Genomic DNA, 53,785 nt, shown 5'->3' with positions numbered 1-53,785 from the left:
AAAAGAAAGAAGATGGCCAGCAGGCCCCGCCGAACTTTGACGGTGGTCAAAGGCAGGGGGGCGGCGGAGGAATGCAGTCTGATGATGCCACTGCACTGATTTATACGGATGATGAAGAGTCCAGCTATTCCTCTATATTTGATAATGCCGAAACCAAAACCGATGAGTCAGATCATAAGCGTGTCATTGAGGCCATTAAAAATTTGAACAGTGGAACCGATCTGGAAAAATATGTGGATGTAGATGCTGTGCTGCGGTATCTGGCGGCACATACGGCCGTAGTAAATCTGGACAGCTATTCCAGCAATATGGGCCATAACTATTATCTTTATGAAAACAACGGACAGATCAGCATGCTGCCATGGGATTACAACATGGCATTCGGGAGCTTCCAATCACAGGATGCGAGCTCGGTTGTTAATTTCCCGATCGGTACCCCCGTTTCTGGAGTCTCTATGGAGGATCGTCCCATGATATCTAAGCTTCTGGAGGTACCGGAATACCTGGAAAAATACCATGAATATTTACAGCAGATCGTTGACGGTTATTTTTCAAATGGAAAATTCGAGGAGAAAGTAAATGAAATCAACACTCTGATTTCGAGTTATGTCAAAGAAGACCCCTCTGCGTTTTATAGCTCTGAGGAGTATGAGGCCGCAGTCAGTGAGCTGAAGAAATTAGGCACGCTGCGCGGAGAAAGCATGCAGGGCCAGCTCAGCGGCACGATTCCTTCTACTACGGAAGGACAAAAAACAAATTCAGATCAGTTGGTTGATTCCTCCTCCGTGAACTTGACCGCATTGGGCGGTTCAGATCAAAAGGGTGGAATGGGGCAAGGTACTCCCGGTGGAATGAACTCTGAAACGATGAAAAAGGCAATGGAGATATTACAATCTGCCACAAACGGCACACTCACGGAGGAACAAAAAAATCGACTCAAAGAGCTTGGGTTGACAGAAGAACAAATCGATCAAATGCTGAAAAGACCTCAGCAAAAGCAGATGAAGTAGGAGCTTCAATGGTGAAAGGCTAAAACGCTTACGATTTCCTATAAGAAATGCAGTACACAGCACTGGGTCAATATGACTTTTAATCAGGGTGTCCGGGGTTCGAATCCCCATGGTTCACCAATAAGAACAGCTCCCTAAAAAGGGAGCTGTTCTTATTGGTAATTGCCGTATCACCTTAACTGGTTTTGTTTACGATCAACTGAACAAAGCTGATCTTGGAATGCTTACAGGAAAAAGATCTGTCAATGACGATTCCGCGACGAATACAAATGGGCAAAATCGATAAACTCGCCGTCTGCCTGCTCACCAGTACGGGCAATGCGAAAATAGCGTGAGTTTAAAATAAGCCTTATTTCGGGCATGACTTTTCACCTTGTGTTTTAAAAGAATTATTCTACACAACCTTCCCCATTGTAGTATCAGCAACACTAATATTGTCGGCTGATGTCAATCCGCCAAGAATTTTTAGCTTTTTATAATAGAGAATCTTTGTACGGTATTGCCTTCTAATTATACTAATCTAAGATGTTATGTTCCTCACAATAGGAAATTGCTAAGTGAGAAAGCAAGGAGCGAAATTCATTTCCCTCTGTATCTAATTCGTGCTGAGAAACTCCGCGAATGAATTCAAGATCGAGAAACAGTCGATTACTATTTGAAAAAATATATCCATTATGTTCCTCGAATACAACATAGATCATGTTGTGATCATATAGAGTGTCAGAATATCGACTGCTTTTTGGATTTATTTTCACTTCAAACGCGAGGAAAGACATATCGTCGGGCTTTAATTGTAAACCGTCATTGAGAATGCAAGTCATTGCATTATGTTTGGCGGTCTGCAAAGCACGACCGGGAAGAGCGCTGAGTGGAATTTCCTTTATGTCAACTTGTTTTCTAAGCCAATCGACCAGTTCAGGAATTGTTTTAGGTCCAATTGGTATAGAGTCCTTGAACATTCGTACTTGCTCGTCATAGTTTAACATAGGTTCACCATACTTTGTTATATTAATTGATGGTTCCAATTTTTGGAGCAACATAGGCTGAGATCCAACTCGAAGTCAAGTTGTTGTATCCGAGTAACCCCTTGATTGTTATTTTTGCTTTTTTTTGATCTGTTGGAATTTCTACATCTGCAATCTTTAATGAACCAACAGTGGCTGCGGGGCAATAATAAACTCTACCGTCCATATCTAAGTATGTCTCAGTATATAAAGAAGAGCCATTATCGACAGTTAATGAAGTGAATTTCCACCCACTATATTGACCAGTGCCAGCCCAGTTAAGATAGACTTCACAATCTTCAGTGTTCCCATTTCGTACAGCGGTAAGCGTAATACCATTTACCGATTGAATCGAGTTTTCAGAATCTGGCCCAATAGGAACCTCAATTATACCTTCAGCGCTCGCTGTGCTCGATGAGGTCGGAAGGGCAATTGTTTTCTGAGTATTTTCCTGTGCAGAAACTGGGATGATCACCATCAAAGACAGAACCATTACCATCAATAAACTACTTATTCGCTTGTACATTTTTTACCTCCTTAATGTTGTTTAGGCAATACCGCACAAAGATTCCCTATTATTCATTATAGATGTCGATGCCTAGGTTATTATTGCAGTAATAGTCTGGATAGATGGTAAGCCACAGGTACATATCAGGAAATAAAAGAAGGAATATTTTCCCTTTTATATACATAACGAATAAGGTAGTGAATTTGTTACACAACTTCTTGTTTTTTTGTAATTATGACTAAATATTATCCTCGGCTTCATTGATCGCTTTAAGTATATCAATAGAAATATTCATCTGTTTCACATCTCGGATTGTCTTAACACATAGTTTTTCATAATCGTTTTTGAAAATCTGGAGAACAGATGCAACCATACGTGTCAACATATCCATTTCAACAGCACTGCGGAAGCTACTCTTTGAAAACCGTGAGGCTGGCGTTCCGATGAGTCCCTCCATCTTGCCGCCAAACACACCGCACAGATAGTCCTGAAAGTATGGGACGCTTTATTACATACAACAGAGAAAAGATGGGTTGCCCGATCGTTGGGCAACCCATCTTTTCTCTGTCCCGTCTGATGACTTAACACCTAATGATAAAATATTTGATATTCTGGTTACTGCTGGCTCACAGCAGTTCTTTCACCTTGCGAACGGTTTCTTCCGCCGTCATGCCATAGTATTCCATCAAAGCGACAGGATCGCCCGACTGGCCAAAGCAATCATCCATTCCGATATAACGCATCGGAACCGGATATTGCTCGGAAAGCGCATGAGCCACTGCCGAACCGAGCCCTCCCACAATGATTCCTTCCTCCAGCACGACGACCCGCTGTGTCTTTTTGGCGGACTCCACAATCAAATCCTTATCCAGGGGCTTGATCGTCGCAATGTTGATGACTTCCGCCTGAATCCCTTCCGCCAGCAGTTTTTCCGCCGCCTGATTGGCGATGTCCAGCAGGCTTCCTGTGGCGACCAAGGTCACGTCCTTGCCCTTTCTTACTTTGATACCCTTTCCGATTTGGAAGCAATAGGTATCCGGATCAAACACGACTGGAACCGGGTTGCGCCCCAGACGGATATACACCGGGCCATCGTAGTCGATCATTGCCTTGACTGCGGCCCGCATTTCCACTGCGTCTCCGGGATTCAGAACGACCATGTTCGGCACGGCTGCCATCACAGCCAAATCCTCCACCGCCTGGTGGGTCGCGCCGTCCTTGCCTACTGAAATTCCGCCGTGGCTTCCGCAGATTTTTACATTCAAATGGGGATATGCCACAGAATTGCGAATTTGCTCAAACGCGCGGCCTGCTGCAAATACTGCGAACGTGCAGGCGAACGGAATTTTCCCCGTGGTTGCCAGACCCGCGGCGGTTCCTACCAGATCACACTCCGCGATTCCCATATCAAAAAAGCGGTTGGGATACGCGTCCTTAAATTTGCAGCTCATGGTGGCTTTTGCCAGGTCGGCATCCAGTACCACAACTTTTTCATTGTTCTCTGCGAATTCTATGATAGCCTGTCCAAAGGCGTCTCTTGTCGCGATCAGCTCACTCATCCGTTATTCCCCCAGTTCTTTCAGTGCTTGAGCCACCTGGTCGGCAGATGGCGCACTGCCATGCCACCCAACCTGATTTTCCATGAACGATACGCCCTTGCCCTTTACGGTATTCATGACGATCATCGTAGGAATCCCTTTGCTTTCTTTCGCAGAATCAATTGCCTGCAGAATTTCCTCTGTATTATGGCCGTCGATCGTCAGCACGTTCCAGCCGAAGGCTTCAAAACGCCCTGCCACATTTACATTTCCCATAATTTCTTCGATGGTACCGTCAATCTGAAGATGGTTGTAATCCACAAAGGCGATCACATGATCCAAACGGTAGTGGACGGTGCTCATAGCGGCCTCCCACACTTGCCCCTCCTCGGTTTCTCCATCTCCCATCAGGCAGTAAACGTAATAGTCCTTTCCATCCAGCCGGGCGCCCAGAGCGATGCCGTTGGCCACCGACAGGCCCTGGCCGAGGGAACCGGTAGAAACATCCACACCGGGGGTCTTCCCCGAATAGGGATGCCCTTGCAGAATGGAACCCAGCTCCCGCAGGTGATCCAGCTCTTCCATTGGGTAATAGCCTTTCATGGCCAGCGCGGCATACAGCGCCGGGCATGCATGACCCTTGGATAACACAAACCGATCCCGATCCTCCCATAAGGGCTCTTGCGGCTTGATGTTCATCACGTCAAAATATAACGCTGCCATCAGGTCTGCACAGGACAGGGAACCGCCCGGATGCCCGGAGCCCGCTTTCCCGATGGACCGGATAATCAGCCTGCGGATCTGCTTTGCCTGCTGCTCCAAATACTCGATATTGCGCATCATTGTTACTCCTTTTGCTTACAGAATCTTCTTGTCGCCCATCGCTTTTTTCCAGTCGGACATAAAGCCCTCCAGACTGACGTCGGTCATGGGGTGCCAGAACATTTTCTTCATGCATTCGTAGGGAATCGTGGCAATATCCGCGCCTGCCTTCGCCGCACCCACCACATAGGTAGGGGTTCTCATGCTGGCGGCGATGATCTGGGTCTTGATATGGTAGATCCGGTAAATTTCCGCAATATCCTCCAGCATTTTCAGGCCGTCCATCAAAACATCGTCAGAGCGTCCCACGAAGGGGCTGACGTAAGTGGCGCCCGCCTTCGCCACAATCAGAGCCTGTGCGGCGTCGTACACGGTGGTCACATTGGTTTTGATTCCCATTTTAGACAGCCGGGACACAGCGGTAATGCCCTCCTGTGCCATCGGGATTTTTACCACCATGTTCTCATGCCATCCGGCGATTTCCTGTGCTTCCCGCACCATACCGTCCGCATCCGGAGCCAGAACCTCTCCGTTGACCGGACCTTCCACCATGTCGCAGATTTTCAGCAGAGTTTCTTTTAAATCCTTGCCCTCCCGCGCAATAATGGAAGGATTCGTTGTTACTCCATCTACGATGCCGGTTCGTACCATTTCATCAATTTCAGCCAGATTGGCGGTATCAATAAAGAATTTCATAATACTATTTCTCCTTTTCCTGTCAGCTTGCCGGTTTTCATCCATCGGGAAAATGGGCAAAAGATCTCCACCCTTTTCCGCTGCTCGTCCGGCATACCCGGGAACGCGTTCCAAGGCTGCATCGGGTAAGCCCTTCTTGCAACAAGAAAAAGTTGCTTTTTTTGTCCGTTTTCTTTTTTAAATTAAGCCCGAGCCTTTTCTAAAAACTCTGACGGCTCAAACTGCTGTTTTAAAAAGATCAATCCTGCTTTCATCGCGGCGATCCGCGCTTCCATGCCGGTGTCTGCGATCTGGTTGCGCCACATGCGCAGGTTATAGGAAGCTTCGTCATCAAAGGCCACCACGGCTTCCATTGTCACTGTGCCGTCGTACCCGATTTCCCGCAGGGTTCTGCCGATTTCCTGCCAGTTGATTCGCTTGTTTTGATAAGGGATCTGACGGTTAGGCTCCGATACATGAAACTGTCCGATATGCCCCTTTGCACAGCGGATCGCCTGAAGCACGTCGTCTTCCTCCAGGTTCATATGGAAGACATCCAGCAGAAGGCCGCAGTGATCGCTTTCCACCTGACGGATAAAATCCAGACCCTCCTGTACCGTATTGATGATATAATTTTCAAACCGGTTGGCGATTTCCATATTCAGCTGAATATGGTAGTCCTCCGCCGTTGGAATGACCTTACGAATGCATTCCAGGCTGTATTGTGTCCGCTCATATTTTACTTCGGGAGTAATCATATCGTTCTGGTAATCCGTGGGCCATGTGGAATACAAAATACCCCCGATTTCTGTACCGCCCAAGTAATAAGCCGCTTCTACCGCCCGCTTCAAATGCTCGACGGCGTACTGCCGAATAAAAGGATCGGATGACCGCATGTCGATCCCCTTGGGATACCCATAACAAAACAGTAGCTGGATTCCCATCTCTTCCGCCAATTTTCTGATTTCCGCTGTTTTTTTTCGGTCGCCCTGCAAGGTTTCGTCCGGCGGGCGCATTTCCACTGTTTCGGCGCCGGTTTCTTTTACCTGCCGGAAGAAGGTTTTGAGGTCATTCTGATCAAAGTGCTTTCCCCAGGTCAGCCGATGCACACCGTATTTCATGACATCCTCCATCTTTTCTATGTTCAGTCTGCCATCATCAGGCAATACATTTTCTTACGGTTATTTGGATTGCACCAGCTGCCGGATTGCTTTAAGGTCTTCTGCTGTCAGCCGGTGAAAATCACTGTTGCTTTCTCCAGTATTGGAATCCTCGATCAGAATCATTTTGGTATCCTTTTGGGTGATCGTGTTGTGCCACAGAGTGCGCGGAATGTTATATACCCGCCCCGGCTGCATTTCTACCTTATCAAACGCCCAGCCATTTTCCGTTTCTTCTGCGGAAATCAGTGTGCAGGAACCCGACAGCAGTACAAACAGCTCGTCTGTCTCATTGTGCCGTTCCAGCATATCCAAGCCGGTGATGTCATTTGCCGGCTTCCAATTTTTGATGCCTACCGTCCACTTTTCATTCTCGTACATTCGGCGCATTCCTTCGCCGGTAAACTCATAAGAGGCGATTTCCATTTTTGCTCCTTCTTTCTTTTGAAAAAGGGAGATGCTTCAAAAACACGTTGGCTTTTCGCGAGATCTCCCTTTTCCATGATCCTTATCAGTGACCGTGCTGCTTTTCTTTCCTATTCGGCATGCAGGGATTTCTGCATGATTTTTAAAGCGTCTTCTGCAGAAATCTGCCCCAACAGCGCCTGCTGATTGGTATTGGCCCAGGTGCTGTTGATGAATTCCGTCAGGGTATCTGTAGGGGGGAGTACGCCGGCGTGCTTCAGGCTTTCGGCCGCAACGGTCTGGAACTTATTGTCCTTATATTCGCTGGTGGCAACTACGTTCTCGGTCCCCAGGCCCTTGCCGGTGGATTTGAACCACGTGGTTCCGCCTTCGCCCGTGGTCATGTACTGATAGAAATCAAACGCGGCTTCTTTGTTTTCGCACTGCTCATAAACGGTGAGGCACGTATCTCCGGTGCAGGTCCATTGTCCGCCCTTGCCCGCCGGAACAGGGAATGCCGCCACATCATCGCCAAACGTTTCGGACCAGATGGCACTGGAACCGATATGATGGATGATCATCGCTGTCAGGCCGCTTTTAAAGCCGTCCACTGTTTCGGCGTAAGCCGCATTGGGCGCGGAATCGGGAGCATAGCCGCTCTTGAAAATGTTCAGATAGGCATTGTAAGCTTCCACAGCCTGCGGAGTGGTCAAATCATCCCAGTTTGCGCCATAGGCATACAAAAAGCTGCCCAAATGCTCATGTCCGCCTCCGGCTCCGCGCAGGCCCAGGCCGTAAACATCCGTTTTTCCGTCCCCGTTGGTATCCATTGTTGTCTTTTTGATGGCGTCCAGAAATTCATCAAAGGTGGTGGGGGCCTTTTCTATGCCGGCCTTCTGGAAATAAGACGGTCTGTAATAGACATACAGAGCTTCCAGTGTCCACGGCAGAACCGACAGCTTTTCATCGCCGGTAGAGGCCTTCATCATCTGCCAGATTCCGTCGTTGATCTGGGATTTATCCTGCCACGCCTCCACATAAGAGCTCATGTCTGCCAAAAGGTGATTGGCTGCAAAATTTTTGCCTGCCTGAAGCTTAAAGGTGGAGAGATCCGGCCCGCCGCCGCCCATAATCGCCGTGAAAATCGAATCGGTAAACCCGCCGCTGTCCCAGGGATATTCCTCTGCGGTGACCAGAATGTTCTTGTCGTTGGTTTCGTTGTACTGTTTGACAATGCTCTGCATCAGATCGGACTGTTCTGTATTGTCTGCCCAATACCAATAGGACAGCTTTGTTGCTTGCTTACCGGAAGGATCTGACCCGGAGGATACGGAAGAAGAGTTATTGCCGCCACATCCGGCCAAAGAAGAGGTGAGCATCACGCCTGCCAGGAACGTCGCTATTACCTTTTTCATTTCTCTATTCTCCTTTTATTACAAATTCCCCATCTTTTCTAGGAAATATGGGCCACTGCCAAACAAGGCCTATCCTTTGACAGCTCCTGCTGTCAGGCCGGAAACCAGCTTTTTCTGCGCAAAGAAGAACATGATACAAACCGGGAGCACCGTGATCGTGCCGCCTGCACACAGCATGTCCCATTCTACACCCAGCTGGCCGATCAGGCTGTTCAACGCCACGGGTATGGTACGGGTTGCGGGATTCGTGAACATAGAGGACAAGGTGTATTCGTTCCACCCCTGCATGAAAATGTATACGCCGGCGGCCAGAAGACAGGGGGTCAAAATGGGAAGGAAAATCCGGACAAACGCGCCGGTTCGATTGCACCCGTCGATCAGAGCGGCTTCTTCCAGGGAAAAGGGAACGTCCCGGATAAAGCCCTGGATCAGCCAGACCGAAAACGGAATAGTAAACGTAGTGTATGCCAGAACCAGACCGGTGGGCGTATACAGCAGATTCATCGACCGCATAATGGAGTACAGCGGGATCATTAAAAGCACGGTGGGGAACATGTTATTGGAAAGAAACAGTCCCATAAGAAACTTGCGCCCTTTGAACTCGAACCGGGAAAAGGCGTACGCGGCCAGGGTGGAAAACACCAGAGAGACCACCATGGTGGCAACCGCTACCGTCAGACTGTTTTTCATGTATTTGATAAAATTAAAATAGCCGAACAGCTTTTCATAGGTCATCCAGGTCCAGTGCTGCGGCCAATACAAAAGAGGGCTGGCATAAATTTCAGCGTCCGGTTTTACGGAGGTAATAAACATCCAGTAGAAAGGAAACAGCAAAAAGATCAGGAACAGTAAAACGGGAAGAACCAGTGTCAGTGTGAATTTGACCGCCTCTGCGGAGTGATGCTTTACTTTCATCTCAATCCCTCCTTCAACTCCGCTCGCTCTGAAACGTAAACCGCAGATACGGCACGGCCACTACCAGAAGAAGCACGGCCAAAATGACCGACATTGCCGAAGCGTAGCCCAGATTCAGCACATGGGCCTTCTGATACACATAAATGCTCAGTGTCTGGGTTGCGTAGGCCGGGCCGCCCGCGGTCATGTTCTGAATGATATCTACCGAATTGGCCACCCAGATGATCCGCAGAAGCACGGTGACAAACAGGGTATTTTTAATGGATGGAATTGTTATGTAGAAGAGTTTTTGCGCGCCGGATGCGCCGTCAATATCCGCCGCCTCGTACATGTCACTGGATACACCCTGCAAAGCGGCCAGAAGCATCAGGGCAAAGAACGGAATTCCCTGCCACACTACCGAAACAACCGCCGCCGGCATTGCGGCCTCGTGCCGGGACAAAAAAGAGATTCCGTGCTCTAAAATCCCCAGTCGGATCAGAACGTCGTTGATGACGCCGTAATTTCCATCATACAGCCACCGCCACATCAAGCCGATCAGTACGCCGGGGGTAACCCATGGAACCATGGACAGAGCGCGCACAACACCGCAGCCAAAAAATTTGCGGTTCAAAATCAGGGCCAGAATGAAACCAAACAGGAATTGCAGACCCACACCGAATACGACCCAGACCAGGGTCCGGAAAATGGAAGGCCAGAACTGCGGGTCCTGGGTGAAAATTTCGATATAATTTCCCAGACCGAGAAATTGTGTCTTGCCTGGATAACGAAGATCGTAATACTGAAAACTGGTAACGATCGCCTGTACCACAGGAATAAAAACCACACAAAGCATTGTAAGCAATGCGGGAGCGATCAGCAAATACGGCCAAATCCAGTGACCCTGTTTTACTTTCATATTACGCCTTTCCTTTCTTCAGTCGTCTGATGTTATCCAGCGAGGTGTAAATATGAGTGGTGACTGCGTTTTGCGCACGACAGCTGTCCCGGTGCACAAACGCCTGAAAAATATCGTTATGCATATGCTGGGAAAGGCTGAAGCTCTCTTCCGATTCCGCCAAAATGACGATCCCTTTCTGGATCGTTTCGTAAATGACGGGGATGACCTGATTGAACACCGCGTTTTTAGAGCACTTGGCAATCAGGGTGTGGAACTGAATATCCAGCTCCAGACGGGCCGGATCGCGGTAATTGATGGTGTACATCTTCTGAACAATCTGCTCCATCTGTTGAATTTCTTCGGGAGTGGCCCTCTCCACCGCCAGAGCCGCAATTTGGGGTTCAATGATCAGCCTTACTTCAAATACGCTTTCGGTAAGCTTTGCCCGGTCAATGTAGCGAAAGCCCAGCGGATCATCCCCCAGCCCCGTAAAGTCACAAACATAGGTGCCGTCGCCCTGCCGGATTACGATAATGTTCTGTGCCTTCAGCATTTTCATTGCCTCTCGTACCGTGGGGCGGCTGACTCCGCACATTTCCGCCAGCTGCGCCTCATTGGGAAGTTTTGTTCCAGGTTTCAGTTTATCTCGGATAATCAAATCATTGATCTGCTCCGCAACTTTGACGGATAAGGAATGCTTGGTTGGTTTGTCCTGCATAAGACATCCTCCTGTCATCTTTTATCTGCCCTAGAATAAATTCATATTATCTGCGAAGAAGCTGTCAGCAGAAGTAAAACTATATATAAAATTTGTCGATTTATTTGTTTTTTTATATTTATTACACTTAAATTATATCGATTCATATTACCTTTGTCAATAAAGTGTAAATATTGTTATGATTTTTTGTGTATTTTTAACATGGCGCCTTCTGGTTTGCTATGAAACGTGCAATTATTTTTGCGAATTTTATTAGATAAGACCACACAAACATCTTACCTTTCTTTGAAAAGCACGTATTTGATCAGCCTACAATCCTTTTTTCATCAAAATTGGATGATATTTCCTTCCGTTTATCCGCATTGGTCAGAGGAATCAAAAAGGGAGAGAATCTAAGATTCTCTCCCTTTTTGATTCCTCTGTTTCTATTGATCGTGCCGCAGGAAAAAGTCCAGTGTCGCCCGGTTATAAGCCTCCGGCTGCTCCCATTGATGAACATGGCCGCCGTTTTTACACAGATACAATTCACTGGCAGCGATCCCTTCATACAGTTCCATCGTTTTTTCGATTGGCACAAACAGGTCTCTGGAACCCGCGGCAATGAGCGTGGGGGAAGTGATGCGGCACAGCTCCAGCGTAGCATCATGGGCCAGGCAGGCATTGCACTGGGCCCGATAGGCATAAGCGGGCATGGGATACGGATACAGAGCGTCCTGACGCTCCGCCTTCCAAAGCATGTCCTCACAGGTGTTCTGAATGCTTTGAGAAAAGGTCATCCACTGATTCAGATGTTTAAACGTGGTTTTGTCGAGCTGCTCCACACTGTCCCGCAGAGCTTCAATGGCTCGGCGAAAGCTGTTGCTGACACTGGCAAAGGTGCTGGTCAGAACAAGAGAGCGGACTCTGTGGGGATGCCGGGCCGCCAGGTGCTGGGCGATCGCTCCGCCCATGGAAACACCGTTCACATGGGCCTGCGATATCTCTAAAGCGTCCATAATTCCCAGGACGTCCTCCGCCATTTCTATGGTGGAGTAGGCTTCTGCCTTCGGCTTATCGGAGCGCCCCACCCCTCGATTATCTAGTGTAATACATTGAAAATGCTGGGCATATACCTTGACATTTGGGTTCCATTTTTCACCGGGAGCCCCTAAGCCCATAATGAGAACCAGCGGCGTTCCCTGCCCGGTGATTTCTACATGAAAGGAGTTTCCATTGACCCAAATCTCTTTTTCAGTCGTATTTTTCATAGCCTAATCCCTTTCTTTTCTCGGGATTTTTCCGTCATACAGTTTCATTCGCTGGGTTCCGCAGGGTGGCAGCATCGTTTTCATTCGCTCCAGAACGGGCGCGTAGCTGAATTCCTGAATCGGCAGGTCTATTCGGGTATGATTCAGAGCGCTCAGACACATGGCCTCCAGAATCTCATAACCATGGTACGAAATATCGATGTTACAGGAATGCGGCTTGGAATCATTGTCCATCCATTCGGCGAATTCGGTATAATACGGCGTCTGAATCGGCACCTGCTGATGATTCCGCCAGCCGGGATCCTTTCCTTCCACCAATCTTCCATTGGTCGCTTTGGTGCACGCTCCCCAAAAGCCGTCCGTTTCGGCATAAACATATCCGTCCGTTCCATAAACGGTCAGACGGTTGTCGCTGCTGGCATATTCCGGCGGGTTATGTGCTTCACTCAAATAACCGCACTCTATGTAAGCCCGCACTCCATTTTTCAGCTCCATTGTCCCCAGCAGATAATCGGGAGCGGGGTGGGAGTCCTCCAGGGTGGCGGGGCCGTGAACGTGTCCCACCACCCATTTTGCCGGGTAGCCGCCGTTGATCCACAAGGTGTAATCCACATAATGGGTGCCCAGCTGTGAAAACCACGCCTGTGTCTCCACATGGATCTTGCGGATTTCTCCGATTTCTCCCGCTTCAATTCTCTGCTTCATCCGGCGCATTTGCGACAGATATTTTTGCTGGTGGCACACCACGGCCTTGATTCCATGCTGATGGCATAAATCCCGCATAGCCTTTGCTTCCTGTAGGGATTCCGCCATCGGCTTTTCCAGTGAGATTCCCTTGACGCCGTACCGAACCGCCAGCTCGACCATATTCAGCCGGTCAGAAGGGTAGGTGACAAACACAAAAATATCCGGACGCACTGTGGAGAGCAGCTGTTCCGCGTCTGTGAACAGAGGAATCTGTGTCAGTCCGTATTCCTCCGCGACCTTTTGCGCTACGGATTCGTCCCGATCGCACAGGCCAACCACCTGATACCGGTCCGGGTTCTCTAAAAGGCCCCGCAAATGGATTTTCCCCCGTACACCTAAGCCTAAAACAGCCACTGTATACCGTTTCACTGAACTTGTCATCTCCTGTTCTGAAATTGAGCCATATACAGGCCATCCAGGCGAACCACTTCGTCCGAATCCTGCAGCACTCTGGGGGATTCATCCTCTACCATTACCCAGCCGCGATATTCCTGCTCTTCCAAATAACGGACAATCGTAGGATAATCAATCGTGCCTTCTCCCATAATGGCCCATTCATTCGGCCCCAAACGATCTTTAAAATGGACATGGCGTACTTTGTCCTGATATTGGCGCAGAATCGCGAGGGGATCCATCCCCCCATTTGCAATATGTCCGATGTCCGGAGCATACCCGATATCGGTACGGTACAAAAAATCAAATAGGACACGGTAATCCTCTTCTGTGCGGAACAAGGAATTTTTGCCGGAATTGGGGTGAAAACAGCAGACGATCCCCTGTTCTCCCGCCCGGCGCGTCACCGACTCCATGCAGCGGATCAGATTTTGCCTTCTTTCATATAGCGCCTCTCCGGTTCCCCGCTGGATGTCTCCGGCGTGATGGGACAACATCAGCTTGGCACGGGGGAAACGGGACACAAACGCGATCGCCTGATCAGAAAAACTTTTTTCCTCCGGTGTTTCTTTGGCCCCTTGCCAGGGCTGATGCAGCACCAGCGCGGCAAGCTCCATGTGCTGCTGTGCCAAAAGCTCTGCCACTTGATCCGGCTGGTGAAAATAAGACCCCAGCATCCCGATTTCTGCTTCAATTCCCTCAAATCCTGCCTGCGAAGCAACTTGAATGATATGGGGCATCTGGCCCTGAAACTTTTTCTGATTCATTTTCCACGGATAGGTTTGGCACCCATATCGGATTTTGCTCATACTTTTTCGTATGACTGACGGTTCCTCATACTCTCCCTCCCTTTCTACTTTCGCCTTTTTTCTGTAAAACAGAAACATTGTGACAAATGCCACGTTTCTTTCTTTGATTGAATTATAACAATGGAAGGAAGGGCAGTCAATTCATAGCCGATTTTTTTACCTTTGTTTGTAGGATTTGCGTAAGAAAGCACTTGACTTTTTATCGTGTTTTTTTAGTGCAGTCTGTGCACCTTCCCGTTTTTATAAGGCCAATTTCACCTGGATTTTGATTTTGCGTGTAAAAGAACCCCGCTTCATAGAAGCGGGGTTCTTTTACACGCAACAATGGTTTCTCAGGATTTATAGAAGTTTCTAAAATATTAAATTTTATTCTTGTGAATCTCTTTAACAACGCTTTGATCATCTTTTGAAAAATCCCATACGCTTAAAGATTGAGTTAATTCGCCAGTCTCATAATTTAACTTTGTATATCCCTTTTCTCCGATAGTATATACATATGGTTTTATCTCTTGATAATTCGTTATGGTATCTATTGCTGCAATTTTTTCTCGGTCATATAGTACATATTTTTTATCATTAGAATCGGGATACGTTCCAATTAAAACAACAATTCGAGCATTTCCAAAATAGTCATGAGTATCCCTACCTCCAATAGGATATTCGGTCGTTTCCTCACATGAAACGAATGAACAAATACAGGCAAGTAGAAAAATGATAGTTATAAATTTTTTTAACATAAAGACCTCTAGTTGAAAAATGATACCCACGGTATAGCAAAGGATTTAGCTTGCCGATGAAGTTGGTCTTGTCGTCGCTGCTGGTGTTAGTAAGAAGCTTATCCCAAGCATCATAGATGTATTCTACAATGGTGCTGAGGTTACTGTCAACAATACCTGTCGTCGCCTTGGGCGTTCTTTAAGTAGTAATAGGCGTCGTCGTGGTAGGTAAAGCCGACTCTGGTGCCGTCACTATCATACATAAACCATATGGTATCATATCCGGTTCTTTGCGCAACAATGGTGCTGCCGTCCACCAGATAATCAGTTAAAGTACCGCCCACGGTCTTGCTGATACGGATACCATCATGGTTGTAGGTATAGCTGGAAGTTTTTCCGTTGACAGTGGCGGCCTGCCCAGGTGAAACTCATGCCGTCGCGGTAGGTGAGGGGATTGCCGATCTGGTCATAGGTGAGGAATTGGCCGTCGTAATTCGTCAGGAGATATCATTACCGCAGAAACTGAGAAACTGTTCCAGTGAGTTTGTCCCTCGTAAATCGAGCTGATCTGGTACGGTTATTGGGGATACCTCTTTAAATTTTAACAAGGAAGTCATAAAAAGAAATAGAAATGCTTATAAGCATTTCTGTTTCTTTTTACATATTTTACAAATTGTGTCAATAGTATAAAAACTTTTTTCAGATGGGTGCAATGAAAACAATGATTTACTTATAATCAATCACAAAGTAATCGTCAATCAATTCTCCTTCCAAAGAATATACAAGCTTGTATTCCCCAGCATATTTATTTTCATAATAAAATCTTAAGAAGACGATAATACATTCTTGTTCTGATTCTGCCCATGATATAAGAGTCAAAGCCGCCTTATAAAATTTAGGAACTAATAAATTTTCATCATAATTCGGAAATTGTTGATGAAATTCCTCTGCATATTCTGTCTGGTATGAAGTGAACTCCCGATTAAAATATTTGTAGATTTTCTCCTCAATATTATTATTAATTACCCAGCTTTTCAATTCTTTGGTATCCATATTTTGGTCCTCTCTTATTAGTGCAATGCCTTCTCGAACAATTCAAAAATAATTTGACCTTTATCATTCATGTTTCCATATATTCTCCAATCTCCATAATCTGCTTTGACTTTTAGTTCATATTGATATGCTTTTCCAGCCACTTTAGTTCCAGGTGCTAATCTTTTAATTCCGCTACCTTCTTTTCCAACAATACCTTTTGCTAATGCATTACCAAATGCAGTCCGACCTTTTTGCCCAAATCGATTTCCTAGCTGATTCATTGTAGACCGTTGTATCCATCCCTGAACCTTGATTCCCCCACTAATTCCGTAAGCATAATTAGCAGCTAAAGAATCTCCATATAAAAATGCATAAAAGTACATTTCCCAGCTGAAATCATTATTTTTTCCCAACTTGGTAGTGTACATATTTGCATATTTAATTGCTGATTCAATCTGGATTTTTTCAGCAGCTCTTAAATTGTTCTCCCGAATATTCCAAATTGCCTGACCCAAGGACGATAACTTTTCCCAGATGAGACCATCGCTGTCCACTCTTGTTACAGGATTATTTCCACAGTACAAATATAAAATAGCAGCAGTTAAATCTTCTCCAATAGAAATATTACTGTCCGCATTCAAGAACCTACCCGTCACCGGGTCATAATATCTGTTGCCCAAGTAGTACAGCTCGGTTTCCGCATCATAGTAATACCCACAGTACAGGAAAGGATTCAGCTTGCCGATAAAATCAGCCTCGCTGCCGGTGGTCTCAATCAGCTTGCCCCATGCGTCATAGCTGTATTCTACAACGACATTCATCTCACTGTCAACAATGCCCGTCACGTCACCCTGCGCGTTCTTCATGTAGTAATAGGCGTCGTCGTGGTAGGTAAAGTCTACTCTAGCATCGACACGGTCATAACTTATTTGCCGTTAGCCTGCTCACAGGCAAGAGCAATATGAAATCAACGAGGATTAAAATGAGTGTTACTAGTGGATTATATCAGCACAAAGGAACAGCACTGAAAACGGTGTTGTTCCCTTGTTTCGTGATTTAAATTGAGTGACTTATAGTTTGTTCTGTTTTTCTAGATACACTTGCAATAAATATTTTAATAAAAACATGCTTTCGAAGTTTTCTAAAAAAGCGATAATCATTAACATAACTGAAAGGAATATAGCGTTTGGGTCTTGAGAAGTATCGTTAATAAATAACCTTGCAGCGATGAATCCAGAAAAACTACCAATAAATGACCACCTAGTAATACTTGTATTATTGCGGACCTCTCTGTTGTAAGCACCCTTTTTTATTAAGTGAAAAACTAATACTAAAAGGAACCCTATATTAACAACTATCAGTGAGAGTAATATTAATAGTAATGGCATATTATCTTTAGAATTTAATATTGCAAATCGATATGATGCCACTACTAAGATGACAGATAAGTTAATTGATTGGATACCAACAAATAAATTCTGCTGTTTTAATGTAATTTTACTAGCTGAAATTAACTTTGTAGCATAACCGGTAACAAGGACATTTCCAGTAAATAAAATCACAATCAAAGATTGGTTAATCAAGTAAATGATAACACTAAGTCCCCAAGAGAGCAAAACACGCGTGAATACCTGTTTCTTCTTAATTGGGGTGTAATTGTAGTTAATAAAAGACACGATACTTTCTTTTTCAATTCTCATTTTTCACCAACTGTTTGCAAAATCTTTTACATGTCCTCTGATAGTATTGCCTTGAATTGAAATCCCATCAGTAAACACATAAATTGTAGTTCCTATCACAAATCCTGCTGCTGCTCCGACAATATTTCCGAAAACTGGAGCAACTGTGCCAACTGCTGCACCCAAAGCGCTACCAGCCGCTCCAGCAGCCCATATACTACCACCAGAGACTGCTATATCTACAGTGGCATCTATTAAGATTTTCTTTTGAGAAGCATGATTTTGGATATTATCGTAGATACCAATACCTGTATCAAGAGCTACAGCGCCATAACCGACTTTACCAAGAACTTTACTTGAAGTGCTTTCAAATTTTTTGATTTTTCTTAGATCTTGCGAAACAGTCTTTTTCCATGTGCCGGCTCCAATATTTTTAGGACGCGGAGCACTATTTACCGAATTAGCAAGTGCAAGAGAGCCTCCGGCACTTCCGATCGATAGTCCATCTGCTACAAGACCATAAACATTACTGGGATCAGTTAAATAGTTACTAACAAAGCTTTTTACAGAATTAATAACTGATTTAACAGTATTGCTAATCCAATCCCAAACTTTACCCAAACCCATAGGGTCATGGAAGTTAGTTGGGTTATTACTGCAATAAGCAAACAAATTGTACGCAAGTACATCTCTGTTTAATCCTAAAATAGTATCCGCATTCAAAAACTTGCCGATCTGCGGATCATAATATCTACTGCCCAGATAATACAGCCCCGTCTCCGCATCATAGTAATACCCGCGGTACAGGAAAGGATTCAGCTTGCCGATGAAATTGGCCTCGCTGCCGGTGGTTTCGATCAGCTTACCCCAAGCGTCATAGCTGTATTCTACAACGACATTCAGGTCGCTGTCAACAATGCCCGTCACATCGCCCTGCGCGTTCTTCATGTAGTAATAGGCGTCATCGTGGTAGGTAAAGCCGACTCTGGTGCCGTCGCTGTCATATAGAAACCAAAGGGTATCATAAACGGTGTTTTGTGCCACAATGGTACTGCCATCCACCAGATAATCTGTAGTGACGTCATCCACGGTTTTGCTGGTGCGGATACCATCGCTGTTGTAGGTATAGCTGATGGTTTCTCCGTTCACTGTGGCGGTAGATAGCTGGCGGCCTGCCCAAGTAAAGTTCATGCCGTCGCGGTAGGTGAGGGGATTGCCGATTTGGTCATAAGTGATGGATTGGCTGTCGTAGCTGGTCAACAGGTCTTTCCAGTTGTCGTTGTCGTAGGAGTAAGAAACGTTGAGGAATGCATTCCCCGGTTGACCGGTAGAATAGAGATAGTATCTGACCCGAGTAATATTTCCGCCTACATCATAGTCGTAGGTGACAGTGTTTCCAGCCTTCTGGTCATCCACACGGACAAGCTGATTCAACTGGTCATAGGTGTAGGTAGTGAGATTACCGGCAGCATCCGTTACTGTACTGATGTTTCCATTGTTGTCGTAGGTGTAATCATACTGGGAAAGGACGACGTTGTTTGTATCGCTGATCCAGCGGGTATTGATATACTGTTTGGCAAGAGTAGTCGTTCGATAGTTAGACATAGGGACAAATTTTGTCTCTGTGCGAAGAGTTGGATCACCTTCGTGATGAATTAATTTCGTTGCGTTAATCCGGTTCAAGGTGTCATAATCAAAGTCCATTTTCGCACCAGATAACAGAGTGGCTTCCTTTTTCCGGTTGTCCACATCATAGGTGAACGAAGTGAGGCGTGTCTGATTCGCAAACCGGAAATACTGGCTGATAATACGATCCATGTCGTCGTACTGCTGACGAATTTCGGTATCCTCCCCGAACGTTTTTCGTGTCAGCCGGTCTGCCATGTCGTAGAAAAAGCTCGTGATTTTTGGGGCCGATTCAGAGGTATCGGTCACTCTGGCCAGATTTCCACGCGCATCGTAATCATACTGATACGTCGGCGCGTTATTCTTTTGTACGGAGATGACACGGTTATATGGATCATATCCATAACCAATTCTGTAATTGTTGCCATAGAGGGAATACAGCAGGTTTCCGTTTCCGGTTTCGTAAACGTGAGTAATCAGATTTTTAGTGCCAACTTTGATATTGATAGTGTTTCCGAAGCCGTCGTAGCCAAAATTATAATCGAACCCGTTGTGAGTGATTTTGCTCAGCCGATCAGCGTCGTCATACTCATAGCTGTTTGTCACAGTTCCAGCGCTACTCAATGCGCTGACCTCTGTCAGAAAATAATTGTCAGAGTCATAGGTGTAACTTGTCTGATATCCCTTGGGATCAGTGACAGAGTTAATGAGACCGGTAATCGCATTGATGCTGTAAGTAGTGATGTTTCCGCGCTGATCGGAGGCAGAGATTCTGTAGTTCCCGTTGCTGCTGTACCCCTGTGTAGTCTGCAGGTAAGGGTTAGCGGAAACTGTGGTGTTGATTTCACCGGAATCATTAATGACACCCATTTTGGTATCTATCACATTCCCCTTGCCATCGTAGCTGTAATACATACCGATTTTGGTTTGTTTGGACTGAGCAGATCTTAAGCGGTGAAGATTTCCCTGATTGTTTTGATCTCCATAAAAATATTGATAGGATTCATTATTGCGTTGCTTTGCAAGGGAAAGCTCTTTGGCATTGGTATATTGGTACGTTTCATTGTTGAAGGCATTTTGTCTGGAGGTAATCGGCTGGCCGTTTGGGTCATAGGTAAACGTGGAGCCTGTTTCATCCAGATTCAATTGCACATCATAAAAGTAAGCGGAATTCGCGTTTTTATAATAGATGATATAAAATTCTACTCGATCAATGATTTTGTCCAGATTGTCCTCCAGTGTATAAACAGGACCGGTGGTGTATTGCTCTCCACTTGAATCCGGATTAAACGGTACGACTGTCCACTGCTTTGTACCGTCCTTGAAGATCAAACCAAGGTCAAGAGCAAAATACCGGCCGAGAGTAGCGTCTGTCGGAATAGAATTCCCGTGCGCTTTTCCGGATATCACAAATGCAATTGTTCTTGCTGATTTGTTAATCGGAATTTTTTGGCTTAAGCTTTTGTTTATCGTCGGATTTCCCTTGATGTGCATCTCTTCATTGGAAATTCCGTCGCCGGATTCCAGCCCGCTGCCAGTCCAATTGATTGGGATATAAGAACTGCCGTCGATGGGGTATTTCAGCGACGAATTTTCCAGCATATTATAAAGATTGGCCACATTTCCGGTTTCAAGCTGCAGGCAGTCGAACCATGCGGTTCCAGTTGCGTTAATCAGCCCGGCATTTAAGGCAACTTGGGTCGTGCCCACCGGAACAGTAAAGGTCAGCGAGATTCTGTTCCATCCATCAGAGAGACTGCTCAAAGCACTGGAGGTTCCGTTGATGCCGCCCTGGCCGACGAATTCAGCTGAATTTTCGCCGATCGCCTGCACAAACAGATTGGCAAACCCATTGGTAACCAGTTCTGTTTTTACATAAGCGGAGAACGTATAAGTATCCCCCGGTACTAAATCTGTTTTCACCTGCCTTGCGCTGACCATGCCGGTTCCGGACTGTGTCTGCGTTACCTTCAGAGAGTTGTTCCCCAGAAAAGCGTTGTCAGAGGCTATAGTCATCTGTCCGGTAGATGTGCCTTGCCGATAAAGCGTCCAGGAAGGGGGCGATTCTGTCAGCTCGGCACTATGATTCGTCAGCAGGTTTACAACCGGACGGATCGTTGCAGCCTGCGCGGATATTTTATTTCTTTGAGGAATGTTCTGGGGATTCACGGTATACCCGTATGCGCTGGCGGAACCATCTGCGTTTACCACGCTGACTGCTCTGCCGTACCAATCAAAGCTGTAGGTTTCATTCTGTTGCTTTCCAAGCGCGGAGATATATTGAAAATCGGTTGTGTTGTCTATTTTATAAGTCATCTTAACCGTATTTCCAATCTCACCGGACTCGGAATACTCCTTGGCACTGGTTACGCGATTCCGAATCATCCAGTCCGAACCATTGAGCTCGTAGGTGTATTCCATCTGGCTCCCGTCAATATCTGTCGCCGAAGTCAGTAGATTCCCGCTGTTATAGGCATAGCGTGTGATTTTACCGTCAAAAAAGGTGATGGAAGTCAGAAGCTTATTATCGGTGTCGTAGCGGAGCTGCGTCCGTTTTCCATCCGGTGTCGTAACGGAATCCAAGTTTCCATAGCTGGTGTAGCCAAGAGTCGTTACCCGGCCTGCGCCGTCCGTAATGGTGGAGAGTTTTGCACCGCTGTAAGCCAGAGTGAGTGCATTTCCATTGATATCGTAAATCTTTCGGAGATAACCCGACTGTGTGAATGTTTTCTTAGAGCCGTCCTGATAGCTGAGCGTATAATACTCATCGGTGCTGCCCCCGGTGGTGAGGATCATGTCATAACCGTCTTCGTCCATATATCTGGAAGAATTGGACGGGTCTGTCACAAAAAAGTGTTCGGTTCCGTCTTCGTCCAGATACAGAAATTTGTATCCGGCGGCGGTCAGCAGCCTGAATTTTTCTTTTTCTGCATCATTTGTCGCGTTGGATTCGGCTGTGCTATCGATTCGTTGGCTCAGGTTGCTTTGGAACCCCATGCCGTAGGTTCCGCCGCGTTTCCCGTCTTTAAACTGCGTGCCGGACATGCTGCTGTTAAACACCAAGCCATAGCTTAATGGCATCAGCTCCCCGGTTGTCCCGGTAAGGGGAATGGTGAACACCAGATTTCCGGTATAGTCATTGACATGGCCGGTTCCCGCTCTGCCGACAGACTGCTGGTGGTAGCTCCAGAATTCCTGTAAACCGGTCTGGTTGACATAACGGATTGTAAGAGTCGGATACAGACCGGTACCCGACGGATAATCAGAAGAATAAAACTGGTTTCTGACCGCCGCGGATTCACTGTTTGCCACTAGCAGAACACCTTTGTGGCCCCTAGAACCATCATACCAGCCTTTGACCAGTTTTGTCAGATCCCAAGAGACAACCTTTTCGTTTGTACTTTGAGAAGTCGCAGCATAATCAAGAATTGGCCCGCTCATCGATGATTGAACTGCCGAAAGGGTGTTGTTCCATGTGTCACTATGTTCATTCCAGGCGGAACCCATTTCATACGCGTTGATCAGCATAGAACCGGTGGAAGGGTCCATCCCGTTTTTAAACTGCACCAGATTCATTTGAGCCTGCACCACCATGTCGCCCTTATCCATTTTAGGAAGATCAAAGTCCATCAAAATCCGGCAGGTTTTATAGGTTACGGTTTCATTTCCAATGTACATGCTCCCCATATAACCAAAATTGTTGTTTGGGGCGCCGGAGCTGACGAAAGTGTCCCGGACGGCGCCGCCCGAACCAATGGTGGGATCGATCGTAACGGGGTAGACTCTGGCGGAATCGTTCAGCCACTCCTCATCGGGAGTGATTTCAATTTGAAGAGCTTCGGGTTCCTGCCTTACGATGCGCAGAGAAACGGCACTGCTGATGACGCCTTCGGAGTCGGTCATCGAAGGAGCTTTGATAGTATAGATCGGGTTCTCCTGCTCTGCGTCTTCTGCTTCATACAGAGCAATAGTTTGATCACTGGTCTGTTTTGGAATCAGTGAGCCGATTTGATAGGTTTCGGTAAATTTTTTTTGCGCATCCCTGGATTTTAAAACGATATTTTCTTTTACAGAGGAAGCAGCGATCAGGTACTGCACATCAACGTTTGGGAGTGCATCCCGATACAATACTTCATGGCTCAGCTTTTTCAGCCGTAAAAACTGGTCGTTATGACTTTCATAGGATGGTGTTTCTTGTGCCACCAGTTCAGACCTGGCTTTTCCCGCACCGCCCAATCCCCAGCTGATGGAATGCTTACCGGTTTTCAGGGTAACGAAGCCTTTCGGCTTGATCACCTTTTCCAAACTGATGGAAGTAAGGCCCGCTTTGTTGGTAAGCCGCTGAGATGCTTCAGGTGCTTTCGCATCTGTCACACTCAGGGTGTTGTCGATGTCCTGCCATAAACCCAAATCGTCTTTGTAATGAATCGGCTGATCATACGAGGCGGCCAAAAATGTGCCGTCACTCATTAGAAAGGTCTTGGAGGTTTCCGTCCGTTTTTCCGGATATTCGGTGATGATGGTTGCGTCTTCAAAGGTCGTATCTTCATTGTTTGGAATCCCAATTTCCTGAACCTGCTGATCTACAATGCTGTCAATACGTTCTTCGGTTTCTTTTGATGTAAAAGCGTTCATCATGTGACCTCCTTACTATTATTTGGTTGTTTTGGGTTTATTTGGCTTGAGTATAAAACAAATAAAGAGTTAAGTCAACATAAGTAACAAAAAATTTACATAATATTTATAGAGGGTTGTGAATAAGCTCCGGTTATTACGGTAATTTTGTACTATTTGAAATAAATAATAGATTTTATAGGTTAACAGAAATCCTTGTTTATGTGAACTTTGCAGAATCTTTTCCTGAGATTGATTACTCCAAAATATCAATCGAAGCATTCGTTGGTTTGCTATCGGGAATCGCATTGATCCGCAGTTTGTCATAATCGCTTTTGAAAATTTGCAAAGCAAATCAGATGCAGCATGCGCATTAGCAAACCCTCCAGTGTCAGCAGAAAACAACGCGCCGCATGAAAGAAAGAGCTGTTATAACAAAGAATTTCTTTTATCCTCATAAACAGGTACAAGCTTTTTTGACGACTTGCCTATTAGTCAATACTTGCAATACAAAAGCTCCCGGTCGGCGCATTTCGCACCGACCGGGAGGTCAAATGAATTGTTTGGATTTTTGATGGACAATTGAATTTACTGGTACTCGGGTTCGTAAATATAGTCGGCAGCGCAGTAGACAATATCACCGTCTTTGATCGTCAGCTCAGGCTTGAGCATGTGATCGGCCTCAAATGCGCTTCCTTTCCAATCGCGGTATGTCTGGTGGAATTCTTTCCAGTCAAAAATGGCGACGTCTGCTCTTGCCCCTTCGGACAGGCAGCCGATTTCTCCAGTCATCTTCATCAGGCGGGCCGGCGTGCTTGTTGCCATTTGCACCACCTGCCGCATGGGAATTCCCATGCAAATATAGCGGGACATCAGGTTCGGCAAAGAAAAAATCGTGCGCCGATACATACTGCCCAGCACTAAATCTGTACTGCAGATATCAGCGATAAAGCCCTGTGCCATCGCGGCTTTCATCACATCGTAGTCGCCATGCTTGCGGCCCTCGGCAGTGTCAAACCAAATGCCGCGTTCCCGTGCTTTGCGAACGCATTCATACAGCTTTCCGTTTTCGTCGATGATTGTGTTTTTTGCACCCTGATAGACATGTTCGAAAATGTCGCCGGGGCGCAGTACCTCCAGCACTTCGCAGGTGGGAACCGGAAGATTGGTGCAGTGTACTTCTACCGGGCAGTTGATTTTATCTGCAATGGCGACCGTAGCTTTCAGCGGTTCAATTCCAAGACCCATAGCCAGTTCTTCACTCTGCCTGATTTTCAGTCCCAGAATATTGTCTTTGTTTTCTTCATAGATTCGGGCAATTTTTTCTGCATTAAAGTATTTGGGGTCGATGCACTCGTGGTAACTGGTGGTAACGAGTCCTGCCGAGCACATCTGCAGAAAGCTTTTGATGGTCACCTTGCTTCTCTCGATCACTGCGGAGCGGAACATCCGGTAATTGGAAACGCCCGCGGTTGCATCCACAGCGCTTGTTACTCCCGTTGGCAAATAAGCGAGATCCGGGTAGATTCCGATATCTGTTCCTTCCGCAAACATATGCGCATGCGCATCGATCAGTCCGGGGAAAACATAACGTCCGGCAGCGTCAATCGTGTGCTTTGCCGGTTCTCCTTCTTCGTATTTTGTGATTTTTCCGTTATAAATGGCAACCGGCTGAATGTTGTCGACCTGATTGAGCGGGTCGATCACGTGGCCGTTGATGATTAATAAATCCAGCATTTCTTTCCTCCTTTTTCATTGATGCAATTTCGCCGTACAGGAATACGGATTTCTCCGTATTCCTGTACGGCTGTGTCGGTGAATACTCAGTCCGCTTTCATCTGACCTCTCATATAAGCCAATAGAATAGCAATAATGGAAGACACGGCCGAAACCATACTGGCCGGTACTGCAATCGCTTTATATAGCGAAGTGGACAGCGCTCCATTCAATGTAATAACAGCAAATCCCTGCGCAAGGACCATCAGTGTAACTGCTACAAAGAAAATGATGGTGGTGATAACACAAAGGGCGTCTAAAATTTTCTCTGCCGTTTTCATGGGAATCCTCCTTTTACAGACTATTGAATAATAGGCAGTACTCCGACTGCTACCAGAGTGGCTACCCCAATCAACGGAAGGACATAGTCGGTGATTAGCGGTACAAAAATAACCTTGGGGTCATCTACCTCGGCCAATCCGCACGAAATAAAGATAGGAGACGAGCTGGGGGGAGAGGCGCCTTCCGTAGAAATGCAGATCATAAACGCAACGACTGCGGCAATCGGGTTTACTCCCGCGCCCACAAAAACAGAGAACGCAACGGAACCCACGGCAGCGGTTGTGGCAACGGCGCTCAGGGGCCCGGCTACCAGCACGATCATGATGCAGGTCAGGATAATCATAACCAGATTCGGCAGGGTAAGAGCTTCCAGAAGCACCTTGAGGTCCTGGTCGAAGCCGACCATGGTCAGCACATTGCTGGCGGCCAGAGCAAACAGAAGTACGCCTCCGACGGTTGCAAAGGTCGGCTGGCAGCCCTTGAGCAGGCCGATCCATTCACTGCCTGTCTGGGGCAGGCTCTTTCTGCCGACAATCAGGCAAATCACGCTGACAACGACGGGAACCCACAGAACGATATTGATCGAAGAAACGCCCGCTTTGGCAAAGGATTCCGCAGCAGTCAGGAACTTTGCGATGGGGCCCATGGTCAATAGCAAGGGGATCGCGATACCGGCCAGCATCAGCAAAGAAGTCCAGTTATCATGGAAGGATTGGCCGAACGGCTTGATCTGATCCTCCGGAACTGCCTGTACATTGTATTTTTTCGCATACAGCCATACCCGGATCAGTCGATACACGAATGTCCACGCGCCGCCGCACAGCACGGCAATATAAGCTTGCCCGACCGTCATTGCAGCTGCAACCGGGGCCAGACCTAACAGAAGAAACATGGCGGTGCAGGAGGGCATGGATTGCCCAACACCGGCATTGCCCGCATTCATGGTAGCGGATACTTCTTTCGGCCAGCCGCTTTCCTTCATCCACGGGACTGTAATGGCGCCGACCGTTGCACAGTTGGCAATCGCATTACCGGATACCAGGCCGAATAAAAAGCTCGCGCATACGGAAACATAGGCCGCGCCGCCTTTTATGCGGCCTATAATGGAGTTTAAAAGTTCAACCAGACGAGCGATCATTCCCGTCTTTGTCATAATGACCGACATCAGCAAGAACAGCATGGTCGCGAGAAAAGAACTCTCTTTCGAGGCTGAGAGCAAAGCGGTGCCCAAAGTGCCCGGAAAAGCAGAAAATCCATTGAATAACGCGACGATAAGAAAACCGATGCCCATGCACTCGGCTATGTTTCTTTTCAATACAAGCATCCAGATAATGATCGCTGCGATGTAAATGATGAATGCCCAGATGCCGATTCCGATTCCCAAAATCATGAATCATTCCCTCCTTCTCAGAACTTATCCTGTACATTTTCCTTGAATTATTTCCACGTTCTTCTTCGCCAAAGTATCTTCTACCCACTGGCGTTTTGCAGTGCCATTTTTTGCGGCGGTCACCTTGCTGGCATCCGCTTCCGCATATTTTTTCGCATCCTCCAGAATCTGAGCCGCGTCTGCTCTGGGAATGATGATGACGCCGTCCCGGTCGCCCAGAACAATATCCCCGGGATTTACCGCAATATTGCCAATGGAAATCGGCACGTTGATCTCACCCGGGCCTTCCTTGTACGGGCCGCCGGGGGTAGATCCGGTTGCATACAGGAACATCTCCATCTGAGACAACTCCTGGACGTCACGGATCGGGCCATCCAGCACAATGCCCTGTACCTTGCGGGTGCACTGTGCGTAAACCGCCATGATTTCCCCCATCAGGGAGTGTGTGCGGTCTCCTTCGTTGGATACGATAATGACGTCGTCAGGGCCGGCCATATCCAGAGCCTTGTGCAGCATCAGGTTATCGCCGGGGCGGGCCTTCACGGTCAACGCTGCGCCTGCCATAATGGGCCTTTCCGGGCTGCTGATCAGGTGAATCTGGGAATTCAGTGCACAGGAGCGCCCCATGGTGTCCGCCACATTTGCCGCGGGCAGAGCACGAAAGCCCTCCATCACTTTTGCATCCGGTAAATCACGTTCCAGAAAAACTCGGTTTCCTACACTCATGTTCTCTTTCTCCTCTCATTTTATCAGAATTTATTCTTTGGTTGAAATGAAATCTCTCAGCTCCGGGACGACCGCGTGCAGAGGCCGTCCGCAGAAGTAATCGTCTATGTTCTGCGCGCAGGCCAGCGAAGCGCGGCTGGAGGCTTCTTTTGTGGCTGCACCAATGTGCGGGGCTGTCAGTACATTGTCCATTTGCAGCAGGGGGTTATCTTTCTGAAAAGGCTCATCCCAAAGCACGTCCAGCCCGGCCCCGGCGATCTGCTTTTCTTGCAGTGCCTGAATCAAAGCCGGTTCGTCCACAATCGAGCCGCGGGCGGTGTTGATCAGGAAAGCGGTGTTCTTCATCAAAGAAAACTCACGGATGCCAATGCTTTTGACTGTTTCCTCTGTGGCGGGAACATGAAGGGATACATAGTCGCTGACGCGGAAAATCTCGTCCCTGTCCTGCGTCATCTCGATGTAATCCGGCAGCTCTCCGCGGTGGAAGGGGTCAAAGGCGATTACCTTCATATCAAACCCCATGGCGGCCTTTTTTGCGACCAGCTTACCGATATTCCCCAGACCGACGAGGCCCAGCGTCTTTCCGTTCAGCTCTGTTTTCGGAACCTTAAATTTCGCGTAGCTGTAATCCTCCTGATAGAGCTTCTGAACCGTCTTAAAGTTGCGGGAACAGTGGAGCATATAGAAGATCGCCAGCTCAGCCACCGAAATGCTGTTTACACCCGGCGCGTTCATCACCAGAACGTTATGCCGGCGTGCCGCCTCTAGATCGATTCCGTCATATCCTGCCCCGTGCCGGGCGATGACACGCAGGTTGGGCGCCGCATCTAAAATTCTGGCGGTTATTTTTGCGGTGCGGACAATCATGGCGTCACACTTTTCAATGTCTGAGAGAATATCTTCTTCGCCGGGGCCTTTCCCCTCGATGATCTCGTAACCATGTTCGAGTAAGTAATCGTATCCCTCTTTCAAAATAGGTTGTGGCAGTAGTACCTGATAGGCCATTGTGTAGCCTCCTTTCTTGTTACACTCCAATAGAAACGCAATTTCTATGCCAACTGATTTTAAATTTTTAAAAAATATTGACAAAACGCTGAAAAGGCGGATGAAATCTGCATGTTTTTTCTTTTCAGACACAAAAACAGGTTTTATTTTCTGATTGAACATTTTAAAAAATCGTGGTATCATTTTCACATGAATTTCAAAAGTGAAATTCATGTGAAATGGAGGGCTTGTCCGTGAAAGAGATTCGCGACATCATGATATTTGCCGCGTCCGATGTTTTTACCTCTGTTGCAAGGCAGATTATCCAAAAGCGCCGCCTGACCAGCCGGGTGGGGATTATTGAGGCGACCGGAAAGCATACGATCCGCAATGCCAAAGAGGCTGTTTCCGCCGGGGCCAAGGTGCTGATTGCCAGAGGACGCAACGTGCGGCTTCTGGAGGAGAATGTGCCCATTCCGGTGGTAGATGTTCCATATCTTTACGAAGAAATCTATGAATCCGTTCAGATGGGCGATTGTGCGCCGGAGGAAATTGCGCTGATCGGGTTCGACAGTGCCTATGATACCATGCTGCGCTTTCGCCGGATTTCCGGCATGGATGTGCAGGTGATCGATCCCCAATCCCCGGATACCGTCGAGCAGGATATCATTGGCGAGCTTCGCCCCGGTACCCGCCTGTTGATCGGCGGATTTTCCGTAAAGCAGGCCGCCGATGCTCACGAGTTGCGCCATGTGATGCTGCGGGTTCACTCCGGCAATGTGGAAACGGCCATTGACCGGGCGATGAATATTCTGATGTCGATGGAGGCAAAAGATGAGTACCTTCAGACCATTCTGGCCACCATCAACGGAACACCCGACGCGATTTTGAACTATTCCCCCTCAGGGGAACTTCTTTTTCTGAACGATAATGCCAAGGCCCTGTTCCACAACCGGTCATCGGAAGAAATTCTGCGGCTTCTCTTTCCGGAAAAGGAGGCCGATCGGGTCCTGAATCAAAAGGAACCCATCCAGAAGTCGATTGTCAATCTCTTCTCTCGCGTGTATCTGGTGAACTGCAGGCCGATCATTGTGAATGCGCAGCTGAAAAGCGTGGTTATCATTGTCGGCAGCGGAAACCGAATTCAATCCGCGGAAAAACAAATCCGCATGAAGCTGAGTGAAAAATATCCGGCCGCCCGATATACCTTCCTGGATATTGTGGGAGAAAGTGCTCCCATCAAAGAGACGATCCGGCTCGGGAAAAAATATGCTGCAAGCAACAGTGCAATTCTGATTTCCGGTGAAACCGGCACGGGGAAAGAGGTTTTTGCACAAAGTATCCATAATGCCAGCGGCCGGGCCAACGAGCCTTTTGTTGCGATCAATTGCGCGGCCCTGCCGGAATCCATTCTGGAAAGCGAACTGTTCGGCTATGTAAAAGGGGCGTTCACCGGGGCCAACAGGGAAGGCAAAATGGGATTGTTTGAGCTGGCCCACGGCGGGACTGTGTTTCTGGACGAAATCGGCGAAATGAATATCGATGTTCAGGCAAAGCTCCTCCGTGTGTTGCAGGAGAAGGAGATCAGCCGCCTGGGCGATAACAAGATTGTTCCGATCGATGTGCGGGTCATCAGCGCGACCAACAAGAATCTGGAAGAGCTGGTTCAGGAGCGAAAGTTCCGTGAGGATCTGCTTTACCGCCTGAATGTTTTGGAGCTGTATCTGCCGCCGCTGAGGGAACGAAAAGAGGATATTCCCCGCCTGATCGAGCATTATACCAGAAAAAACTGCCCGGAGATCACGTTTAGCAAAGAAGCGGTCACGCTGCTGCAGGAGGGCGCCTATCCGGGGAATATCAGGCAGTTTTTTAATCTTCTTGAGCGGGCAATCACGCTGTCCGAAAGCACGTGTATCGGGCCGGACTGTTTGGAGGGAGTGATCCGGCGCCGCCCCGCGGCGGTCAGTGATACGCGGGCTGCTGTGGTGCCGCCTTCCCCTAGAGAATCCGTAATGGAGTATGAACGGGAGAAAATACAGGAGCTTTTGGCACGCAGCGGCGGCAACCGGGCACAGGCTGCCGCCGAACTGAATATCAGTACCACAACGCTTTGGAGGAAAATGAAAAAATACCGCTTGATTCCTTAATTGCCTGCAGCCGCAAACCAGAGTGCGCCGTAGCACGCAGGCCGATATTGCGCCAGTCAAACTCCAATGGTTCATCAGCAGAGTAAGTCTGATATAAAAGCGGCTCCCCATATAGGGAGCCGCTTTTATATGCGCTTGGAAGGAAATAAACACAGATAGCTTAATTTTTAATCGGTATATCGGATTTGATAATACTTTAAAATCTTAGCTCCCTAAGTACGCTTTTTGCACCATGTCGTTGCTGCGCAGTACTTCCGAAGTGCCTTCGAGAGTGATGTTGCCGGCCTCGATCACATATCCGCGGTAGGCGATCTTGAGCGCCTTGTTCGCGTTCTGCTCCACCATCAGGATCGTGATGCCCGACTCATTCAATTCTTTGATGATCTGAAAGCAGGTATTCACCATAATGGGCATCAGCCCCATAGATACCTCGTCGATCAGCAGCAGGCGAGGGGAGAGCATCAGAGCGCGGCCGATGGCCAGCATTTGTTGTTCCCCGCCGGACATTGTGCGCGCCAGTTGATTTTTACGTTCCCCCAGCCGGGGAAACATCTCGTACACCTTTTGCAGATTGGGCCGTATCTGCTTGGTATCCGGCAGACGGTACGCGCCGATCCGCAGATTTTCCTCCACCGTCAGGTCCCCGAAGACGCGCCGGCCTTCCGGCACATAACCGATGCCCATCTCCGCCCGTTTATGTGCGGGCAGTGCTGAAATGTCCTGCCCGTCGTACAAAATGTTCCCGGAATGAAGCGGAACCAGACCCATGGTGGCTTTGATCAGCGTGGTTTTTCCCGCGCCGTTGGGCCCGATGACCGACACCAGCTCGCCCGAATCGACCTTCAGGTTGATTCCATGGATGACCTCCATCATCCCGTAAGAAACATACAAATCTTTCATTTCCAGCATCAGTCATCCTCCTCCCCTAAATAGGCTTCGATTACCTGCGGGTCTCCTTGTATTTGTGCAGGAATGCCCTCGGCGATTTTTTTGCCATAGTTTAGAACTGCGATCCGGTCACAGACCTTCATCGTGATAGGGAGGTTGTGTTCAATGAGGACAATGGTCTTTTTTTGTTCCTTGAGCTGCAGGATTAGCTCCGTGATCTGGTTGATCGCAAAGTTGGACAGACCGGCGGCAGGCTCATCCAGCATAATGAGGAGTGGGTCGGTGACCAGAACACGGGCGATTTCCAGGCGGCGCAGGTAGCCCAGAGATACATCACGGGCCTTTTTGTCGCGCAGCTCTTTCAGTCCGACCAGCTCCAGCACGGACTCAGCCTTCTCCACCACTTCGGGGGTATGGCTTTTCCTGAAATAAGAGCGTACGCCGGTGTATTCGTGGATTCCGGCTGCGGCTACCACGTTGTCCAGAATGGTCAGGTCCTTCAGGGGCTTCGAGATTTGAAAGGTGCGGGCAATACCCTTGCGCGCCATTTCGTGTGCGGGCAGGCCCTGTACCTCTGCTCCGCGAAGAAGCACCTTGCCCCCGGTGGGCTTATACACCCCGCAGATGGCGTTAAACAGTGTGGTTTTGCCCGCTCCGTTCGGCCCGATGATACCGAGCACCTCTTCGTCATACACGGAAAGAGTAAGGCCGTCGATGGCTTTCAAACCGCCGAAATACATTTTCAGCTCTTCCACGCGCAGCAGCTCATCCATGGCTCTGCCCCCCTTTCTTTGGGAACAGGGAGACCCTGATTTTCGCAAAGGCCCGCATCAGGGGGCTGCCGTCGCCCAGCAGACCCTCCGGCATAAAGCGCACCATCAGCACCAGAAGGCCGCCGTAAAGCAGATTGCGGTAATCCGAGGCGGAGCGCAGCAGCTCTGGCGCCACTCCCAGCAAAATCGCACCCATCAGGGGGCCGCGGATCGTGCCGAGACCGCCTACCACGACCATCGAAAGGATCTGTATGGAAATCACGAAAGCAAAATCCGAAGAGAAAATGAAGCCCATGCGGTGCGAGTAGATTCCCCCAGCCAGTCCGGCAATGGCGGTGCCGAGGATAAAGCTGAGGATTTTATATTGGCTGACGTTGACGCCGAAGGAGCTGGCCGCTTTTTCGTCGTTGTTGATGGCGGCCAATGCAATGCCGAACCAGGAACGCCTCATCTTGACGATCAAAAAGCATACGGCAATTACAACAAGGACAGCAAGGAAGAAAAACTCCCGGTTGCCCATGCGCTGCCCGAACAAATACGGCTTCTTGGTGGCAAGGCCCAAAGACCCTCCGAAAATTTCCAGATTGTTGAACAGCGCCACCATGACGAAGTTCAGGCCGATGGTGGTAATCGCCAGAAAGTCATTCTGCACGCGCAGGCTGGCGATACCCAATATGGCGCCGCAGATTCCCGCAATGATCAGGCAGGCGGGCAGCGCAAGCCAGAAATTGAGCCCGGCGTTCGTCAGGAGCGCGGCGGAATAGGCTCCAATGCCGAAAAAGGCGGCGTGGCCCATCATGGCCTGCCCGGCATAGCCGGTGATAATGTTGAGCGATAGCGCCAAAATACTGAAAATGGCGACATTTGAGGCGATCGAAAACAGATAGTTGGTCATTTCCCCACCCCCTTATGTTTTGTTTTTCTGACTGATCAGACCGGAGGGCTTGATCAACAGCACGATGATTAATACGACAAAGGCAATGGCATCTTTCGGGATGGGGATTTGGGTATATACGGAGGCCAGCACCTCGGTCAGGCCGATGAAGATTCCGGCAATGACGGTTCCAAAGGGATTTCCCAGTCCGCCCAGCACGATGATGGCCAGCATCTTATAAGAAGGCACCTCGCCCAGAGCGGGAGTGATCGAATTGTAAAGAATACCGACCATGATACCCGCGGCGGCGGCAAACCCGTAACCAAGAACGTAAGAAAGCGCCATTGCCGAACTGGTATCCACACCGACCGCTTTGGCGATCTCGCTGTCTTGCGCAGTAGCGCGCCAGGCCAGTCCCAGCTTGGTTTTGTTTAGAATAAACCACAGGATCAGCAGCAAGGTCGCCGTGAGCGCAAAAATCAGGATCCAGCTGGGCAATATCACCAGACCGCCGATGCGGTAGGACTCTACGGGAAAAGAAAAGTTATACGCTTTGGTTCCAGGCCCCGCGATAAGGCGAACCAGATCGTTGCTGATGGTGAACAGGCCGACCGACGCCACCAGAGGAATGATTGCAATCACCTGCGGCTTTGCAAGAATCGGACTGTAAACTGTTTTCTGCAGCAGTACGCCGAGCCCCCCTGCCAGCAGGATCGCGCCGAGAAAGGTCAGGATAATGTTGCCGGTAGAAAGGTAGATGTACCAGCCCACATAAGCGCCGATCAGGTAAGCGGCCGCGTTCGCAATATCAAGAATTCTGAGGATACCGTAGATCAGTGTCGCGCCCAAAGCGGTAAGAGCATAGAGACTGCCGATCATCAGTCCGTTAATTAACTGTTGCGTAATCATTTTCGTCCACCACTTCTCTTTGGGAGATTTTTTACAAAAAGGAGGCACCGCCGCGATTGGCGACGCCTCCTTCTCCATTTTGGTTTATGGGAGCGATTTCGGTTTAATAGTTGGTCGGGTCAATGATCTTGGAATCATCGATCACAGCAAATCCATGGAACGCGCCTTCCTGCACCTGCTGAATCTGAACGGTCTTTACGGCCGAGCGGGATTTGGTGTAGTAGAGCAGCTTGCCGGTAACCGTTTCAAAATCCTTCATGCTGCTGATGTAATCGCGCAGTGCGGCGCTGTCGCCGGTGCCCACTGACTCAAAGCCGGCAAACAGCACCTGAAAGGCGTCATATACGGATGCGCCTACCATGTCGGGCTGCATTTTGTACGCGGCTTCGTATTCTTCGATATACTTCTGCGTGCTTTCCAGCTTGTCGTCGCGGTTCATATTGGTGGTGATGTACAGTCCGTTGGCATACTCGCCGGCTGTTTGCAGCAGCTGCCAGGAGTCGGCCCCCTCCGTGCCCAGAACGGGAACCTTCAGGCCCTGCAGCGCGGCCTGCCGCACTACTTCGGAGGCGTGCGCATAGTAGTTGGCGCTGTAAATCATGTCGACATTCAAATTTTTGATTTTAGAGATGATGGACGTGAAATCATTGTCGGACATCGCCACATAGTCTTCCGAAACGATTTTTGCGCCGTTGGCTTCGGCATAGGACTTAAAGTATTTCGAAAGCTCCTTGCCGAAATCCAAATCCACCCCGATAATCGCGATCTTCTTCGCTTTCAGGTTCTCCACGGCAAATTTGGCGCCGGCAGTCCCCTGCACCGAGCCGGGGAAGGACTGCGAGAAAATGAAATCGCCGGCATTAACCACGTCGGGGTGAATCGCGTAGGCGGCGACCATCACGATTCCCGCATCCTGAAAGATGGGAGCGGCAACACGGGTAGGGCCGGAATAAGAACCGGAGACAACAGCGTCCACCTTGTCGGCGGTAGAGAGCTTTTCGGCGATATTCGCTGCCTGGGTATTGTCCAGACCGTCGTCATAGGCCACCAGCTCAACCTTGCGGCCATTGATGCCGCCGGCGTCGTTGGCGATTTTCACAGCCAGCTCGGCGGACTGACGCGCGCTCTGGCCATCGGCGGCGGCAGCGGCGGCGGATTCCGGTGTGAAAAACCCAATACGGATCGGGGTGTTAGAATCTCCTCCGGAAGAGCCTCCCGAAGAAGCAGCGCCTGCCGCCGAACCGCCGGATGCGCACGCGGTAACGGACATCAGCAAGGACAAAGTCATCAGGACTCCCAACAGTTTTTTCATGAATACTTCCCTCCTGTTTTTCTCAATACGAGAGGATGAATCGACTGGATACTGGTTCAACCGGCGCTGCGGGGTGCAGCCCCATGCTGTCATTGAAAATGACTGCAAAGGGTGCGGTTCGGTCAGTGTTACCCGGCTCGCCGTATCGGATCATCCTGTCCTATATTTATGAGGCATGTCAGCTGTTGAGACCTGCTCTTGAATTTTCTGCATTCTAAAAACTTCTGATTTCAGCTCACAAAAAGTCTAACACAAAAGCCGGGGCAGCGATCCTTTTCGGGTCGTCTGCTCCGGCTTTCGCGGGTTTATGAACAGCGCTTTTGATATAGAACGATCTCTTGAAACACGATCTTGCCAATTTCTTGACGCGGGGCGTTTTCATCTTGACACCGTTTTGATTCCTTTTCTGATAGGATGGAAACTACCGGAATAGTGAGGATGTGAGGGTAGAACAATAGAGACAGTCGAATCAAATTTTAAGGCCTCTGAAATTCGGGTCATTTTCCATCCGGTTTTGAAATCCTGGTGGTTGAAAATGCCTGAAAGAATTTAGACGGCCTATGTGTGCAAAGAAAGAGAGATTGGGAGATGAAAGAATGGGGATCGTTTTTATCGCGGTAGGGCTGATCGGCGTGGCCCTGCTGGTTTATCTGTTTTACGTTCTGTTTCGAGGTGATGAGTTATGAGTCGTATGGTTTTGCAGGACATCCTTTATATTGTTATTTTAATTGGATTATCTGTTCCGCTGGGCAGCTATATCTATAAGGTGATGACGGGGCAGAAGGTGTTTTTAACGCGGGTGCTTGCCCCCGTGGAAAAGGGAATTTACAGGATGATGGGCGCTGTGCCGGACGAAGAAATGAGCGCGAAAAAATATGCACTTTCCGTTCTTCTGTTCAGTGCGGCCGGTTTTCTTTTCCTGTTTCTTTTGCTGCTGATTCAGGGCTTTCTGCCGCTGAATCCCGAAGGGATGAACGGCACCAGCTGGCACCTGGCGTTTAATACAGCCGCCAGCTTTGTTTCCAATACAAACTGGCAGGCCTATGCGGGCGAATCCACACTGTCTTATTTGACGCAGTTTTTAGGGCTAACCGTTCAGAATTTTGTATCGGCCGCAACGGGAATCGCGGTTCTTTTTGCGCTGATCCGGGGCTTTGTTTTAAAGCAGAAAAAGACCCTCGGCAGCTTTTGGGTCGATCTGACAAGATCGACTCTCTATATTTTCATCCCGCTTTCCTTCGTCGTGTCGCTGCTTTTGATTTCTCAGGGAGTGGTGCAGACCTTCGGCCCTTATCACGAGGCTGCCATGCTCGAAACCGGGGCTGCACAGACAATCCCGCTGGGCCCCGCGGCCAGCCAGATCGCCATTAAGCAGCTTGGCACAAACGGCGGCGGTTTTTTCGGGATGAACTCCGCATTCCCGCTGGAAAATCCCACACCCTTTTCCAACTTCATTCAGGCGTTGTCCATCCTGCTGATTCCGGCTGCGCTTTGTGTCAGCTTTGGAAAGGCCGTAAAGAACGGGAAGCAGGGGAGAACGATCTATATTACCATGATGATTTTCTTTGCGGCGGCGATTGCGGCCGCCACAGTAAGCGAACAGTTTGCCGCCCCTGCATTTCAGGGGGTGGCGGTCTCCGGCAGTATGGAGGGAAAAGAAGTGATCCACGGCGTCGGCGCTTCCTCTTTGTGGGCAGCTGTCACCACAGCGGCCTCCAACGGTTCAGTCAACGCGATGCACGACAGCCTGACCCCGCTCGGGGGGATGGTCTCCATGTTCCTGATGCAGCTGGGGGAAATCGTGTTCGGCGGTGTGGGCAGCGGGCTTTACGGCATGCTTGCGTTCGTGCTGCTTACGGTGTTTATCGCGGGTCTGATGGTCGGCCGCACACCGGAGTATTTGGGCAAAAAGGTAGAGCCGTTCGATATGAAGATGGTGTGCCTGATTGTTCTGGCGCCCCCGCTGCTGACGCTGCTTGGCACCGCGGCCGCCGTCGTCAGTCCCGGCGCCGTCTCGTGGCTGACCAATTCGGGCGCTCACGGATTTTCAGAGATCCTTTACGCTTTCTCCTCCATGGCGAATAACAACGGCAGCGCTTTTGCCGGTTTTCGTGCGGATACCGTATTCACCAATGTTTTGGGCGGGGTGATTATGCTTCTGGTTCGGTTCATTCCCATGACGGCGGTGATCTTTCTCGCCGGGAATATGGCGCAGAAGAAAACAGTGGCCGCGGGGGAAGGAACCTTATCCACCAGCAACGGCACCTTTGTCGGGCTTTTGATCGGAGTGATCCTGATCATCGGCGCGCTGAGCTTTTTGCCCGCACTGGCACTCGGCCCGATTGCCGATTTCTTTACGACGTGATCTTAGAAGGGGATTCAAATGGAAAAGAAGAATGTAGATAAAAACATCTTTGCGGATGCGCTCCAGCAATCCTTTGCGAAGCTGTCTCCCCGCGTGCAGGTGAAAAATCCTGTGATGCTGGTGGTTTATATCGGGGCGGTCCTGACGACCGTATTGTATTTTCTCTCTTTTGCGGGGCTCAAGGATGAAAACGCGGGCTATACCCTCGCCATCGCGCTGATCCTGTGGTTTACCGTTCTGTTTGCCAACTTTGCGGAGGCTATAGCCGAGGGGCGCGGTCGCGCGCAGGCCAACAGCCTGCGCAGCGCGAGAAAAGACGTGAAGGCCAAAAAGCTGAAATCTGCGGCCAATACGGAGGAATATACCGAAGTTCTCTCCAACGCGCTGAAAAAGGGGGACATCGTGTACGTGAAGGCGGGCGAACAGATCCCGATGGACGGGGAAGTGATTGACGGAGCAGCCTCCGTGGACGAGAGCGCCATTACCGGGGAATCCGCGCCCGTCATCCGCGAATCCGGCGGTGACCGGAGCGCGGTAACAGGCGGAACCACGCTGGTATCCGACTGGCTGATCGTCCGGGTCACGGCGGAGGCCGGGGAAAGCTTTCTCGACAAAATGATCTCGATGGTGGAGGGCGCCGCCAGAAAGAAAACACCCAACGAGATCGCCCTGCAGATTCTGCTGATTACCCTCACCATTATTTTTCTGGTGGTCACGGCGACTCTGCTGCCCTTTACCAGCTTTGCAAGCGCGCAGGCCGGCGCGGGCTCGGCGATTTCCATCACCAACGTCATTGCGCTTCTCGTGTGCCTTGCGCCCACCACGATCGGCGCGCTGCTTTCCTCCATCGGCATTGCGGGCATGAGCCGCCTGAATCAGGCCAATGTTCTGGCCATGAGCGGGCGCGCGATCGAAGCCGCCGGGGATGTGGATGTGCTGCTGCTGGATAAAACCGGAACCATTACCTTGGGGAACCGACAGGCCAGCGAATTTCTGCCTGTAAACGGCGTTTCAGAACGGGATTTGGCAGACGCCGCGCAGCTCTCCTCCCTTGCGGATGAAACCGCGGAGGGCAGAAGCATTGTGGTGCTGGCCAAGGAACGGTTTGGAATCCGCGGCCGCGAACTTTCCACACTGGGAGCAAACTTTGTGGAATTCTCGGCAAAAACCAGAATGAGCGGCATCGACTACCAGGGGAATCAAATCCGAAAAGGCGCCGCCGATACCGTCAAAGCGTTTGTGCTGCAAAAGGGCGGCGAATACCCGCAGGAATGCGAGCAGCTGGTACAGCGCGTGGCGGGCGCGGGCGGTACGCCGCTCGTCGTCGCGAAGAACAATCAGGTGCTGGGCGTGATTTATTTAAAGGATATTGTGAAGAACGGCGTCAAAGAGCGCTTTGAGGACCTGCGCAGGATGGGCATCAAAACCATCATGATCACCGGCGACAACCCCATGACCGCCGCGGCAATCGCCGCCGAAGCGGGCGTGGATGATTTTCTGGCGGAGGCCACGCCGGAAGCGAAGCTCTCTCTCATCCGGGACTATCAGTCCAAGGGGCATCTGGTCGCCATGACGGGCGACGGTACGAATGACGCGCCCGCACTGGCGCAGGCGGATGTCGCGGTCGCGATGAACACGGGTACACAGGCCGCCAAAGAAGCGGGCAATATGGTGGATTTGGATTCCAGCCCCACCAAGCTGATCGACATCGTGCGGATTGGCAAGCAGCTCTTGATGACCCGGGGTTCTTTGACGACCTTCAGCGTGGCCAACGACGTGGCCAAGTATTTTGCTATTATTCCGGTGCTGTTTTTCGGGATTTACCCGCAGCTTGCCGCCCTGAACTTTATGGGCCTGACCAGCGCCGCAAGCGCCATGCTGTCGGCGATCATCTATAATGCGCTCATCATTGTCGCGCTGATTCCACTGGCGCTCAAGGGAGTAAAATACCGCGAGCTGCCCGCCGGGAAGCTGCTGAAACGAAATCTGCTGATTTACGGGCTGGGCGGGATTACCGCTCCTTTTCTCGCGATCAAGCTGATCGACATTCTTCTGACCGTTTGCGGTCTGGCATAAAAGGGGGAGAGAACCGATGAAAAGCATGAAATTACTCAGGCCCGCACTTGTGTGCTTTGCCCTGATGACGCTCTTGTGCGGTGTTCTTTATACCGTGGTGATCACGGGCGCAGCCCAGCTCTTGTTCCCCAATCAGGCGAACGGCAGCATCATTACCGTTACCCTCAAGGATGGAACGAAAAAAGAATACGGCTCCGAGCTGATCGCGCAGGAATTTACCGGGCCGGAATACCTGGTCGGCAGGCCTGCCGGTGTGACGAATCTGTCCCCCACGAGCGAGGAGCAGAAAAAGCTGGTGGAGGAGCGCATTGACTGGTGGCATTCCTTCGACCCCGGCAACACGGCGGATATCCCGATGGATTTGGTGACGGCCTCTGCCAGCGGCGTGGATCCCAATATTTCTCCGGCGGCGGCGGAATATCAGGCGGCCAGAATCGCCGCCGCCAGAAATGTGCCGGTAGAAGAGGTCAGGCGTATCATTCAGACCTATACAAGCGGGCCCTTCCTTGGGGTGATCGGCGAACCGGCCGTCAACGTTTTAAAGGTGAATTTGGCTCTGGATGGTTTGCTTTCGAGCTAATTTATTTTAAAACAGTGTGGGGCATGGATTTCTCCCCCCGCCACAGGCGGGGGGAGAAATCCTCCATTTTATTAAAATGGCATGACTGTAATTGCCAAAAGTGGTATGATATTTTGAAAAGGCGGTGAGTTTTAAGTGGAAGCCTTTGACCTGAGGCCGGACCCCGACGCCATTTTAGAAGAGCTGGAAACGGACCAGGAGCAGCGGCAGGGCAGGCTGAAAATCTTTTTCGGCTATGCCGCGGGCGTAGGCAAAACCTATGCCATGCTGGAGAATGCGCAGGAGCGCTATAAAAGCGGAATGGACGTCCTGGTCGGCTACATTGAGCCGCATACCCGCCCCGAGACCATGCAGAAGCTGCATGGTCTTCCGGTGCTTGCGCCGAAAACAATATCCTACCGCGGGATCGAGCTGAAGGAGTTTGATCTGGACGAAGCTTTGAGGCGCAGGCCAGAGCTGATCCTTGTGGATGAACTGGCCCACACCAACGCGCCGGGCGCGCGCAACAAAAAACGATATCAGGATATTGAAGAGCTGCTCGGGGCCGGAATCGACGTGTATACGACCGTAAACGTTCAGCATATGGAAAGCCTGAATGATATCATTGAGAACATCACCAAAATTCAGGTGCAGGAAACGGTGCCCGATTCTGTTTTCGACCGCGCCGAAACAATCGAGCTGGTCGATATTGAGCCGGATGAACTCCTGCGGCGCTTTGAAAGCGGGAAAATCTATCGTCCGGAGCGCGCGGAAACAGCGATGCGGAATTTTTTCACGCGAAAAAACCTGCGTCTTCTGCGCGAAATCGCGCTGCGCTGCACAACGGATAAAATCAGCTTTGAGAACCAGAACGAGCGGAGCCTGTCCGACAAAATGGCGAACACCAAGCTGCTTGTCTGCATCGGAGCATCGCCCTCGTCCGCAAAATGTATCCGGTGGACGGCGCGGGCGGCGGAGGCTTTCCACGCAAGCTGGGTCGCGCTGTATGTAGAGGACATTGAAAGCGAGCAGATGACCGCAGAGCAGCAGAAAACGATCCGGGCCAATATGGATTTGGCCGAAAAGCTCGGCGCGGAGGTTGTCAACCTGACGGGGCACGATATTGCGGTTACCGTTGCGGAATATGCAAAGCTTTCCGGCATTACCAATATTGTTGTCGGCAAAAGCAGAAACAAAAAGACGCTGAAAAATCTGTTCGACATAGATTTTGAAGATCATCTGATTGCGCTTCTGCCCAGCATCGAGGTGCACATCATTCCCGGGGGTGCGGTCAAACGAGCCTATAAGAGGCCGCGCCAGAAGGTGAAAACGGAAAATTTCCGCTTATCGTGGGCGGACGCGATCAAATCGGTTTTGATTTTGGCGGCCGCTACTCTGCTTTGCTTTGGCATCCACCGGCTGGACGTGATGAACCAGAACATTATTATGGTGTACATTTTTTCTGTCCTGCTGATTTCACGGGTGACGGAAGGGTATGTCTATGGAATTGCCGCTTCCGTCATCAGCGTGCTGACCTTCAATTTCTTTTTTACGGAACCGTATTTTACATTCAATGCCATTCAAACCGCCTACCCGCTTACCTTTATCATCATGCTTCTGGTCGCTTTGATTACCAGTACCCTAACCGTGCGCATCAAAGCAGAGGCGCGGCTCGCCGTAAAGCGCGAGCACCGTACAGAGGTTTTGTACGAGATCAACAAAAAGCTTCTCGCAACCAGAGGGCTTGACCGCATCGTGGCGCTGACAAACGATTCTCTGGTCAAGCTGTTCGGGCGCTCTGTCGTGTTTTTCACGGTTGACCCCGAGCATGGGGAGGACGGTACCGTGCTGCAGACAGCCGATGATATCGACGCGACCGTCCTGAATACCTCGGATGAAAAGGCGGTAGCGCACTGGGTGTTTCTCAATCAAAAGCGCGCCGGCGCCGGAACGGATACCCTCATGGGTGCGGCGGCGTTTTATATGCCGGTGATCTCTCAGGGAAAGGTTCTGGCGGTGTGGGGAATCTCCTGCTCCAAGGGGACGCTGGATCATAGCACGCGCCTGTTCCTGCGCATGATCGCCTCACAGGTCGCCATGGCGCTGGAGCGCCAGCATCTTTCCGACGAGCAGAGGAACGTGATGGTGGCGTCGGAAAAGGAAAAAATGCGCAGTACCCTTCTGCGCGCCATTTCTCATGATCTGCGCACGCCCCTCGCCGGGATTCTGGGTGCCAGCTCCGCCATTCGCGAGAACGGCAGCATGCTGGACGAAAGCACGCGGGACAGTCTGGTAGCCAATATTCAGGAGGAATCCCAATGGCTGATCCGCATGGTGGAAAACCTGCTTTCCGTTACGCGGATCAGTGAAAACGCCTCGAATCTGGTGAAAAGTCCGGAGGCCGCGGAAGAGGTTGTGGGGGAGGCCGTCAGCCGCATCAAGCAGAGGTTCCCGCAGCGTGAAATTCTGGTTCGTGTTCCGGAAGAATTTCTGGAGGTCCCCATGGATGGAACCCTGATCGTACAGGTGCTGATCAATCTTCTGGAAAACGCCATCAAATTTTCTCCCAACGATTCTGCGGTTGAAATCCATTTGGAAAAGGAAGAAAAGTCGGCAAAATTCGAGGTGCTCGATCGCGGCAGGGGGATTTCCGGCGAGGATTTTCCCTATCTGTTCGCAAGCGATACGCCCGGCAAAAGCAGAAGCGCCGATTCCTCCCGGGGGATGGGGATCGGGCTGTCGATCTGCAAAACCATTATTCAGGCGCACCAGGGCACCTTGGAGGCCGAGAACAGGGAGGGCGGCGGAGCGGTGTTCCGCTTTACCCTCCCGCTGAAAGGAAGTGAATGACTTGGACATCAAGCCGACGGTTTTGATCATTGAGGATGAGGATGCCATCTGCAATTTTATATCGGCCATTTTAACCTCCAATCAGTATCAGGTGGTAAAGGCCAAAACGGGGAAGGAAGGTCTTTCACTGTTCACCTCTCATGTTCCGGACATCGTCCTGCTTGATTTGGGACTGCCGGATATCGACGGCACCGAAATCCTTCGGCAAATACGCGAATGGTCTAAAACGCCCGTCATTGTGGTTTCGGCCCGCGGGCACGAGCGCGAAAAGGTGTCCGCCCTCGATTTGGGCGCCGATGATTATATCGTAAAGCCGTTTGGAACCTCTGAGCTGCTGGCCCGGATCCGCACGGCCATGCGGCATAGCTTGCAGTCAGCCGGCACGAACGCGGCGGGGGAAGAAAAGGTGACCATCGGGGAGCTGGAAATCGATTATAACAAACGAACGGTATCCAGAGCCGGGGAGCGGATTCACCTGACCCCCATAGAATATAAAATTTTGGTTTTGCTGTCTCAAAACGCGGGCAAGGTGCTCACCCACGATTTTATCATACGGGAGGTATGGGGCGTTTACACCGATGAAAGCCATACCCTGCGCGTCAACATGGCCAATATCCGCAGAAAAATAGAGGCAAACCCCGGGGCACCCAAATACATTCTCACAGAAATGGGCGTCGGATACCGAATGGTAGAAGAACCAGTTGAAAAATAAACGATTCTATTCTATGATAGAGCGAAGGCAAAATTGGATTTCGGCGATCGGCGGCAGGAACCGGCACCCTTTTGCTTATCCTAACAGAATTGGAGCCATAACAGAGGTATGAATGTAGTAGAAATTTTAAAAGCAGTTTTTTTAGGCATTGTAGAAGGAATCACCGAGTGGCTGCCGATCAGCAGTACGGGCCATTTGATTCTGGTGGATCAGTTTTTAAAGCTGAACGCATCGGCAGAATTCAAGGAGCTCTTTTTTGTGGTCATTCAGCTGGGGGCGATTTTGGCCGTCATCGTGTTTTACTGGAAAAAGCTGTGGCCGTTTTCGAACGAAGGAAGATTGCATATTGAGAGCGATACGATTTCCTTATGGATGAAAATAATTGCTGCGTGTATCCCGGCCGCAGTCATCGGGCTGTTGTTCGACGACCCAATCAACGCTTTGTTTTATAACTACCAGACCGTATCCTTCACGCTGGTGCTGTACGGTATTCTGTTTATTGTCATTGAGAACCGCCACAGGGATTCCTCTGCCAAAATACGCGATGTCAGCCAGATGAACTACAAAACAGCGCTTTTGATCGGGCTGTTTCAGGTTCTTGCGCTGATCCCCGGCACCTCCCGTTCGGGAGCAACGATCATCGGCGCGATGCTGCTTGGCACGTCCAGAGTCGCGGCCACAGAGTTCACGTTTTATCTGGCGATCCCGGTGATGTTCGGTGCGAGCCTGCTGAAAATGGTAAAGTACGGCCTGCCCGCCACCAGCCTGGAAATGGCGGTTTTGCTGGTGGGTACGCTGGTGGCTTTTCTCGTATCGCTGCTTGCGATCCGGTTTTTAACGGTCTATATCAAGCGGCACGACTTTAAGGTGTTCGGCTGGTACAGAATCGTTCTCGGCATCCTTGTGATTCTGACCTTTGTGTTTTAGCCGGAGATAAAAAAGACACCCGCAAGGGTGTCTTTTTTATGACCTAAGAGTTTGTTTTATAGATGAATGGACTGTGTTGACCTGTTTTATTGATCGGAGCCGGCCAAAATGCGCTTTATTTTTGCTCCATCCTGCGCTTTTTTCTCATTTGCTTTCTGAATGACTTCAGAAAGCTTCTGCGCCGGGATGACAACCACTCCGTTTTCGTCCCCAAACACAATATCTCCCGGGCAGACCGTCACGCCTGCGCAGAGGATCGGTACATTGACCTCTCCGCCGCCCTGATGCTTACTGGCCTTTGGAATCACATGCTTCGAGAAAACAGGGAATCCCAAGGCTCTGATCGAGGTAATATCCCGAATGGCACCGTCTGTCACGAGCCCGCCGATCCCCTGCTTGATTGCGCGGATGGTTTTTACATCGCCCCAGACAGCCGAGCTTTCGGAGCCGCCGGTGTTGATCACCAGAATATCTCCGGGTTTTGCCTGCCCGACCGCTTCCCCCGTCAGCAAGCTGTCACCGGCAGGAAGCTGAATCGTGACGGCAGGGCCAATCAACCGGGAAGCCGGGTCGATCGGCCGGATGGAAGAGTCCATCCCATTTTCGCCCTGCATGGCGTCGGAAATTTCTGTCGTGCTCAGCGCGGCCAATGCCGAAAGCTCCCGACTTTGCCGGATTGCCTCCTTGGCCTGCTGTGTTAGTGCCTGGATAGTATGTTCGAAATCCAAAATGATCCCTCCCTGATAAGAATCCGTGATTACAATGACTTTCTTCGTTTGTTTTTGACCACATTGATGGTGCCCCCGGCCTTGACCGAATCCAGATCGGCCTGGCAGAGGGGAGAGGTGACGAAAAACTCGGTCTGAGAGGTTTCATTCTTTACGAGGTATTTCTTCCCCTCGATTAGTTCCGACGTGTCGATCGTCAGGGTGTCGCCCTGGCGGATGGCGTCATAGTCCTCCGGGTTTATGAAGGTGAGCGGCAGCAGCCCCCAGTTGACCATATTTGCCATATGGAGTCTGGCAAAGCCTTTGGCGATCACCGACCGGATACCGAGGTATCTGGGAACAATGGCGGCCTGCTCGCGGCTCGAGCCCTGTCCGTAATTCAGCCCGGCCACCAGAATCCCGCCGCCGGCCGCCTTGGCGCGTTTCGAAAAGGTTTCGTCGATGACGAGAAAAGCATATTTGGAGATCTCCGGAATATTGGAGCGGATCGGCAGATACAAAGCGCCCGCAGGGCAGATATGGTCTGTGGTGATGTGGTCGCCCAGCTTTAACTGTACTGTTTTTTCGATGCGGTCCTCCAGAGCGGGCATTTCCGGAATTGGCCGCAGGTTCGGCCCGTACCGCACCTCGATTTCCTCCGGATGCTCGGAGGGCATGAGAAAGAGGTTGGAGGGGTGAATCATCCGCTTGGGCATTTCGTAGTGAAATGCCGGGAGCTTCAAATCCCTCGGGTCGGTGATCACGCCGGTCACAGCCGAGGCTGCCGCTGTTTCGGGAGAGGTCAGATAGACCTGATCGTTTTTTGTTCCGCTGCGCCCTTCAAAGTTCCGGGGTGTGGTTCTCAGCGATACGCTACCGGTGGCGGGGGCAAAGCCGCAGCCGTTGCAGCCGCCGCAGATCGGCTCAAAGATGCGCACACCGGCATCCGCAATGGTGTCGTACGCGCCCCTTGCAATGCTTTCGCGCACGACGGTTTGAGTGGACGGGTACAGCCCAGCGCTTACATCCGGGTGGATCCTTTTTCCCTTTAACATATGCGCGATGGAAAGAACATCGTTCAGAGCCGTATTGGTACAGCTTCCCAGCATGACCTGATCAACCTTTAAACCGGCGACCTCCCTTACCGGTACGACGTTGTCCGGCTGAGAAGGCAGGGCGATCAGCGGCTCGAGCTGAGAGAGGTCGATCTCGATCACTTCATCGTACTCTGCGTCCTTGTCGGTCTGCAGCGGAACCCACTGCTCCTCCCTGCCAAAGGCCCTCAGCCATTCGCGGGTGTTCTCATCGCTGGGGAAAACGGAGGTGGTGGCGCCGGTTTCCGCACCCATGTTGGTGATCGTTGAGCGCTCGGCGACATTCAGTGCTTTGACCCCCGGGCCGGTGTATTCCAGTACCTTCCCGACTCCGCCCTTAATTGAAATCCTGCGCAGTACCTCAAGAATCACATTCTTGGCAGAAACAAACGGCGGCAATTCTCCCGTAAGGCGGATGTTTATTATGCGGGGCATGGTAATGTATAAGGGCTCCCCGGCCATTGTCAGGGCGCCGTCAAACCCGCCGACGCCGACGGCGAACATCCCGATTCCCCCGGCGGCGACGGTGTGGGAATCGCCCCCAACCAGTGTTTTGCCCGGTCTGGCCCAGTACTCCAAATGCATATGATGACAGATTCCGCTGCCCGGCCGCGCACAGATGACCCCAAGCTTGGAGGTGATGTCCTTTAAAAAACGGTGGTCGTCTGCATTTTTATAGTCGGCCTGGATCATGTTATGATCGATATACTGCACGGAGACTTCGGTATTGACCTTTTTCACGCCCATAGACTGGAGCGCCAGATAAGACATGACCGCGTTTAAGTCATGCCCCAGAGTCTGGTGTGCCCGAATTCCGATTCTGCTTCCTCTGGTCATTTCTCCTTCCACTAAAGAATTTGAAATAAGCTTTTCGGTGATTGTGAGTCCCACGGTAAGACCTCCATTAAAATTTAGACTGCTTTGCTTATCATATCTTTCTATAAAATTCTGAACTTACCGCAGTACTGCGGTAAGTTCAGAAGAGCTATTCCGAAAAAAGAATGCAAACCGGACTTTCGGTTGGAATGGTTTTTCCGGCGTAGCGCGGAATCCCTGTTTGCGGGTCGATCCGGAAGGCAACGATGGTGTCGCTGTCTTCGTTTGCCACATACAGAAGCTCACCGGAAGGGTCCATCGTAATAAAACGCGGCGTTTGCCCCAGTGTTTCCGTAAATCCTACACCGCGCAGGTACCCTGTGAACGGATCGATCGAGTAGACCGCAATGCTGTCGTGGATTCGGTTAGAGCAATACAGAAAGCGTTGATTCGGATGAATGATGATTTCGCTGGCCTGCCCCTCTCCTGTGTAGGTGTCAGGCAGAGAGGAAAGAGACTGTTTTGGCTCAAGGGTTCCCGTCTGCTCATCAAAATAGCTGAAGGTGACATTATTTCCCTTTTCGTTTACCTGATACACATAACGGTTATTCGGGTGAACCGCAACATGGCGCGGTTCATCCAGCGTGCGGGAAGCGAGCTGGCAGGTCAGGGAAAGAGAGCCGTCCTCCCCGACCCGAAAAACGTCGGTTTGTCCAAAGCCGGTGGTGCGGCCCTGCGCGGGCGCGAAAAGGAACGATCCGCTTTGGTCCAGAATGCACTGATGCGGGAGAGAAAGCTCAGTTTCGCTGTTCCCCGGAACGGCGGCTTCATGGATTGGCCCGGAAAGGCTGCCGTCGCTGTTCCTTTGCAGGGTAGCAACCTTACCCCCCTGCAGGGTGGCAACAAAGCAGTACCGGTTCGTCTGATCCACCGTGATAAAAACGGGATTCTTTCCTCCCGCGCTCACGGAGTTCAAAAATTCCAGCCGTCCGGTTTCCTTGTCGACCCGATAGGCGCTGACCAGGTTCTGATCCCCGTGTACCGTATATAGAAAGCTTCCGCTCCGGTCAAAGCACTGGTAAGACGGATTTTCAATATTTTCAATCAGCTGAATTTCCTGCCATTCCAGTGTTTTGTGATTCACCCGGTATACCTTCAGCCCCTTGCCGCGCGCGTTTCTCTCTCTGGTCGTTCGGCAGCCGACATATGCAAAACTCATAGTAACCATCCTTATGATAAATTATTTGCGAAGAGCATAGAAAATTGCGTTGGCTCTCCGCAGATTGGTTTTTTGAAGCAGTCTTTCGCGTGATCCCGCGAATCTTCGGTCAAATGCTGCAGATCAGGCGAAATACGCCGGAAACGCCAAGAATAAAGATAATGCCGAGGGCCACGAAAGCCCAGATCCAATATGCGACAAATACCTTATTGATATCGTATTTCTTCTCTTCGTTCGCCTGGGAGGAGGAAAGTGCGCCCAAAGACAGCGCGCCTGCGGTGGAAATAGGGCATATGCCGGTCATTGTACCGCCGATGACTGCCGCCGCGGCCAGCTCGATCGGCGAGACGACGCCGTTAAAGTTTGCAGCAATGCCGCTGACGGTTGGAACCAGTGTTGGGAACACTACGCCCAGACCCGAACTGAAAAACGACATGATCCCTCCTGTAAGGCCCATAATCGCGCTGGCGGTATGTACATTCATCACGGAGCTCAGCGCGGCGGTAAGGGTGTCGATTCCGCCCGATTCTACAATGATATTCATCAGCATCCCAACTCCAAGCACATCCATCAGAACACTCCACGGGATTTTTCTGATGCATACGCTTTCGTCTGCGACGCCGAACAGCAGGATGATCGTGCCGACCAGAAACGAGATCAGTCCCACATTTCGTTTCAGAACAAGGCTGCAAACGATCATAAGGATCAGTCCGACGAGGGAAATGATCTGGTTCCTGTTAAAACGCAGGATTTCCTGATTCAGCACTGCTCCCGCCTCTGCCTGAAGCTTTTCTACCTTCCAGCCCTTGTAATAGACATAAGCGAGAACGGTCATCACCAGAGAGGATACAAATATGCAGGCCCATATGGGGAGTATGTTGCCGTCAAGGCCCTGTTTGGTCAACAGATTAGCCACAAGGAGCCCCTCCGGAGTGATGGGCGCCATTCTGCCGCCGAAACAACCGGACATGCCGATTACTGTCAGCATGATGGGGCTGTAGCCTGCCGAGAGAGCGATCGGTACGGCAAGAACGGGGATGATTGCCAGAATCGGAATAGAACCCGGGCCGATTGCGGACAGAATAAAACCAAGACAGTAGATGACAACGGGAATAAACCAGATCGAGCGTTTGAGGGATAACGAAACAAATATTTTAGCAATTTTGTCTAATGTGCCATTTTGGGTCAGTATGCCGAACAAATAGGTAACGCCTGCCATTGTGACAAAAAGAGAACCGCTGAAGCCCTCGATGATCGTTTTCTCCTTGATCCCGTACATCAGGCTAATAATGACTGCCAATCCGATGGATGCGATACCTACGTTGCTTTTCCAAATACAGCCGACGGCGATCGCCGCGATCAGAGCAATTAAGGATACAATGCCTAAGCTTGCTGACATTCCAATGACTCCTTCACAATCGTTATATTTTTCCTGGAATTCGCAGATTGAACGCTTTTTTCGCTCCTCCTTTGCTGAATTGCACACAGATTGCCGGCTTTCTGTATGTTGCGGATTTTAGTGGGGATTGGTGGAAATAGCTAATATTGTGCGACTTATTAAGTCTTAAATTGATCATATCATGGTTACGATTTTTGTGAAATGCCAATATGTATATGCAAAACATGCGCGAAATGGCATAACGCTGCCGAAGAGATTATTTTGTATAAGAAAAATAGGAAAAGTAGATAAACATACGTGTCAAAAAATATTCAATCGCAACAAGAAAGCCCTGGAACGCCGGGCATGCAAAATTTTTATAGCTGTTATATCGAAATAAACATATGGCGGATGTAAAATACCGTCTCAGTTCCGCGCATTGCTGTGGAACATAAAAAAGCAGCCGCTCTTCAAAACGAAGAACGGCTGCACCGGTACGCGTGAAAAAAGATCAGTGTGTTGAGCTGCCTTGCGGATCGGCCTGATGGTTTCCGCTGGCTTTTATGGTATAGGGCGGTTTTGAAAAAACCTCACCTGCGATTTCGAAGAATGCTTTTTCCACCTCGCTTAAATAAGCGTCTTTGCGGTAAAGCGCCAAAATGTCCCACTGAACGGGATGGTCGGCAAGAGAATAGATATCCACATCGGCCTCGCAGTTGGCCAGACCGATTGTCATAGCGGGCACAATGGTTACGCCAACCCCTGAAGCCGCAAGACGGCACGCGCAAACATTGCTGTTGATTTCCATAAAGAGGTTGGGCTTGATCCGGTAAGAAGCGAACAGATAATCCAGAAAGGTTCGCAGCGCATGCCCTTTCTTGAGAAAGACAAACGGAAGGTCTTTGATTTGATCCAAATTGACCGCATAGGGAGCGTCTTCCATCAAATGCTCCTGCTTCACAACATTCCTGGGCGCGACAAGGAATAATTCCTCCCTGTAGATGTGTTGGGAGGTCAGTTTGGTCTGGTTTTCCGTATTGATCTTCTCATGCTTTCCAAACGGGAGGATTGCAAAATCCAGCTGCCCTTTCAAAATATCGCTGATGAGCTGATTACCCTTGCCGGTGGAAACCTGCACCTGAATTCCGGGGAACTTTTTCTGAAAGTGAGGCAAAATGAGCGGAAGCATATAGGTGCAGCGCTCGAACGGAAAGCCGACCCGGATCCGACCCTTCCTGTTTTTAGAAATATCGCTTAAATCCTTGGTCATATTGTTTGCCATCATCAGGATCTGCCGGGCGTGCCTCACATATTGCTCGCCTGCAAACGTAAGGGAAAGCGGCGACGTGGAACGGTCAAACAGCTTTACACCGAGCTGGTCTTCCGCTTTGGAGATAAAATGGCTCAGAGCCGGCTGCGAAATATACAGTGCGTTTGCGGCCTTTGTGATGCTGTGATACTCTGCGACGGTACAGATATAGGTCAATTGCTGCATGTCCATTTTCGTGAACCCCCTCAAAACAAGCTATCATACTTATCATAATTTGTCAATAAAGCCTAAGTTGGGCTTTGTGCAAGAAGAGCCCGTCTGACGCGTTAAGCGAAAGACAGGCTCTTTTGACCTCTTTGCCCTTGGTCGGGCCGGTGGATATTGACTTACTTAAGCGGACACCTTGACGCAGGAGCTGAACAGAGTTTTATTTTGCGCCGCTGACGATGTCGTAATACGCGCGGGACGTAATGAGATAGACCAGTACGTAAAACAGGGCAAATATCAGGTAGCACACAATGGAAACCACGATGAGAAGCGTCGTGTTAAAAAGGCCGAACAGCAGCAGAAGCTTTGAGATGATCGGGAACGCAAAGGCTACGTGTACGCCTGCCGCAATCAGAGGGAGGAAGAACACGGTGAGCACCTGCGAATTGATGCTCTTTTTGATCTCCCGCTTTGTCATGCCGACCTTCTGCATGATTTCAAAGCGGCTCTGATCCTCATAGCCCTCTGAAATCTGCTTGTAGTACATAATCAGTACAGCGGCAAACACGAAGACGATCCCCAGCAGAATACCCAGGAAGAGCAGCCCGCCGTTCAGGCCATAGAATTCCGAGCGGTTGATCGCGAGGCTTTCGACATGTACGGAAGCAAAATCCGGGTCCTCCTGCTGAAGCTTCTGAATCTTCTGCGAAATTTCTTCCCGAATGGCGATTTCCTCAGAATCGTCGCAGGAAAGATCAAATCCGTAAAAATCGGACTCGGCAGAAATCTCATATTCCGAGTAGGTTTTGGCCCATTCACGAAATACCTGACGTTCCTGTTCGAAATCCGGAACGATCAAGAACAGGGACGGGTAGATCTGCGCGGCGTCAGCCCCGTTTTGTAAAAACTTCGGGACGATTTTCTTGATTTTTTTGGTGCTTTCCTTCTGCAATGCAATGGTATCGTTGGTATAGTCGGTCTTTGTGCTGCACAGAAGCACCTCATCCGCGGCCAGAGCCTCGTTTGAGCCGGTCAGGCGGTTGTATTCGTCCAGGGAAAGGACAAATACCTGGCGAATCAGGCCGGTGTTTTTCAGCGAAGAGGAATCCAGCATGCCGCGGTTGAAATTGAGCCTGTTATCCTCAAGAACCGCCGCCAGGCTGAGGTAACGATACTGCAGGAAATTTTCCTGCAGCAGCTGGTGCTTTTTCAGCACATCCTCCGCAGCCTGATGCACCTGATTGGTCTGAGCTTCTTCAAGGGTGCTGGTTTGGATCGTAATATCCCTGGGGTAGCGCCCGTGCAGGGAATCCTCCGTTCCGACGAACAGGCAGACGGTGGAGGACATCATGACAAGTACCATCGTAGACAGGATGCAGATCGAGGCCAGGCCAGCGCCGTTGCGCTTCATGCGGTACATCATGGAAGAGACCGAAACAAAATGGCGCGTCTTATAATAATAGCCTTTGTTTTTCTGCAGAATCTTGCAGAGCACGACCGAGCCCGCTATAAACAGAAGGTAGCTTGCAACGACCACCATGGCGGCTGCCCCGAAGAACCATACCAGAGCGGCGAGGGGGTTCTCGATGGTAACCGACACATAGTACGCGACTGCCAGAATGACTACA

At 49.9% G+C, this 53,785-nt stretch carries 46 protein-coding genes; 9 read left to right on the top strand and 37 right to left on the bottom strand.

The genetic code is table 11. The annotated features are described in order from the left end of the window. On the top strand, positions 1-1,010 hold a 1,010-nt coding region (locus TY09_RS11290), incomplete at its 5' end, for a CotH kinase family protein (protein ID WP_187119608.1). 515 nt (positions 1,011-1,525) lie between these two features. Here TY09_RS11290 and TY09_RS11285 read toward each other — a convergent pair. The 26 genes from TY09_RS11285 to TY09_RS11165 all read right to left on the bottom strand — a co-directional run bounded on the left by TY09_RS11285 (position 1,526) and on the right by TY09_RS11165 (position 29,095). Beyond that, the gene (locus TY09_RS11285) at positions 1,526-1,996 is read right to left on the bottom strand and encodes a hypothetical protein (RefSeq protein WP_147584664.1); all 471 of its coding nucleotides are present in this window, start codon (positions 1,994-1,996) and stop codon (positions 1,526-1,528) included. 22 nt (positions 1,997-2,018) lie between these two features. Then, complete coding sequence (locus TY09_RS11280) at positions 2,019-2,540, bottom strand: hypothetical protein (RefSeq protein WP_042434380.1); 522 nt, start codon at positions 2,538-2,540, stop codon at positions 2,019-2,021. A 220-nt stretch (positions 2,541-2,760) separates the two neighbouring features. Then, positions 2,761-2,979, bottom strand: a complete 219-nt coding sequence (locus tag TY09_RS11275; protein WP_042434377.1) for a hypothetical protein — start codon at positions 2,977-2,979, stop codon at positions 2,761-2,763. A 169-nt stretch (positions 2,980-3,148) separates the two neighbouring features. Next, positions 3,149-4,081, bottom strand: a complete 933-nt coding sequence (locus TY09_RS11270) for a transketolase family protein (protein ID WP_042434374.1) — start codon at positions 4,079-4,081, stop codon at positions 3,149-3,151. Between the two features lie 3 nt (positions 4,082-4,084). Next, a complete protein-coding gene (locus tag TY09_RS11265) occupies positions 4,085-4,903 on the bottom strand; it encodes a transketolase (protein WP_042434371.1) in 819 nt (272 codons plus the stop codon). A 15-nt stretch (positions 4,904-4,918) separates the two neighbouring features. After that, entirely contained in the window at positions 4,919-5,578 is a 660-nt protein-coding gene (gene fsa, locus TY09_RS11260) for a fructose-6-phosphate aldolase (RefSeq protein ID WP_042434368.1), read from the bottom strand. A 182-nt stretch (positions 5,579-5,760) separates the two neighbouring features. Next, positions 5,761-6,678 (bottom strand): sugar phosphate isomerase/epimerase family protein, encoded by a 918-nt coding sequence (locus tag TY09_RS11255; RefSeq protein WP_052335612.1) that lies wholly within the window; start codon positions 6,676-6,678, stop codon positions 5,761-5,763. A gap of 60 nt (positions 6,679-6,738) precedes the next feature. After that, entirely contained in the window at positions 6,739-7,143 is a 405-nt protein-coding gene (locus TY09_RS11250; RefSeq protein ID WP_042434366.1) for a cupin domain-containing protein, read from the bottom strand. Positions 7,144-7,253: 110 nt separating this feature from the next. Continuing rightward, positions 7,254-8,537, bottom strand: a complete 1,284-nt coding sequence (locus TY09_RS11245) for an ABC transporter substrate-binding protein (RefSeq protein WP_042434363.1) — start codon at positions 8,535-8,537, stop codon at positions 7,254-7,256. A gap of 69 nt (positions 8,538-8,606) precedes the next feature. Continuing rightward, positions 8,607-9,452: a carbohydrate ABC transporter permease gene (locus TY09_RS11240; RefSeq protein ID WP_042434360.1), complete on the bottom strand. Its 846-nt coding sequence runs from the start codon at positions 9,450-9,452 to the stop codon at positions 8,607-8,609. A 13-nt stretch (positions 9,453-9,465) separates the two neighbouring features. Next, complete coding sequence (locus TY09_RS11235) at positions 9,466-10,350, bottom strand: carbohydrate ABC transporter permease (RefSeq protein WP_042434357.1); 885 nt, start codon at positions 10,348-10,350, stop codon at positions 9,466-9,468. A gap of 1 nt (position 10,351) precedes the next feature. Next, positions 10,352-11,050: a FadR/GntR family transcriptional regulator gene (locus tag TY09_RS11230; RefSeq protein ID WP_009061552.1), complete on the bottom strand. Its 699-nt coding sequence runs from the start codon at positions 11,048-11,050 to the stop codon at positions 10,352-10,354. Between the two features lie 425 nt (positions 11,051-11,475). After that, positions 11,476-12,297 (bottom strand): alpha/beta fold hydrolase, encoded by an 822-nt coding sequence (locus tag TY09_RS11225; RefSeq protein ID WP_042434354.1) that lies wholly within the window; start codon positions 12,295-12,297, stop codon positions 11,476-11,478. A 3-nt stretch (positions 12,298-12,300) separates the two neighbouring features. After that, positions 12,301-13,413: a Gfo/Idh/MocA family protein gene (locus TY09_RS11220; protein WP_042434351.1), complete on the bottom strand. Its 1,113-nt coding sequence runs from the start codon at positions 13,411-13,413 to the stop codon at positions 12,301-12,303. 8 nt (positions 13,414-13,421) lie between these two features. Further along, positions 13,422-14,204 carry a sugar phosphate isomerase/epimerase family protein gene (locus TY09_RS11215; RefSeq protein ID WP_187119607.1) on the bottom strand — a complete coding sequence of 261 codons (783 nt, stop codon included), beginning with the start codon at positions 14,202-14,204 and terminating at the stop codon, positions 13,422-13,424. A 401-nt stretch (positions 14,205-14,605) separates the two neighbouring features. Beyond that, the gene (locus TY09_RS11210; protein WP_042434345.1) at positions 14,606-14,983 is read right to left on the bottom strand and encodes a hypothetical protein; all 378 of its coding nucleotides are present in this window, start codon (positions 14,981-14,983) and stop codon (positions 14,606-14,608) included. A gap of 146 nt (positions 14,984-15,129) precedes the next feature. Continuing rightward, the gene (locus TY09_RS18350; protein ID WP_157037050.1) at positions 15,130-15,306 is read right to left on the bottom strand and encodes a hypothetical protein; all 177 of its coding nucleotides are present in this window, start codon (positions 15,304-15,306) and stop codon (positions 15,130-15,132) included. Between the two features lie 382 nt (positions 15,307-15,688). Beyond that, entirely contained in the window at positions 15,689-16,015 is a 327-nt protein-coding gene (locus TY09_RS11205; protein WP_009061556.1) for a hypothetical protein, read from the bottom strand. A gap of 17 nt (positions 16,016-16,032) precedes the next feature. Continuing rightward, positions 16,033-16,842, bottom strand: coding sequence for an RHS repeat-associated core domain-containing protein (locus TY09_RS17640; protein ID WP_187119606.1), 810 nt, complete (start codon positions 16,840-16,842; stop codon positions 16,033-16,035). A 225-nt stretch (positions 16,843-17,067) separates the two neighbouring features. Then, positions 17,068-17,697, bottom strand: a complete 630-nt coding sequence (locus TY09_RS11195; protein WP_042434342.1) for a hypothetical protein — start codon at positions 17,695-17,697, stop codon at positions 17,068-17,070. Between the two features lie 3 nt (positions 17,698-17,700). Next, positions 17,701-23,940 carry a DNRLRE domain-containing protein gene (locus tag TY09_RS11190; RefSeq protein WP_081759653.1) on the bottom strand — a complete coding sequence of 2,080 codons (6,240 nt, stop codon included), beginning with the start codon at positions 23,938-23,940 and terminating at the stop codon, positions 17,701-17,703. A 564-nt stretch (positions 23,941-24,504) separates the two neighbouring features. Further along, on the bottom strand, positions 24,505-25,653 hold the full coding sequence (locus TY09_RS11185) for an amidohydrolase family protein (RefSeq protein ID WP_009061602.1): 1,149 nt from the start codon (positions 25,651-25,653) through the stop codon (positions 24,505-24,507). Positions 25,654-25,739: 86 nt separating this feature from the next. Beyond that, positions 25,740-25,973, bottom strand: coding sequence for a hypothetical protein (locus TY09_RS11180; protein ID WP_009061596.1), 234 nt, complete (start codon positions 25,971-25,973; stop codon positions 25,740-25,742). A gap of 20 nt (positions 25,974-25,993) precedes the next feature. Then, entirely contained in the window at positions 25,994-27,364 is a 1,371-nt protein-coding gene (locus TY09_RS11175; protein WP_009061559.1) for a TRAP transporter large permease subunit, read from the bottom strand. Positions 27,365-27,388: 24 nt separating this feature from the next. Continuing rightward, complete coding sequence (locus tag TY09_RS11170) at positions 27,389-28,090, bottom strand: RraA family protein (protein ID WP_042434336.1); 702 nt, start codon at positions 28,088-28,090, stop codon at positions 27,389-27,391. A 30-nt stretch (positions 28,091-28,120) separates the two neighbouring features. Continuing rightward, complete coding sequence (locus tag TY09_RS11165) at positions 28,121-29,095, bottom strand: hydroxyacid dehydrogenase (RefSeq protein ID WP_042434333.1); 975 nt, start codon at positions 29,093-29,095, stop codon at positions 28,121-28,123. Between the two features lie 233 nt (positions 29,096-29,328). Here TY09_RS11165 and TY09_RS11160 point away from each other — a divergent pair, with 233 nt between their 5' ends. Then, a complete protein-coding gene (locus TY09_RS11160; protein ID WP_147584660.1) occupies positions 29,329-31,221 on the top strand; it encodes a sigma 54-interacting transcriptional regulator in 1,893 nt (630 codons plus the stop codon). A 204-nt stretch (positions 31,222-31,425) separates the two neighbouring features. Here the strand turns inward: TY09_RS11160 and TY09_RS11155 are convergent, their stop codons facing one another. The 5 genes from TY09_RS11155 to TY09_RS11135 all read right to left on the bottom strand — a co-directional run bounded on the left by TY09_RS11155 (position 31,426) and on the right by TY09_RS11135 (position 35,977). Beyond that, entirely contained in the window at positions 31,426-32,130 is a 705-nt protein-coding gene (locus tag TY09_RS11155; protein WP_042434328.1) for an ABC transporter ATP-binding protein, read from the bottom strand. Beyond that, positions 32,130-32,882, bottom strand: a complete 753-nt coding sequence (locus TY09_RS11150; protein WP_042434325.1) for an ABC transporter ATP-binding protein — start codon at positions 32,880-32,882, stop codon at positions 32,130-32,132. Before TY09_RS11150 ends, TY09_RS11155 begins: the two co-directional genes overlap by 1 nt. Next, positions 32,875-33,777: a branched-chain amino acid ABC transporter permease gene (locus TY09_RS11145; protein WP_042434323.1), complete on the bottom strand. Its 903-nt coding sequence runs from the start codon at positions 33,775-33,777 to the stop codon at positions 32,875-32,877. Before TY09_RS11145 ends, TY09_RS11150 begins: the two co-directional genes overlap by 8 nt. Before the next feature lie 12 nt (positions 33,778-33,789). Next, positions 33,790-34,665, bottom strand: a complete 876-nt coding sequence (locus TY09_RS11140; protein WP_042434321.1) for a branched-chain amino acid ABC transporter permease — start codon at positions 34,663-34,665, stop codon at positions 33,790-33,792. 103 nt (positions 34,666-34,768) lie between these two features. Beyond that, a complete protein-coding gene (locus TY09_RS11135) occupies positions 34,769-35,977 on the bottom strand; it encodes an ABC transporter substrate-binding protein (RefSeq protein ID WP_042434317.1) in 1,209 nt (402 codons plus the stop codon). Positions 35,978-36,573: 596 nt separating this feature from the next. Between TY09_RS11135 and TY09_RS11130 the strand changes: the two genes are divergently transcribed. From TY09_RS11130 to TY09_RS11100, 7 genes are all read left to right on the top strand, one after another. After that, positions 36,574-36,663: a potassium-transporting ATPase subunit F gene (locus tag TY09_RS11130; protein ID WP_081487978.1), complete on the top strand. Its 90-nt coding sequence runs from the start codon at positions 36,574-36,576 to the stop codon at positions 36,661-36,663. Continuing rightward, a complete protein-coding gene (kdpA, locus tag TY09_RS11125; protein WP_042434312.1) occupies positions 36,660-38,342 on the top strand; it encodes a potassium-transporting ATPase subunit KdpA in 1,683 nt (560 codons plus the stop codon). Before TY09_RS11130 ends, kdpA begins: the two co-directional genes overlap by 4 nt. Before the next feature lie 18 nt (positions 38,343-38,360). After that, positions 38,361-40,418, top strand: a complete 2,058-nt coding sequence (gene kdpB / locus TY09_RS11120) for a potassium-transporting ATPase subunit KdpB (RefSeq protein WP_042434311.1) — start codon at positions 38,361-38,363, stop codon at positions 40,416-40,418. Between the two features lie 25 nt (positions 40,419-40,443). Beyond that, positions 40,444-40,998 (top strand): potassium-transporting ATPase subunit KdpC, encoded by a 555-nt coding sequence (gene kdpC / locus TY09_RS11115; protein WP_198133655.1) that lies wholly within the window; start codon positions 40,444-40,446, stop codon positions 40,996-40,998. A gap of 135 nt (positions 40,999-41,133) precedes the next feature. After that, complete coding sequence (locus tag TY09_RS11110; RefSeq protein ID WP_081759652.1) at positions 41,134-43,827, top strand: sensor histidine kinase; 2,694 nt, start codon at positions 41,134-41,136, stop codon at positions 43,825-43,827. 1 nt (position 43,828) lies between these two features. After that, positions 43,829-44,539 (top strand): response regulator, encoded by a 711-nt coding sequence (locus TY09_RS11105; RefSeq protein WP_042434307.1) that lies wholly within the window; start codon positions 43,829-43,831, stop codon positions 44,537-44,539. Positions 44,540-44,647: 108 nt separating this feature from the next. Next, positions 44,648-45,466 carry an undecaprenyl-diphosphate phosphatase gene (locus TY09_RS11100; RefSeq protein WP_042434304.1) on the top strand — a complete coding sequence of 273 codons (819 nt, stop codon included), beginning with the start codon at positions 44,648-44,650 and terminating at the stop codon, positions 45,464-45,466. 86 nt (positions 45,467-45,552) lie between these two features. Here TY09_RS11100 and TY09_RS11095 read toward each other — a convergent pair whose 3' ends face one another. The 6 genes from TY09_RS11095 to TY09_RS18615 form a co-directional block, all read right to left on the bottom strand. Beyond that, positions 45,553-46,194: an RraA family protein gene (locus TY09_RS11095; RefSeq protein WP_052335608.1), complete on the bottom strand. Its 642-nt coding sequence runs from the start codon at positions 46,192-46,194 to the stop codon at positions 45,553-45,555. Positions 46,195-46,223: 29 nt separating this feature from the next. Continuing rightward, positions 46,224-48,158, bottom strand: a complete 1,935-nt coding sequence (locus TY09_RS11090) for an aconitate hydratase (RefSeq protein WP_042434301.1) — start codon at positions 48,156-48,158, stop codon at positions 46,224-46,226. A 94-nt stretch (positions 48,159-48,252) separates the two neighbouring features. Continuing rightward, positions 48,253-49,302, bottom strand: coding sequence for a lactonase family protein (locus TY09_RS11085; RefSeq protein ID WP_042434298.1), 1,050 nt, complete (start codon positions 49,300-49,302; stop codon positions 48,253-48,255). Between the two features lie 109 nt (positions 49,303-49,411). Next, positions 49,412-50,701 (bottom strand): SLC13 family permease, encoded by a 1,290-nt coding sequence (locus TY09_RS11080; protein ID WP_042434295.1) that lies wholly within the window; start codon positions 50,699-50,701, stop codon positions 49,412-49,414. A 490-nt stretch (positions 50,702-51,191) separates the two neighbouring features. Then, positions 51,192-52,181, bottom strand: coding sequence for a LysR family transcriptional regulator (locus tag TY09_RS11075; RefSeq protein ID WP_042434292.1), 990 nt, complete (start codon positions 52,179-52,181; stop codon positions 51,192-51,194). 196 nt (positions 52,182-52,377) lie between these two features. Continuing rightward, on the bottom strand, positions 52,378-53,785 hold a 1,408-nt coding region (locus tag TY09_RS18615), incomplete at its 5' end, for an ABC transporter permease (RefSeq protein ID WP_042434288.1).

This window comes from Faecalispora jeddahensis (assembly GCF_000577335.1).
GTDB classification, from domain to species: domain Bacteria; phylum Bacillota; class Clostridia; order Oscillospirales; family Acutalibacteraceae; genus Faecalispora; species Faecalispora jeddahensis.
This window is presented reverse-complemented; position numbering and strand designations above follow the sequence as displayed.

Coding starts and splice junctions, on each gene's coding strand:
- TY09_RS11285 (WP_147584664.1), bottom strand. CDS start 1,996: ATGTTAAACTATGACGAGCAAGTACGAATGTTCAAGGACTCTATACCA.
- TY09_RS11140 (WP_042434321.1), bottom strand. CDS start 34,665: ATGATTACGCAACAGTTAATTAACGGACTGATGATCGGCAGTCTCTAT.
- kdpA (WP_042434312.1), top strand. CDS start 36,660: ATGAGTCGTATGGTTTTGCAGGACATCCTTTATATTGTTATTTTAATT.
- TY09_RS11215 (WP_187119607.1), bottom strand. CDS start 14,204: ATGAATCAGAAAAAGTTTCAGGGCCAGATGCCCCATATCATTCAAGTT.
- TY09_RS11150 (WP_042434325.1), bottom strand. CDS start 32,882: ATGGATGAGCTGCTGCGCGTGGAAGAGCTGAAAATGTATTTCGGCGGT.
- TY09_RS11175 (WP_009061559.1), bottom strand. CDS start 27,364: ATGATTTTGGGAATCGGAATCGGCATCTGGGCATTCATCATTTACATC.
- TY09_RS11275 (WP_042434377.1), bottom strand. CDS start 2,979: ATGGAGGGACTCATCGGAACGCCAGCCTCACGGTTTTCAAAGAGTAGC.
- kdpB (WP_042434311.1), top strand. CDS start 38,361: ATGGAAAAGAAGAATGTAGATAAAAACATCTTTGCGGATGCGCTCCAG.
- TY09_RS11245 (WP_042434363.1), bottom strand. CDS start 8,537: ATGAAAAAGGTAATAGCGACGTTCCTGGCAGGCGTGATGCTCACCTCT.
- TY09_RS11170 (WP_042434336.1), bottom strand. CDS start 28,090: ATGAGTGTAGGAAACCGAGTTTTTCTGGAACGTGATTTACCGGATGCA.
- kdpC (WP_198133655.1), top strand. CDS start 40,444: ATGAAATTACTCAGGCCCGCACTTGTGTGCTTTGCCCTGATGACGCTC.
- TY09_RS11180 (WP_009061596.1), bottom strand. CDS start 25,973: ATGAAAACGGCAGAGAAAATTTTAGACGCCCTTTGTGTTATCACCACC.
- TY09_RS11225 (WP_042434354.1), bottom strand. CDS start 12,297: ATGAAAAATACGACTGAAAAAGAGATTTGGGTCAATGGAAACTCCTTT.
- TY09_RS11075 (WP_042434292.1), bottom strand. CDS start 52,181: ATGGACATGCAGCAATTGACCTATATCTGTACCGTCGCAGAGTATCAC.
- TY09_RS11280 (WP_042434380.1), bottom strand. CDS start 2,540: ATGTACAAGCGAATAAGTAGTTTATTGATGGTAATGGTTCTGTCTTTG.
- TY09_RS11270 (WP_042434374.1), bottom strand. CDS start 4,081: ATGAGTGAGCTGATCGCGACAAGAGACGCCTTTGGACAGGCTATCATA.
- TY09_RS11240 (WP_042434360.1), bottom strand. CDS start 9,452: ATGAAAGTAAAGCATCACTCCGCAGAGGCGGTCAAATTCACACTGACA.
- TY09_RS11230 (WP_009061552.1), bottom strand. CDS start 11,050: ATGCAGGACAAACCAACCAAGCATTCCTTATCCGTCAAAGTTGCGGAG.
- TY09_RS11255 (WP_052335612.1), bottom strand. CDS start 6,678: ATGAAATACGGTGTGCATCGGCTGACCTGGGGAAAGCACTTTGATCAG.
- TY09_RS11190 (WP_081759653.1), bottom strand. CDS start 23,940: ATGATGAACGCTTTTACATCAAAAGAAACCGAAGAACGTATTGACAGC.
- TY09_RS11205 (WP_009061556.1), bottom strand. CDS start 16,015: ATGGATACCAAAGAATTGAAAAGCTGGGTAATTAATAATAATATTGAG.
- fsa (WP_042434368.1), bottom strand. CDS start 5,578: ATGAAATTCTTTATTGATACCGCCAATCTGGCTGAAATTGATGAAATG.
- TY09_RS11085 (WP_042434298.1), bottom strand. CDS start 49,302: ATGAGTTTTGCATATGTCGGCTGCCGAACGACCAGAGAGAGAAACGCG.
- TY09_RS11265 (WP_042434371.1), bottom strand. CDS start 4,903: ATGATGCGCAATATCGAGTATTTGGAGCAGCAGGCAAAGCAGATCCGC.
- TY09_RS11195 (WP_042434342.1), bottom strand. CDS start 17,697: ATGAGAATTGAAAAAGAAAGTATCGTGTCTTTTATTAACTACAATTAC.
- TY09_RS11080 (WP_042434295.1), bottom strand. CDS start 50,701: ATGTCAGCAAGCTTAGGCATTGTATCCTTAATTGCTCTGATCGCGGCG.
- TY09_RS11185 (WP_009061602.1), bottom strand. CDS start 25,653: ATGCTGGATTTATTAATCATCAACGGCCACGTGATCGACCCGCTCAAT.
- TY09_RS11235 (WP_042434357.1), bottom strand. CDS start 10,350: ATGAAAGTAAAACAGGGTCACTGGATTTGGCCGTATTTGCTGATCGCT.
- TY09_RS11250 (WP_042434366.1), bottom strand. CDS start 7,143: ATGGAAATCGCCTCTTATGAGTTTACCGGCGAAGGAATGCGCCGAATG.
- TY09_RS11210 (WP_042434345.1), bottom strand. CDS start 14,983: ATGTTAAAAAAATTTATAACTATCATTTTTCTACTTGCCTGTATTTGT.
- TY09_RS11145 (WP_042434323.1), bottom strand. CDS start 33,777: ATGACCAACTATCTGTTTTCGATCGCCTCAAATGTCGCCATTTTCAGT.
- TY09_RS11130 (WP_081487978.1), top strand. CDS start 36,574: ATGGGGATCGTTTTTATCGCGGTAGGGCTGATCGGCGTGGCCCTGCTG.
- TY09_RS11135 (WP_042434317.1), bottom strand. CDS start 35,977: ATGAAAAAACTGTTGGGAGTCCTGATGACTTTGTCCTTGCTGATGTCC.
- TY09_RS11155 (WP_042434328.1), bottom strand. CDS start 32,130: ATGCTGGAAATGAAAGATTTGTATGTTTCTTACGGGATGATGGAGGTC.
- TY09_RS11100 (WP_042434304.1), top strand. CDS start 44,648: ATGAATGTAGTAGAAATTTTAAAAGCAGTTTTTTTAGGCATTGTAGAA.
- TY09_RS11165 (WP_042434333.1), bottom strand. CDS start 29,095: ATGGCCTATCAGGTACTACTGCCACAACCTATTTTGAAAGAGGGATAC.